The sequence below is a fragment of the Carboxylicivirga sp. M1479 genome, from assembly GCF_007097485.1.
Classification (GTDB): domain Bacteria; phylum Bacteroidota; class Bacteroidia; order Bacteroidales; family Marinilabiliaceae; genus Carboxylicivirga.
In genome coordinates, this window is record NZ_VKDE01000017.1 from 57,672 (window position 1) to 115,282 (window position 57,611).

The window sequence follows — 57,611 nt, forward strand, 5'->3', positions numbered from 1 at the left end:
GCGGAGACATATGCCACTCTTCTTTATCAACTGCTTGCCCAATTTTTGACATGTCGTGTGCGAAGTCAAATTGATTACTAACTAATACATTTTTAAGGTAAGAGTCAGCATAAATATTTAACTCAGAATAATCACGCCATTTACTAGGATATCCGATTTTAACACGTATGGCAGCTAACTTTTCATGAGCAGCTTTTTTTGTTTCATCACTCATCCATTCTAATTGATCAATACGCTGACCAAAAGCAATGCGCAAGTTTTCAACCAAAGCATCCATGCGTTGTTTTGCAACAGGAGGGAAGTATTTTGCAACAAAAAGTTGGCCAACGGCTTCACCTAAAGCACTATTTGTAGAGCCTAGCACTGTTTTCCAACGAGGTTCCATCGCTTTTTTACCCGACAGTGCTTCTCCATAAAAAGCAAAATTAGCTTTCACAAAATCATCACTTAAGTACGATGCTGTTTTACGGATAATTACCGATGATAAAAAGGTTTTCCAAGTATCAATACTTTCTGTTTGGTAAAGCTCGGCAACGGCTTTAATAAATTTAGGCTGGCTCACATTGATATCACCAGGTTGAGATACGTTAATTCCATTTAAATAATCATTCCATGGAAATTCAGGTGCCATTTTATTCAAACCATCAACACTTACTTTATTATAAGTAGCATGAGGATCACGATTTTCAAGACGTGTGTTTGATACTTCTGCTAATTGTGTTTCAAATGCTAACACAGTAGTCGCCAATTGCGCAGCTTCATCCTCCGGATAAGAGCATAAGGCAAAAAGCTTGGTTAAATATTCGGTATAAGCCAAACGAAGCTTTACAGATGTTTCGTCATCTTCCAAATAGTAATCACGATCAGGCATACCCAAACCACTCTGATAAATGCCTGCAATGGTCATTTCGCTATTCTTTTGATCAGCTGAAGAATAGAAATAAAATAATGGTGTTAACTGTTGCGATTGCAGTTCAGCAATCATGTTTACCACATCGTCTTTTGTTGAAATTGAGCTAACCTTTTTGAGCATAGCTTTAATGGGTGTATAACCCGCGTTATTAATGGATAAAGTATCCATTCCAGCTAAATAGAAGTCGCCAATTTTCTGAGACAAACTTCCTGCTTCCCCTTTGTTATTAGCAGCATTCTCAACAATTGTTTTAACCTTTTCTTTGCTTTCTTCGGCTAACTGATCAAAGCTACCGTACCTACTTTTCTCATCAGGAAGAGGATTTTTCTTCATCCATCCGCCATTGGCATATTGATAAAAGTCTTCTCCTGGATCAACACTTAGATCCATGTCGTTTGATGAGAAAACAGGCTTAATTAATTCATTTTGTGTTTGATTGGATTGACAGGCAGCTAGGGTTAACCCTGCTGCACAAACCAACATCAGATACTTGTTTTGCATAGATGTTTGTTTAATTTTTTTTGATGGTTGAAGTTCTAATTCTAAATGCCAAATAAAGTTAAAAGGCATTGCTTTACCAAAGATATTGGTATGATAGATGTTAGATGTTGGCGGAATTGATATTTGTCATGTCGCTGTCTAAAAACATTCTTTTCCAATATTTTACAATTTAACAAAGCTATTTAAATGAGAATTTAATGCTCTTTCCAGAATAAAAGATAAACAAATCTTAATTACGCTTGTTTGTAAAATGGATTTTGTAATGTAGAGATTGCAATTTGCCAAAAACATTTTGCTTCTAAAGATTGTTAAAAGAGCAGTATTTAGATTCGATATAAATAATAAAAAGGTCAATTTACCTTTGTTTAAAGAGAAAAAATAAATTTAAGCATATGTCAACATTTGAAATTTTAATGCCAAAAATGGGCGAAAGTGTCGAGGAAGCTACCATAACAAAATGGTTTATTTCTGAAGGTGATACCGTTCAAGAGGATGATGTTTTATTAGAGATTGCAACAGATAAAGTTGACTCAGAAATACCATCGCCGGTTGCAGGCACAATTAAAGAAATTAAATACCAGGTAGATGATGTGGTAGCAGTGGGTTTACCCGTTGCCGTTATTCTTTTAGAAGGAGCCGAAGATACCGAAGAAGCAAGCACATCGGCACCTGAAGAAAAGGGGGCTGCTGCAAAAGCAGAGTTACCGGTTGTTGAATCTGTGGCCGGATCAGATTCAATAAATAAAAATTCCGATCGCTTTTATTCTCCCTTAGTTCGAAGTATTGCCAAACAAGAGGGTATTTCTATTAGCGAATTAGAACAAGTTGCAGGATCAGGTAAAGATGGACGTGTTACCAAAAACGATATACAACAATATTTAGAAAATAGAGGAGAAGCAGTTGTTGAAAAGCCAGTTGAAAAAGTGGCTGTTAAAAGCACTCCGGTGGCTCCTGCACCTAAAGAACATAAAGTAAATGTATCAGTATCGGCTAACGACGAAATTGTTGAGATGGGACGTATGCGTAAGCTAATTGCTGATCATATGGTTATGTCTAAGCAGGTATCGCCGCATGTTACAAGTGTTGTAGAAGCTGATGTGACTAACATAGTATTATGGCGTAATAAGGTTAAAGATGCTTATCAAAATAAATATGGGCAAAAAATAACCTACATGCCTGTATTTACCGAAGCCATTGCAAAAGCTCTTCGTGATTTTCCAGGTGTGAATGCTTCGGTAGATGGTGATCGTATAATTCTACGTAAAGATGTGAATGTTGGTATGGCTGTAGCTTTGCCATCGGGTGATTTAATTGTACCCGTTATTAAACATGCCGACCAGAAGAACCTTGTTGGTTTAACAGGTGATATTAACCGTTTGGCTAATCTGGCGCGCGAGAATAAATTATCTCCAGATGATATTCAGGGAGGAACCTTTACGGTAACCAACTTCGGATCGTTCAAAAATATTATTGGAACGCCAATCATCAACCAACCACAAGTGGCCATTTTAGCAACTGGTTCAATAGAGAAAAAGCCAGCTGTTATTGAAACGCCTACTGGGGATGTAATTGGAATTCGTCATAAAATGTTCCTATCCTTATCATACGATCATCGTGTAGTAGATGGAGCTCTAGGAGGTGGTTTCCTACGTCGTATTGCCGACTATTTGGAGGATTTTGATATTAACAGAGATATATAAAACTATACAGATAAAGGAGCATGCGTGTTGTGCTCCTTGTTATTGACTTTTTAATTAATTCAATATGAGTGATATTCCAAAGATACATTCCATTAAAAAAACAGATAAAGAAACCCTATTAAAATGGTATCGTATTCTGTTTTTAGGACGAACACTTGACGAAAAAGCACCTAATTATTTAAAGCAAGCCATTGGTTGGTCTTATCATGCACCAGCGGCTGGTCATGATGGTATTCAATTGGCCATTGGTCAGGTGTTTGATCGTAGTAAAGATCATTTATTCCCTTATTATCGCGATTTAGTTACCAATGTTTCAGCTGGATTAACGGCTGAAGAGATTATTTATAACGGTATATCTAAAGATGCCGATGTAGCGGGTGGCGGTAGACACATGTCAAACCACTTTGCTAAACCAGAGTGGAACATACACAATGTGTCGTCGTGTACAGGTAACCATACTTTGCATGCTGTTGGTGTAGGACGTGCTATTAAAACCTACGAGTCTAAAGGTGTAGCATTTAGTTCGCAAGGCGAATCTTCGGTTTCTGAAGGTTATGTTTACGAAGCCGTTAATGGAGCTTCTAAAGAGCAGCTACCTGTAGTATTTGTTTTTCAGGATAATGGATATGGTATTTCTGTTCCTAAAAAAGATCAGACAGCTAACCGTAAAGTGGCAAAGAACTTTGAGGGATTTAAGAATTTACGCGTCATGTACTGTAATGGTAAGGATGTGTTTGATTCGATGAATACCATGATGGAAGCTTCGAAATGGGCCGAAGAGAACCAAAAGCCTGTTATTGTGCAGGCCAACTGTGTGCGTATTCATTCACATAGTAATTCCGATCGCCATGATTTATATCGCGATGATAACGAGTTAGGCTATGTTAAGGAGTACGATCCTTTGGCAAAGTTTCAGCGTTTATTAATCAGGTATAATCGTGCTACAGAGGAAGAATTAAAAGCCATAGAAGAAGATGTGGCAGCAGAGGTAAAGATTGCACACCGTAAGGGTATGGCTGCACCACATCCAACACCAGAGTCTATACATGACTTTGTTTTACCTGAACCATACACATCAACAAAATATCCCGATGGAACCCATCAGTTCGATGGAGAACCACAAAAGTTGATTCAGGGACTAAATGAAACGTTAAAGGCAGAGTTTCGCCATAACCCGGATACATACATTTGGGGTCAAGATATTGCCAATAAAGACAAGGGTGGTATTTTTAATGTGTCGAAAGGCATGCAGCAGGAGTTTGGTAAGAAGCGTGTGTTTAACGCACCTATTGCTGAGGACTTTATTATGGGTACCGCCAATGGTATGGTACGCTATAATAAAGACATCCGCGTGGTGGTCGAAGGCGCTGAGTTTGCCGATTATTTTTGGCCTGCCATGGAGCAATTTGTTGAAACAACGCATGAATACTGGCGTACAAAAGGGCAATTCTCTCCAAATATTACCGTACGCTTAGCTTCTGGTGGATATATTGGAGGTGGCTTGTATCATTCTCAAAATATTGAAGGAGCCCTGTCTACATTCCCTGGTGTTCGTATTGTGTACCCGTCTTATGCCGATGATGCTGCTGGTTTACTACGTACTTGTATGCGATCAGAAGGTATGACTGTGTTTATGGAGCCAAAGGCATTGTACAATGCACCAAAGGCGGCAACGCCAATACCTGACGATTTTGAAGTGCCATTTGGAAAAGCACGTGTTCGTCGCCCAGGTAAAGATTTAACAATCTTCACTTATGGAAATACAACGCATATGTGTGTTGAAGTGGCCAATGAGTTAGCCAAAGAAGGTGTAGGCGATATTGAGGTAATTGATTTACGCTCCCTAATTCCTTTGGATACAGAAGCTGTTATTGAATCAGTAAAGAAAACATCTAAAGCGCTGGTTGTTCATGAAGATAAGGTGTTTGGTGGTTTTGGTGGTGAGATTGCCGCCCAGATTACGGCAGATGCTTTTGAGTTTTTAGATGCACCAGTTAAACGTGTTGGTTCAACCTTTACACCTGTTGGCTTTAATCGTACTCTTGAGGCGGCTGTATTGCCAAATAATGATCGTATTAAAGAGGCAGCTAAAGAATTACTGGCCTATTAATTTAATTAAATTTTAAACGGATGAAATGACCATATAAATTTGATTATCCAAACTGACACACTGGAGGAGGATTAAATTTACTTGAGAGATCCATCTGACAAATGAAAATAATTTTAAACAGATGAAAAAAACAGGAATATTCTATAGTTTCAGATCTGTAAAAACGGCTCAGCAGGTTAAGAAAATAACTAAGATATTAGGCGATGCTGTTGAAGCAGTTGATGCCGATACAGTATCTGGTGAAGAGTTTATGAGTTTTACTAATTATATACTAGCCGTTCCTACTTGGTTCGATGGTGAACTACCTAATTATTGGGATGAGTTTTTACCCTCTATTGAAGATGAGAATTTTAAAGGTAAGAATTTTGCAATTTTCGGAGGAGGCGATCAAAAAGGGTATCCTGAGAATTTTGTTGATGGAATTGGCCTGATGGCTAACTTTCTGGAAGAAAAAGGAGGGAAACTTGTTGGGTTCACATCAACTGAAGGATACGAGTTTGAGGGCAGTGTTGCTCAGCGTGGCGATCAGTTTGTTGGTTTAGCATTGGATATTGAAAACCAGGCTGCTTTATCAAATGAACGTATAGAAAAGTGGACAGAAGTGCTAAAAAAAGAGTTTAAGTAAACATTTTATTGCTCAATAAAAGGGGATGGTCAGTCAATGGTCATCCCCTTTGTCTATTATACATGCGCTACCAGTACTTCCTACATTTAGTTAGATAAATCGATTATTGTTTAAAACAATATCATTATTTGATTTTTTGTACATTAGCAATTGTAACTCAAATCAACTCAACAATGAAGAAACTAGCATTGCATTGGAAAATTATTATTGGATTATTTTTAGGAATTTTTTGGGCAGTATTATCTGGCTTTTTTGGTTGGAGTGAGTTTACAACTAATTGGTTGGCACCTTGGGGGCGTATTTTCATCAATTTGCTAAAATTGATTGCAATTCCATTAGTGCTATTCTCCATAATTGGTGGAATTGTTGGCTTGGGCGATCCAAAGCAGTTAGGGCGTATGGGATTAAGAACGCTATTGTTATACTTGTTAACTACAATTGTAGCTGTATCAATTGGGCTACTCATTGTAAATATTGCCAAGCCTGGTAAGTGGATGGATGATGAGGTACGTACCGAAAATCGTATCGCGTATGAATTATGGGCACAGCAAGAAGGTCAGGAAGTGCATGATGATATGAATTTATTGGATGATCCTGCCAATGAAGCCTTAATTTCGAAAGTGGCGCAGCGTAGAGGATACGACGAGGATGAAAGTGTTCAATCACGCCTTAAATTAGCTGCTAATCAAAAGGAGAGTGGTCCTCTTACTTTTATCGAAGATATGGTGCCGGATAATGTTTTTATGGCCATGTCTGACAATGGGAGTATGCTTAAAATTATATTCTTCGCTTTGTTTTTTGGTATTGCTTTGCTTTTTGTACCTGCCAAACACTCCAAACCTGTAATCGATGTGGTCAACGGCCTTAGTGAGGTGTTCTTAAAAATGGTTGAGCTGATTATGGAAGGAGCACCATTTTTTGTATTTGCATTATTGGCAGGCTTGGTGTCTGAAATGGCGGGCGATAATCCTGCAAAGGTTTTTGAGTTATTTAAGGGTTTAACATGGTATTCATTAGCGGTTCTTTTAGGCTTGTTATTAATGGCCTTTGTTGTCTACCCAACCATAATGAAGTTTTTTGTGAAGCGACTGACATACAAAGGATTTTTAAAAGGTATAAGTCCGGCTCAAATGTTAGCTTTTTCCACCAGTTCAAGTGCCGCTACCTTACCAATTACTTTAGAGTGTGTTGAAGAAAACCTTAAAGTTGACCCAAAAGTGTCAAGTTTTGTATTACCAATCGGTGCTACTGTTAATATGGATGGAACAAGTTTGTATCAAGCAGTTGCTGTTATATTTTTGGCCCAAATGCACATGATAGATTTGAATTTTGGTCAGCAGTTGACCATCATCTTAACGGCAACCTTGGCTAGTATTGGTTCTGCCGCTATACCAAGTGCTGGATTGGTAATGCTTATGATCGTATTAAGTTCAGTTGGCCTCAACCCCGCATGGATAGGTATTATTTTACCAGTTGATCGCATATTAGACATGGTGCGAACGGTTGTGAATGTTACTGGAGATGCCTCCGTCGCAACAGTTATAGGAGAAGTTTCAAAAAAGAAGTCAGCCTAAGGTTGATTTGTCGTAATTTGAATCTGCCGCACTTTTGAATCTTTATCGTTTGTAAAAGTGTTGGTCTGCTCTGTATTATTTTCTTGTACTTTTGTGTTCTTTTTTTTACTTATGTTTTCAGTATGCTGTTTCGATTGTGAATAATTTAAAGAGTCGTTTTGATTTAACTTTACTTGTTCACCATTTGACAGAATAAGCACAGCTTGACGCTTACCAGGTTTTATACATTTATTCTTCTTTTTGCTTTCATCAACTTGAGCACTCATACTAAGAGTACTCATTATTAGTAAAATCAGAATTTTTGTAAAAACTGACATTCGAAAACTACTTTGCGTTCCTTTAAATTGCATTATCTTAAATTGCTTCATCATTCACGTTAAATGTGAATGAAGTATTAACATCCTAAAGACACTTGATTAAGTAATGTAGGTGACATTGCTTTGGTTATAGAATGTTAAAGATTAATGCTATTTGTAAAACGGATAATCGTACCTTTGATTATGAGCTGATTGCGTCTCCCTTGTTTTGCTTGTACTTTCTGTACTTTTTCAAATAAATCCATAAACCTGAAAGAAGTAGTAGGATAGTTGATAATCCAACCAATGGCACAATTAGAATATAAAAAGGGCCAAGAAGATCTTGAAATATCCTACCAGTATGAATCTCTAATGCTAAATTCCATAACGATAAGGGACTTGCTAATATAATTTCCTTAGGCATGTCAGGGAATTGACTTTTCGCCTGTAAGAATTGTACACCCGTATTATAATCAAAATACACCTCTTGAGTTGTGCTTGTATGATATCCACTCGCCATGTGTGTGCCAATTGGTCGAGCCATTCCCTGAGTAGCTCGATGCTGTTTACCAGTAAGGTAATTTAGGCATGTTGAGGAAAAAGGATTCCAAAGGTATAAGCCACTAAACGAGCCCACTAGGTAGGAATCGCTCTCTTTTTGCTCAAAAACGTTAATGCCCATTACTGAAACAGGTGGCTGATTAGGAACCTTAACAATGTCTTTAAAATCTGTTGTTAAAGCATACATTCCTTTATTGGTGGATACTAAATATACTTGATAGGTGCTATTGAAACGTATGGCCCTTAACTGATCATACCAGGCATTGTCAGAATCCAATAAGGTATATGGAATATTTTTGACTTGACTATTAGCAATTGTTATCAGTAATGGAGGCCGAAGAAACATGCCGGTAAAGGTGGTAAAGATGAGCAATACCAAAGCATAATAACCTATTTTGTTATGCCACCTAACCGAAAATTGAAAAGATTGCTTCTTACGAGTGCTTTTCTTTTTCTTCCTACTGGCTTTTTTAATTAATCCCGGAGCATAAAACCAAATTAAGCCTGTGATGGATAAGAATATGAATAACAGGCCAATGATATCCACGAGGATTTTTCCTGTAAAGCCTAATATTTCGCCGCTATGTAATACCCAAATGGTCTTAAATAAACTGCTGGTACCTTGGTATGAAGCTGGGGTAGGGAGGAATGAAAATTCAACATCGTTGGTACTTAAATTCATTCGACCTATTTCTGATCGTGTTAGAATAATCAGCTGATTATCTATCTCAATTAAATCGGTAATGCGTTGATGATTGATATTTAGTTGTATGGCTTGCCATTGATGTCCATCGTATTCGTATAAGCCAAATAATGTGCCTGCAAATAGGCGTTGCTGGTTTGTTAACAGGAGTTTGGAAATTTTTCGATTGTCTATTCCTTTTGGGAAACCTTGGTTATAGTCATGCCAAGTGTTATTGGCCTTAGAATATTGCCAACACCCTACATTACCATAAAACAGAGTGTGTGTGCTGTCTATAACTACACTTCCTTTTAAAGCAGCGCTATTCCAGTTGTTATACTGATAACTTGAAGATAGTAGTTGTCGAGGAACATCAATTGAACTGATTACCTGTCGATGGTTTAACAGGATGCCTGATATAGAAAAAATAAGAAGAAAAAAGCATAAGATGATGCCAGTCCATTTGTGATATTTTCGCCAAAATTTCATGATTGCGAAAATAGAAACTATTAAGTAATTATTTGCCTATTTATAAACAAACAGAAGCCATCATCTGGTATAAATGATGGCTTCTGTTTGTTTAATTATTGATGTTTAATATTCACAATAAATCCAATTATCTAATTTTGGAAAAAGTACACTCATTAATTCGCCTGTTAATTCAGATGGATGATGTGCATCCATTCTCAAGAATTGATCGGCAGGGAATAAGTCTGGGCGCACAAATTGTAGCTCTTGCCACGATCGATGTCCAAGAATTATCAATGGCAAAAGATCTTCTGGTATGCTCATATGGTAATCCGTATGCTTAGCTTCTTCATCAACAACATTTAATTTACCATTTATTAAAGCAAGGTGGACTTGTGATTGGTAAAAATCCAATGTAATTGTTGCATTTAAGCCAGCAAATTCACTGTATTTTATTCGCTGATCAAAAACTGGCTTTAATTTGTTGATTAACGATTTGATGTCGATAATTTTTATTTGCCATCCATAGCTAGGCCTTGTTGTAGCTCCATGTAGCATTGCCTTTTTTACCAAGGAATGACTATTGGGCAAGTTAAGCCTGATGTAGGGCTTTTTTAAATGAACAGCTTCCTGATTTAAAAATGCCAATAGCTCGTTTAATTGATCGGATGAGCAATTATCACTGGCTTCACTCACAATTAGGCCTTGTCCAAAACCAGCTTCTAGAATTCGTACATAGTATTTGTCTGTTTCATCTTCCAGAATGTAAATTTTAGTGGCGTAATCGGTTGTTTGTCCCTTATCTAAGATATAGTGCCAATGATCTTTTGTGCGAACAGCACTAATTGCATGTTTACGATGATAATATTTATCTTCCTCAAGTAGGAAGTCAATATCGTTTTCGTTCGCTGATCGGATCTTACTGTTACAATTGCTTGGTAAGGATGTTAAGGGCAATTCAGTATGATGCTCCATTGGCAGGGCGTAATAATAACCCAAGCGATGATATATACCTGGTATGCCCTGAATAACCGCAAGGTCGTAGCTATTCTCTAATAAGTCATCGTTAAAAAGTTGATGATTGTGTTTAAATAAGCCTTTCCCACGATGTGTTTCTTCTGTACCAGCAATGCCAAGTTCAGCTACCTTTAGTTCAATGCCATTAAACAGCCATGTCCAGGGGATTTTTACAAAACCCGAAACGATTTCATCATCTATATTAGTCTTAGATATGTACCAATTGTTATAGTTTAAATTTGGGAAATACCTTGTTAGCGTATTTGCCAATTGGCCTACTTTTTCAGGAGCAAATATTTTATCGAATAAGAAACTAAGTTGTTTTAGATCCTCTTTGTTTTGTGCTTTTGTTTGTATGTAATTACTCATTTTTAATAACGTTTTTTTATGTTATAACGCTTCATATTACGCACCAATTTTGACAAATCTTTGCCTTTGCGCTTTTTGTCTTGGGTTGACGCAGCATAATGTTCTGCCTCACTGCGCAGTTTAATGTAGCTATTGTATAAGGCCTCATCTAATTGATCATTTTCAAGCGCTTCAAGTACTGCACATTCAGGTTCATCCATGTGTGTGCAATCTGTGTAGCGGCATTGTTTAGCCAGCTCACTTATATCTGTAAATGTTAAAGTAAGTGAATCTATATCATCCAATGCTAAGCCAAATTCGCGTACACCCGCTGTATCAATAATAATGCTGCCATTGGGCATGGTAAAAAGCTCACGATTAGTTGTTGTGTGTTTGCCTTTTCCAACAGCATCGCTAATGTCATTTGTCTTTTGCCGCTCTTCGCCCAGCAAAGCGTTTAGCAAAGTACTTTTGCCTGCACCCGATGAACCTAATAAAATATAGGTTTGCTGCGTTTGAAGCATATCGTTCAATGTTGTTAAGCCAATGTTTTTCAAAGCACTAATAGCGACTGTTGTAACATCAGGTAGATTGGATTTTATCTGTTCCACCTGATCACTTGCATCCTCACGAGTATCAACCTTGTTTAAAAGGATGATTGGTTCTATGTCGGCATCTTTCAAGGCTGTTACCACACGTTCTAACCTACGTGGATTAAAATCTTGGTCAAGACCTTGTATAAGAAATGCCTTGTCAATATTACTCGCTAATAGTTGCTTATTGCTTTTACGACCAACTTCTTTTCTACTGAGTTCGCTGTATCTTGGCAATACCTCTGTTATAATGCATTGCGAATCGAAGGGCATTATTTTTACCCAATCCCCAGTTTTAGGTAGATCATCTTCGTTGGAGGCATATAATAATTGCCCCGTAAGTTCTCCTTTTACAGCACCGCTGCTCGTTATAAGGTCATAATTGGTTTTGTTGACGCTCTTAATTCGACCAACTTCGTGTTCGTTATGTTCGTTTGCTTGTTGGGTGCAGTAATGATCCCAACCGTATAGTTGTAGTAAATTATTCATTGTACAAGATGTTACAAACCATCCATATAGATGATTATTTTAGAATGTAATTTAGAAAAATAGATGTACAAAAGACAGGCCGACACGTGGTGTCGAAGATATTTAATTGATAAAGACAAGCCTGTCTTTACTATACCAGAGGAGAAATAGTTAATGTCATAAGTCACAAATGTAATTGAAATTGTCAATTTGTGCAAAAATCCCAATTAATAGTGATTGTCTACATTAAAGGGGCCAACTATATTTGTATCGGTTATTAAAACAAGTCATATTATTACACAAGAGTCTTTAAATCTATTGGTTATTAAAAAAGTCCCAACAATCATTGCAGCCAGATGATTGTTAGGACTTTTTAGTTATGAGTTATGTTGAATTAATCAAACTTCCGTTTCTGAAACCAATTTTCATTAAAAGTTAAGCCTAGACGAATGGTGTTATAGTTTTCTTCTACTAAACCTGCATTTATTGTTCCTCTGGTATCGTACTCGTAGGCAATATTAATTCGCGAACCATCGCGCATGGGTATCGTTAGGCCCGCCGTAACTCCTTTAGAGTCGATGTTATTTCCTTGTATTGTGAGGTATTGTTGATTGTAAAATACACCAAGACGATACTGCAAACGCTTAAAGAAATTACGATGATAACGAGGGCTGGCATATTGCACACCAAAACTAGCGCCATGGGTGTCGCGTACCTCGCCGTTTGTGATGCTGAGTTCTGATTCATGCCATTGACCAAAACGATAATCACCTGCAATAGTAATCCCACTGTGTGTCTGAAATGCCATGCCTGCCTGATATTGCAGTGGTATCAATAAATTATCTGAGTTGGTTTTGGATGAGCTTAAGTCTGATGAATAATCATTGTAAATTTTGTGTTCGAAATAGGTGTCTAACTCACTGGATAAACTAAATGTGCCACCAATTGAAAAAGAGTTGCGTCCGATTGCTTGTCGATATTGTAAGCCAAAATCAAAAAGGAGGGAGGATACTTGATAAGTACGTTTATTATAGATGGTTTCTCCAATAATAGCAGGATATTCAGATACTTCTATGACATCAGTAGATCCCCAAAGATATGAAGTGTTCAATCCCAGTGAAAGTCCTTTTGCTACCTGAAAGCCATTAGTCCATGATAATTGTGATATACCGCCCTCACCAATTAATTCAACCGGGTATTTATCCATCGTGCCTAGTATGTACTTTTCTCCACTTATTGAGTAGCCAATACTTGAATAGGGAGCAAGGCTGAAACCCATACCCCAGTTTTTACCAGCCCTAAATCCTATACTTAAAGATTCAACATTGGCATCGAAGTTCGATTGTTGATCAGTGCTAGTTTGGTAATCGGCAAAGCTCATTTTTCCTTGAATATTAAAAACAAACTTAGCACTATCGAGTGCGCTGTACGAAGCGGAATTAAGTGTGTTCAAGTAACCTTTTGACCCCAGTGCCAAACCAGCAAAACCCATACCGGCATTGGTAGCATCGGCTTTTGAATTAAGAATGCCGATTCCAAAACGAGAATAACTTGATGAAGAGTTGTTTTGCGCCAAGGAGCTGACCGAAATGAGGATGAGTAAAAAAATAAGTAGTTTATTCTGTATCATAGTAATAATAGTATAATAGAAGTTTAGATGATCGTGTGGTTCGGCCATAGCCATTAATAGCCAGCCAATTAAATGTGGATCCCATTTCTGTGTCAGGCAATGTGATGACCAGCCCTCTATCGGTATCAATAACGGTTTCTATCAAACGCGAGTTGATGTAATTCGTTAGGTCAAAGGAATAATATGTTTTCTCATGATAGAGTTGATCAATATAAAGCGAGCTTGACAAGGGGTTACTGTCACTATCGGTTAAATAGCCCCATATGTCATTGGCACGATAAATATCTCCAATGTATATATTTGATGGTAAGTCAGTCCTATTCATTATGGTCATGTCTGGCTTTAACTGAAGCTCAGCTTTAACAATGTGTCCTTTCGTTTCAAATTCCACCAGATTTTGCATCGTTGGGAAATCAACTCTGAATTTGAGACCTGATCCGCTTTGCAATAGAACCTTATTACTTGTTTGTTGGCTTTTAACCATGCTTTTCCCGTCAGCTATTTGATTATACCTTATGCTCTTATTATGCGATTGAAGTTGATTAAAATGGACAGATGAAGCGAGAGAGAAGTCAGTAATATGCTCTTCTTTTTCGAGGCCGCTGAAGTGTGAATACAAACGAATGTAGGCGCTACTGTCACTAACGCTATATCCCAAAACTGATCGTGTGATAGAGGTGTCGCAACTAAATACAAAACCTTTGTATTCATCTTTAAATAGTGAGGTTTTATCTACGTGATTTTCATATTCATTCAGAAAGTTGATTATTTCCAAGGCGAATGCATCATCAATGCGCATGGTAAGTTCTTCGTTTTCGTTAGGGTATGGGCGAAAGGTGGCAGATGCTATTGAGGTATCAGAATATTTGAATGAAGAGGTGTTGTAGAGTTTTGAATCATCATTGGTTTCTAGTACTTCTTCCAAGGTATGCATCTGAATTCTTACATCAACTGTTGTATCCCCAATTGAATAACCATTCGGCTTTAGTACTACTACCAAGCTATCAAATGTTTGCTTTTCATTGTCCCACGAGAAATTTTGTGGATAGCCCATCGAAAAGTAACTCTTAGCTTCTTGTCCACTTAAAAGTGGATGACGAAAGTAGCCTACAATAGCGTTGCTGGTAGCAAGGGTTGATATCGAATCTTCTTTTATTGTTGAAAGCTGAATGTAAACAGTATCGATAAGTGTAGTGTAAGTCGATGAGTTAATAACATGATCGCCTAGATTTAATTCGCCTTTTTGGCATGACATCAATAAAAAAGCGAGTGTTGTTATCAGAAATAGGCGTGAGCTTATAAAGCGGAGTTGATGCATGGCACTTGTGTTTATTAATGATTAACAGATTAGCAAATAAAGGCTGTCCATCGTTTTTAAATAAATCTTATCAACGTAATCGGGACCTAATTCATCCAATGATGCGGCTATTTCAATAAACAGCACATTTGTTTGTTCATATTGCCAATTAGCCCTTTGTTGAAGAAATGTATGGTAAAGTCGAAAAAAGCAGCCTATTGATCGAATTGATTTACTCTTAAGCCAGGCAGGTTCTACATTTGGTTAAATTTTAATCGAAAACACAATGATCAATATGAACCAATTGAGTATTCTACTTTTTATCTCTTTTTTGCTTTTTACATCGTGTAGTTCAAGTACTGATGATGAAGAGTTGTTAGGTAACTGGGTAGAAAGAGGCTCCTTTGAGGGAGTGCCCAGAACCGAAGCTGTTGCTTTTGTAATTGATAATTACGCCTATGTGGGTACTGGCTATGATGGGGTAGAAGATGAGCGTTTAAAGGATTTTTGGCGCTATGACTCAGAAAAAGATTTTTGGACGCAGGTGGCACCTTTTGAGGGTGTGGCACGAAATGGAGCCGTGGCTTTTACGGCTAATGGCATGGGCTATGTTACAACAGGTAACGACGGTAAAAATAAGCTAAATGACAATTGGGCTTATGATGTTGCTAGCAATTCATGGTCTGAAAAAGCTGCTTTTGCAGGATCTGCGCGCTACGGAGCAGTATCATTCTCTTTAAACAATAAAGGTTTTGTTGGAACTGGATACGATGGTAATATTCTTAAGGATTTTTGGGCATACGATCCCTTAAGCGATAGTTGGGAGCAAAAAGTGAGCATTGGAGGAAAAAAGCGCCGTGATGCGGTAGCTTTTGTAATAGACGAAAAGGCATATGTGTGCACCGGTTCCGATAATGGGCAATACCTGGATGATTTATGGCAATACGATGCCTCTGCTGATGCATGGACACAAAAACGAGATATTGGAAAGGATGCCAATGAAGATGAAAGTTACGATGATGAGTACGAAATTGTAGGAATTAATGGAGTTGCCTTTTCAATTAACGGACTGGGGTATGTCTCTACTGGTGGAGCTGGAGCTCCTGGGTCCTTAAATTGGGAATATAATCCGGATAGTGATGTGTGGGAAGAGCTAAGTAATTTTGAAGGTTCTCCCCGTTATTCGGCTGTTGCTTTTGTAATCGATAACGAGCCATTTATTGCTACGGGTAATAGTGCAGGTTATTATTTCGATGATGTTTGGACTTTTAATCCTAATGAAGAACAGGATGATAATGATTAATAAAAGGATTAAGAAAACAATGATGCGTCAACTAAAAAGTTGGGGCATTATTGTTTTGGTATTTATCACATTTGTGGTTTATGCTATTGAATCAAAAACGGATTATACCTATGTTGTTTATGAAGTGGACGGTGGTTATGGTTATCATATTGAAAAATCCGACAAAGTTATTATTCGTCAAGACTTTATTCCTGCTAAAAATGGCTATCAACCATTCGTTTATAAAGCACATGCAGTAAAAGCTGCTAAAATAGTAGTGAGAAAACTGCAAAATAAACAAGTGCCAGCCTTATCAAGTAAAGAGGTGGAGAATATCATTCATTAGTAACATTGTTCAATTACTAGTGTTCTAAGCTTAATGCAGTGATTTATTGTTTTTATCAAACTTACTAACTATTTGCTTGCAGAAGCGAGTCTTTAAACCTAAATTATAAGCTTCTAAGGTACCAATTGATCTATAGTTAATTTTAAGATGTCAATCGTATTACTGATAAAACCCACGGCAATTGCATTTAAACTTACAAGGTTCCAAGTTACGCATCCGACATCAGCAACGTAGCTTGGGACCCACTTTTCTTTGATTTTGAATAGACAGAAAGCTGTATGACCGTAGGGAGTTCTTGCTGTCTCAAAACAAAGAAATTAGTGGGTAAGCGAGTGGTGCAGTCGGCGGGCTTCTTTGTTTACTTTCTTCGGCTGAAGGAAGAAAGTAAAAGCCTTTGCGGCTAGAGCAAATCAAATTCTTTTCTCTTTAAGAGACGAGTTTTGTGTAAAATATTTTTAAATGCGTTTACCCTGTTATAAAACCCTATGATTAGCATATATTGAAAATCTTTTCGCATCTTTATGCGGAATTTGAAATTAATGACGCAAAAGCAAAAAATAGAATCGCAATACTTAAAACTCATTGGTGTTACACTAATGATGACTGCCGCCTGTGTTACAGATGCAAGTAATAAGCGATCGTATAGCTTTGCTGATGAAAGTGTTCGTGAAATTATTCTTGAGCAGTTTCAATTATTTTCATCTAGCCACTTAGGCGAAGTAATCGAATGGGAAAGTGCTCTTAAAAATGCCACTGAAAACCATTCAGATGGTAATTTTGATGTGCGTTATGTGCATTTAAAATTATTGGTTGAACAAAAAGCATTTAAAAAGTTATTAAATGATTTAGGTGCAGATGTTCAGCGCTTTGACGTAGATTTATCGCGTTTTTGTGTAGATGATCAACCTGATGAAGCGCAAACTTTTCATTTAATTCAAAATCGTAACAAAAACTCTCTTGTTACCAGAGCTGGTCCCTTGGCCTAATTGTATTTTACCGCATTTTTTTGTTAGATGACTGAATCTAACGTTTTTACAATTTTAGAAATTTATAATTACATACGATAATGGCTATTAGTAGTTTGATTTCCAAGATATTTGGAAATAAGTCCGATCGCGATATGAAAGAGGTGGAACCTTTTGTGAAAAAAATCAAACAGGTTTATCCCGAGATTGAAAAGTTAAGTAACAATGAACTTAGGCAGAAAGCCAATGACCTTAAAGCACAAATTCAGGGTGCAGTAAAGGCTGATGAAGATAAAATTCAGAGTTTAAAAGATAAGATTGAATCGGAACAGATTTCTGTATCTGAGAAAGAGAAGATCTATAAAGAAATTGATAAAATTAAAGAAGGCATTGTTGAGAAACTAGATGCAGCTTTAACCGAAGCCATGCCAGTGGCCTTTTCTATTGTAAAGGATACAGCACGTCGTTTTACGCAAAATGATTTTGTGGAAGTGGCGGCAAGTGATTTTGACCGCGATTTATCAGCAAGCAAAGAGTTTGTTGAGATAAAGGGCAACAATGCTGTGTTTAATACAACCTGGTTGGCAGGTGGTGTTCCTGTAAAGTGGGATATGATTCACTACGATGTTCAGTTGTTTGGTGGAGTGGTATTACACAGTGGTAAAATTGCTGAGATGGCAACCGGAGAGGGTAAAACACTTGTGGCAACCTTACCGGTGTTTCTAAATGCACTTGCAGGACGTGGTGTTCACGTTGTTACAGTGAATGATTACCTGGCCAAGCGTGACTCGGAGTGGATGGGACCTATTTACCAATTCCATGGTTTGTCGGTTGATTGTATTGATAGACATCGCCCTAATTCGGCTGAGCGCCGTGCAGCCTACAAAGCTGATATTACCTTTGGTACAAATAATGAGTTTGGTTTTGATTACTTGCGCGATAACATGGCAATTTCGCCAGAAGATCTAGTGCAGCGTCCTCATAACTACGCTATTGTCGATGAGGTCGATTCTGTTTTAATTGATGATGCTCGTACACCATTAATTATTTCAGGTCCTGTGCCTAAGGGCGATGATCAGTTGTTTGGCGATTTAAAACCAAAAATTGAATCAATTGTCGAGGCACAAAAGAAATTAGTGACAGGTGTTTTAGCTGAGGCAAAACAAAAATTAAAGTCAGAAGATAAGAAGGTTCAAGAAGAAGGTTCCCTTTTGTTATTAAGAGCCTTTAAAGGTCTTCCTAAAAATAAAGCCATCATCAAGTTCTTAAGTGAAGTTGGTGTTAAGGCCAGCATGTTAAAGACCGAAAACTTTTACATGCAGGAGAATAGCAAAAATATGCATGTGGTAACTGATCCACTATTTTTTGTTATCGATGAAAAGAATAATTCCATTGAATTAACTGATCAGGGTCTGGACCTAATTACTGGTTCAGCTGAAGATCCTAACTTCTTTGTATTACCTGATGTTGGTTCTGAAATTGCCACGCTCGAAAAAGAGACCATGGCAGAAGAGGATCGCACGAAGAAAAAAGATGAGATTCTTCAGAACTTCTCTATCAAATCGGAGCGTGTTCATACCATCAACCAATTATTAAAAGCCTACACTCTATTTGAAAAAGATGTGGAGTATGTGGTAATGGATAACAAGGTGAAAATTGTTGATGAGCAGACAGGTCGTATCATGGAAGGACGTCGTTATTCCGATGGTCTTCATCAGGCGATTGAGGCGAAAGAGCGCGTTACCGTAGAGGCGGCAACGCAAACCTATGCAACCATTACTTTGCAGAACTATTTCCGCATGTATAACAAGCTGTCGGGTATGACAGGTACTGCGGAAACAGAGGCTGGAGAGCTTTGGGATATCTACGAATTAGATGTGGTGGTAATACCTACCAACCGTCCGATTGTTCGTAAGGACATGGAAGATATCGTGTACAAAACTAAGCGTGAGAAGTACAATGCGGTAAGTGCAGAAATTATCCGTTTGGTTGAGGCTGGACGACCAGTTTTGGTTGGTACTACCTCGGTTGAAGTATCTGAATTATTAAGCCGTACGCTTAAAATGCGCGGTATTAAACACAATGTACTGAATGCGAAGTTGCACCAGCGCGAAGCTGAAATTGTGGCCGATGCAGGTACTGCAGGTGTGGTAACCATTGCTACCAATATGGCGGGTCGTGGTACCGATATTAAGCTATCAAAAGAGGTGAAAGATGCAGGTGGTTTGGCCATTATTGGTACAGAACGTCACGAATCACGTCGTGTTGACCGTCAGTTACGAGGTCGTGCAGGTCGTCAGGGTGATCCAGGTTCATCGCAATTCTTTGTGTCGCTTGAAGATGATTTAATGCGTTTGTTTGGTTCTGATAGAATCGTTAAATACATGGATCGTTTGGGTCTTGAAGATGGTGAGATGATTCAGCATAGCATGATTACCAAATCTATTGAGCGTGCACAGAAGAAGGTGGAAGAGAATAACTTTGGTATTCGTAAGCGTTTATTAGAATATGATGATGTGATGAACTCACAGCGTGAGGTAATTTACACTAAGCGTCGTCATGCTTTATATGGAGAACGTATTCAGGTTGATATTTCTAATATGATGGCAGATACTTGTGCCGATATTGTTGCTGAATATCAGGAAACAGGTGATTTCGAAGGTTTCAAGTTGGAGCTAATTCGCGTGTTCTCTGCTCAGTCGCCTTTTGCTCAGGAGGAGTTCTTAAAAGGACGTAGCGATGAATTATCGGAGCAGTTGTTTGAGAAAATGTGGGATGCCTACAAGCGTAAGAGTGTTACCATTGCTCAGCAGGCTAATCCAGTAATTAAAGATGTGTATGAGACCAAGGCCGAGATGTATAAAAACATTGTGGTGCCAATTAGTGATGGTCAAAAAGTATATCAAATTACAACAAACCTGAAAAAAGCATACGAGTCAGAGTCTGTTGAATTAGTGCGTTCATTCGAAAAAGCATCTATGTTGGTTACAATTGACGATGCCTGGAAAGAGCACTTGCGTGAGTTGGATGATTTACGTCAGGCAGTACAAAATGCAACCTACGAGCAGAAAGATCCATTATTGATTTATAAATTTGAGTCGTTTAACTTGTTTAAAACAATGGTTGGAGCCAACAATAAAGAGGTTGTTTCTTTATTGTCGAAAGGTCATATTCCAATTCAGAATGCCGATGGCGTGCAAGAAGCTCAGGAGCGTAAACGACAAGATTATAGCAAAATGCAGGCGCGTAAAGATGAGTTTTCACGAGGAAACGGACAGCAAGGTGGTGAGCAGAAGAAGCCAGAGCGTGTAGAGCCTGTGCGTGTAGAGAAAAAGGTTGGCCGTAATGAGCCATGTCCTTGTGGCAGTGGTAAGAAGTTTAAGCAGTGTCACGGTAAGGGAATGCCAGCTTAAGAAACATATTAAGAAAAAGTATCAAGACAGATGAGATCTTAATATTCTGTTTTGATACTTGATACTAACATCTGATGTTAAAATTATGATACTTAATTCAATCAATTGGAATGTTGATCCTGAGATTTTTTCCTTAGGGCCTATTCACGTACGTTACTATGGTTTACTCTTTGCCTTAGGTTTTATGGGAGGGTATTATATCCTCGAAAAGATGTTTAAGTCTGAAAAAATCCAACAGGAGTGGCTCGATAAATTATTTATGTACGTGGTAATTGCGACCATTGTAGGTGCGCGATTAGGGCATGTGATTTTTTATGGATGGGATTATTATTCGCAGAATCCTGGTGATATCATTAAAATATGGGAAGGTGGATTAGCTAGCCATGGAGGCGCCATAGGTGTAATTCTTTCTGTTTATCTCTTTACCAAAAATGTAACTAAGCGAAGTGTTTTCTGGACGCTCGATCGTTTGGCTGTTGCCGTTGCTTTAACAGCAGTATTTATTCGCTTTGGTAATCTCATGAACTCCGAAATTTATGGCCATGTAACGGATTTGCCATGGGGATTCATTTTTGAACGAAGAGGTGAGGAGTTGCCGAAGCATCCAACGCAATTGTATGAAGCTTTGTGTTATCTGATAACCTTTGTGGTATTGTTCTTTAGCTACTGGAAAACAAAAGCTAAGGAGAAATCAGGTTTGCTATTTGGTATGTTCTTAATAGGAATTTTTGCTTCACGTTTTGTTATTGAAAATGTAAAGGAAGTACAAGAAGTATGGGAGCAGGATTTGACCTTTAATATGGGACAATTACTAAGCTTGCCATTTATTGCCTGGGGTGGATACCTAGTTTATAAGGCTTTGAAGAAGTAAGTTTTTCGTTAAAGATATTTGAGCCAGAATCAATTTTGATTCTGGCTTTTTTTATGTCAAAAGTTAAATAATGTACGAATTAAGTCAAAATATAAATAAAACGTATATATTTGTTTTGTAAGTATATTTTATGATGAAGAATATTTCAAAAAGCAAAAAATACCAAGCCATTCTTATTACAGGGAAGGATTTATTTTGGCGATATGGACTTAAGCGCGTCAGTATCGAGGAAATATGTAAAGAAGCCTCGGTTAGTAAAATGACTTTCTATAAGTACTTTCCCAATAAAGTTGATTTAGCTAAACAGATATTGAGTGACATCATGCAAGAGGCTTTGCAGCAATTCAAAGGTGTATTAGAATCGGATAATTCCTTTGAGCAAAAGGTGGAGCAAATGATGCGCATGAAAATGGAGGGAACAAAAGAACTGAGCGCAGAGTTTATGAATGATATTTATAAACAGCCTGAGAATGGCCTATTGGAGTTTATGCAAAAGCATGGTCATCAGTTACAAAAGCTCTTCGTCGATTTTCTTCAGCAAGCAAAAAGAACAGGTGATATTAGAAATGATATTAAGATTGATTTCATTATCTATCAAATGAATAAGATGACGGATACCGTTAATGATGCAGGGCTATTGTCAAAATATTCATCTCCCAATGAATTAATTATGGAGAATATGCGCTTTTTCTTTTATGGGTTAACATGTTCTAAAACTGTTGAGTAATGAAAGTGTTTTTATCCATAGTAATGCTTTTGGTTTCAACGTGTATTAGTGCTCAGTTAGCAACAAAAGAAGCTGCTGTTACTATACAGGGGCAGGCTGTTACATGGATGCATTATAATCCAGATAATCCTTATCCCTTATACTGGGGAGCTCGGCTTATTCCACAAATAAATTACGATGCCCAATTGAATTCAAGGAGTAAATTGGACTTTGAGGTATCAGCCAATATGGTCGGTGATGTGGGCTTGCAAATACCTGATTCGGCCGATTGGAATGGCAAAGTATCTCCTTATCGAATATGGGGGCGTTATTCTACCGAGCAGTTGGAGGTGCGAGCAGGTTTGCAAAAAATTAATTTTGGTTCAGCTACCTTGTTACGTCCTCTCATGTGGTTCGATCAGGTAGACCCTCGCGATCCTTTGCAATTGACTGATGGTGTTTGGGGTGGCCTAATGCGTTATTACTTTCTTAACAATGCTAATTTATGGTTGTGGGTACTATATGGTAATGATAACGTGAAAGGGTGGGAGTTTGTACATAGTAATAGCAATGTGCCAGAAATTGGTGCACGTTTTCAAATGCCTGTTCCACTTGGAGAATTAGCTGTCTCTTACCATCATCGTGTTGCTGATAGCAGAGATTTGAACGGCTTGGTGCCCGCGTTTGATAAAATACCAGAGAATCGCATTGGTATGGATGCCCGCTTCGATAAAGTGGTGGGTTTTTGGTTCGAAGGATCTTGGATAAACATGTCAAAGGATCTGGGGCAATACACTAATCAGCTTAATTTAAATGTGGGTATTGATTACACTTTTGGAGTGGGTAATGGTTTGGGTTTATTGGCTGAACACTTACTGATTAGTTATGATCAAAAAGCTTTTGCATTTAATAATGCCATTAACATGACTGCCTTATCGCTTAATTATCCAATTGGCATGTTTGATAACTTGAATACCATCGTTTATTACAATTGGTATGATAAGCAGCTGTATAATTTTATGAATTGGAGCAAGCAATATAATTCTTTGACTTTAAATATAATGGGATATTGGAATCCCGATGACTATAACATGCCCTTGCAAGCTAATGCTGAGAATCTATTTGCAGGAAAAGGAGTTCAGCTAATGTTGGTTTATAATTTTTAATGCTAACGATTAATAAAACTTATCTAGTATGGATAATGCTATCATACAATTAAATGGATTAACAAAACGCTTTCCAGTTGGAAGTGGCTACTTCACTGCCCTAAGTGATATTGACCTTTCGTTTAGTAAAGGCGAATTTGCTGGTTTGGTTGGACCCAGTGGTTCGGGTAAAACCACCTTGCTAAATATTATAGGTTCGCTCGATGTGCCTAGTGTTGGAGAGGCTACGGTTCTTAATCATTCCATTGCAGGACTCAATCAAAAGCAGGCCGCTAATTTAAGAAATCATCATATTGGGTTCATCTTTCAGACCTATAATTTATTGCCTGTTTATACGGTTTATGAAAATGTTGAATTTGCACTTTTGTTGCAAAAGATGTCGGCCACAGAGCGACGTAAGGCTGTAATGCAAGCCTTGGAGTGGGTTGGCTTAACGGATAAGGAAAAGTCCAGACCATCCATGTTATCGGGGGGAGAGTGTCAGCGAGTGGCCATTGCTCGTTCCATGGTAAAAAAACCTGAAATAGTGTTGGCCGATGAGCCAACCGCTAACCTGGATTCCAAAAATTCGCACCACATATTACAAACCATGCAAAAGCTAAACGATGAGCTGGGTGTCACATTCATCTTTTCAACCCATGACGAAAAAGTGATGCAATACCTCAAGCGTAAAATATCTCTGGCCGATGGTCGAGTGGTGGCTGATGAGTTGGCCATACTCAGTCAGTAGTTGTTTTGAAAGTCATGAACTTTTCACTTATCACAATGCACTTTTTTAGCACTTATCACTCTCAATATGGTAGCATTTAAATTAGCCTATAAAAACTTAATTGGAGCAGGTCTACGTACCTGGCTTAATGTTAGTGTTCTGTCTTTGGCATTTGTCATGACCATTTTCTACAATGGAATGATCGACGGCTGGAACCGCCAAGGGCGTAATGATACGCAAGATTGGGAGATTGCGAATGGTCAATACTGGCACCCCGAGTACGATCGATTGGATGTGTTTAGTATCAAAGATTCGCATCAGCCTTTAAGTGCGGAACTGCAGCAGCAAGTGAGTGATGGTTGGCTAGTGCCACAGTTTATTCAGCAGGCCAGTATTTATCCTCAAGGGCGCATGCAAAGTGTCTTGCTCAAAGGAATTCCACATGATCAAACCATTTTAAAAATACCGACGGCCCCCTTAAAGACCGATGGCGATGAGTTAAAGGCCATCATAGGGAAGCGTATGGCTGAGTCGACTCATTTAAAGGTGGGTGATCAGGTTTTAATTCGTTGGCGCGATAAAAATGGCACATTCGATGCCTTGGAACTAACGATCGTTAGCGTTTTTCAATGTGATGTACCAGGTATTGATAATGGCCAAATTTACATTGATTATGACCGTATGCAAGAGATGATGGGCCTGGAGAATAATGCAAGTTTGTTGGTGACAGCTGCTGAAGAACCGAGGGCAATTAGCGGATGGAGCTTTAAGGATACTGATTTTCTTCTGGCGGATTTAGATAAAATGATAGAGTCGAAAAAAGGCGGCGGCATTGTTTTACAAGGTGTGTTGTTGCTCATTGCCTTGTTGGCCATATTCGATACGCAGGTATTGTCTATTTTTCGCCGGCAAAAGGAAATCGGAACTTATATTGCTTTGGGTTTAACCCGCAGTCAGGTGGTTGGTATTTTTACCATTGAAGGAGGGGCGCATAGTATCTTAGCCGCCTTGGTGGGTGCTGCTTATGGCATCCCATTTTTCTTGTATTTAGATACCGTGGGCTTAAGTTTTGGTAGCGTTGATGTGGGTGTAACCATAGCCGAAACCATTTATCCCTATTACAGTCTTGGACTCATTTTATCAACCATGCTACTGGTAGTTGTTTCAGCCACCATTGTCAGTTACTTGCCAGCTCGTAGAATAGCCAAAATGAATCCAACGGAAGCCCTAAAAGGGAAGATACAATAAGGAGTAGGGTTCAACGCGAAAAGAAATTAACAACATCAAAAAAAATGATAGCTTTTAAATTGGCATATAAGAACTTATTAGGGGCAGGACTCAGAACCTGGCTCAATGTAAGTGTTCTGTCTTTGGCTTTTGTCCTCATCATCTTTTACAATGCAATGATCGATGGTTGGAATCGACAAGGTAGAAATGATACGCAAAATTGGGAAATTGCACAGGGGCAATATTGGCATCCTGAGTATGATAAGTACGATGTGTACACCATCAATGATGCTCATCAAGCACTCATAAACCCAATTCAAAAGCATGTTGATGCAGGTCGTATGGTGCCCGAGCTACTACAGCAGGCCAGTATATATCCTCAAGGACGCATGCAGTCTATTATTTTGCGTGGTATTCCATCTGAGCAAAGTGTTTTAAAGTTACCTACTCATCTCTTAAAAAGTGATAGCGAAGAGCTAATCGCCTTAATTGGTAAAAGAATGGCCAAGGCAAGTAAGCTAAAGCTGAACGATACGGTTTTGCTAAGGTGGCGCGATAAAAATGGAACTTTTGATGCGGCAGAAATGCGTATTGGTGGCATTTTTAATTGCGATGTGGCCGAAATAGATAACGGACAAATTTACATTAGCTATGCCTTGATGCAGAACATGATGGGTTTAAGCAATGAAGCCACCCTCTTGGTTGATAAGCTGGGAATGGGCGAGCAGTTTTCTGATTGGGACTTTAAATCACCATCATTTTTGTTAAAAGAGCTTGATGAACTCATCAACTCGGAACGCATTAGTGGAATGGTAATGCAGTTGATACTGTTGCTAATTGCTTTGTTGGCCATATTCGATACGCAAATACTAGCTATTTTTCGTCGCAAGAAAGAAATTGGAACTTATATAGCCCTGGGCTTAACCCGACAGCAGGTGGTTCGGGTATTTACCATTGAGGGTGGCATGCACAGTGTGTTGGCAGCTTTATTAGGGGCTGTTTATGGTATTCCTCTATTTATGTGGATCGATAGCGTTGGAATTAACTTTGGAAGTGCCGATATGGGCATTACCATTGCTGAAAGGGTTTATCCCTACTATAGTTTACAATTGGTGCTCATTACCATAGTGGTAGTGGTGGTATCATCAACCATTGTGAGTTTTATACCAGCTCGTAAAATTGCGCGTATGAAACCTACCGATGCACTTAAAGGAAAGATGTAGCGGAGTGATAATGTGCACGATGCACTTATTGCATCGCACTTTGTAATTAATGTAAATAACAACATCATGATAAAATTTTTAATCAAAGGAATATTGCGCGACAAAAGCAGAAGTCTATTGCCTGTAATTGTGGTGTCTTTGGGAGTGTTTCTTACCGTTTTTATGAGTGGATGGATGAAAGGCATCTTTGGCGATATGATTGATATGAATGCCAATTATACCATGGGACATGTCAAGGTAATGACAAGAGCTTATGCCGAAAACGAAGAGCAAATACCCAATGATTTGGCCCTGCTTGATGTGGATGCGCTTACCAGGCAGTTGAGTGCTGAGTACCCAAATGTAGAGTGGGTGCGTCGAATTATGTTTGGTGGTTTGTTAGATGTGCCCGATGAAAATGGGGAGACCCGTGCGCAAGGGCCTGCTGCGGGTCGTGCTGTGGACTTGTTATCGCCCGATTTCAAAGAGGCCGAACGCTTAAATATTCCAAAATCTCTGGTGCAAGGGCGTATGCCGCAACAGCAGGGTGAGGTACTTATTAGTGATGAGTTTGCCCGACGGTTTAATGTGGCCATTGGGGATGACATATCCATACTTGGCTCAACCATGTATGGAAGCATGGTAGTGCCAACCTTTACAGTGTGTGGAACCCTTAATTTTGGTATGGCTATGCTCGATAGGGGAGCCATTATTATGGATATTACCGATGCTGAATTGGCTTTTGATATGCAAGATGCAGCGGGTGAGCTCCTGGGGTATTTTAAAGATGGTCAATATAATGATGATGAGGCGCTGTTGATGCGTGAATCTTTTAACGCTGTCTATAGTGATGTTAATGATGAGTTTTCGCCTCAGATGGTGCGCCTGCGCGATGAGGCAACACTTAAGCAGTACCTGGAGATGGCTGACAACATGAGTGCCATGATGGTGATGATATTTGTAATTGCCATGTCAATTGTATTATGGAATACTGGTTTGTTGGGAGGTTTGCGTCGTTATACCGAGTACGGTGTTCGCTTGGCTTTGGGCGAAGAAAAAGGTCATATTTTTCGAACCATTATTTACGAAGCCCTAATGATTGGTTCCATTGGTTCTGTTTTGGGCTCTGCGTTGGGTATTGGTATTTCGTACTACTTGCAGGAGAACGGCATTGATTTTAGTGCCATGATGAAGAATGTGACAATGATGATGCCGACTGTCTATAGAGCCAAGGTGACTCCTGATTTGTTTTACATTGGCTTTATCCCTGGATTGCTGGCCATGACCTTGGGCAATGCTCTGGCAGGCTACGCAATTTATAAACGAAAAACGGCTCAGTTGTTTAAAGAGTTGGAAGTGTAGATTAGTCAGCATGGATACCCCGCAATAGGTAGGTGGCTGCGGGGAAGTGTTTAAATCTTATTGGGATTGGATTTTGTGCTGGTATCGTGTGGTGAGTGGTAAGGGTTAAGATTGAATGGAAGAATAATTTTAAAAATTAAAATATGTGCAAGAGGTTTATTCTTATAGGAGTGTTGTTGATGGCAATAATAGCTGTGTTGAAGTCGCAAACAGCCAATGAGATCATGCAAAAGATTGATGATAATATGTCATCGGAAAACAGGGTTGTGGAATCGAGTATGACCATCCATGGTAGACGTAATAGTCGAACCATAACATCAGTTAGTTACACGGTTGGTACTGAAAAGTCCTTTACAGAATATCTGTCGCCCCCACGTGAAAAGGGTACTAAGATGTTGAAACTCGAAGATCGTTTATGGACTTATTACCCTGCCAACGACCGTATTGTGCAAATTTCGGGACACATGTTACGGCAGTCTGTTATGGGTTCCGATTTATCCTACGAAGATATGATGGACGATCGTCAGTTAACCGAGGTGTACGTGGCTGTAGTTGAGTCAAAAGAAGAAATTGATGGGCGATCTATTTTCGTGCTTAAGCTTACTGCTAAAGTTGATGATGCAGCATATCATTCGCGTAAGTTGTGGGTGGATGCTGAGTATTACCTACCAACTAAGGAGGAGCTGTATGCTAAGAGTGGTCAGTTACTCAAGCGCACACAGTTGAGTGACTTCCAAAAGGTCGACGGCAGATGGTATCCAATGAAAATGAATTTTAAAGATGTATTGAAGCAGGGCGAGGGTACTGATTGGGAAATCATAAGTATTAGATTTAACGAAGAGATACCGGATTATCTGTTTTCAAAGGCAGCCTTAAAGCAGTAAAAAAGTAGATAATAATATTTTAAAGGATCTCATCCTGATAAGCGTCATGCCTATCAGGATGCGATCCTTTGTTTTTATGTACTTAGTAAGGTAAAGGGGGTGTGATTCTTAAATATTGTAAATCATTTGGATGTACGTGTTATAAATAGGGGGTAAAAAGAAATATTTAATAATAATTTGTAATTACACCCCTCGTTTTTATATTTGCATCTTGAAAAACTGATAAATGTCATAAAAAAGCATTTTTGAGTGAACAGCGCAACACTATTTTGGATTTAAAATCGTAGCCACGGTTAATCAATTTGATAATGCTGATGTCAATCAAAATACTTTTTATCACCCTCGGGTAATGGCATATTTAAACTTTATCACATTATCATGAAAGTAAATCTACAATTGAAGAAAAGAATGATGACTACCTTGGCAATAATCATGGGCCTTGGTGGATTGATGGAATTGAGTGCCCAGCCCGGTGTTGATTCTGGTGCTACAGCCTGGATGATTACTTCCACGGCCTTAGTATTGTTAATGGTGCCTGGTCTGGCCATGTTCTATGGCGGACTGGTTCGTTCTAAAAACGTATTGGGTACTATGATGCATAGTTTTGCAGCCATGGGTGTAATGAGTGTACTTTGGGTATCGGTAAGCTACAGCATGTGTTTTGGAGATAATGTGATGGGAGGCTGGTTTGGCTGGAACCCCGATTATGTATTTCTGAAAGGTATTGATGAAGCTGTAATGGAGGGGGGCGTACCCGAGTACGTGTTCTCAATGTTTCAGGGTAAATTTGCAATTATTACGCCTGCGCTAATTGCAGGAGCGTTTGCCGAACGTGTTAAGTTCCGAGGATATTTAGTATTTATAACCTTGTGGGGACTACTGGTCTATAATCCTTTGTGTCACTGGGTATGGGCCGAAGATGGTTTCTTATTTAACATGGGTGCCGATGGAGCTATTGATTTTGCGGGTGGTACCGTTGTACATATCTCGGCAGGTATCAGTGGTTTGGTTGCTGCTATTTATTTAGGTGCTCGCCGTGGTTATCCTCATCGCCAGATGAAACCTAATAACCTGGTAATGGTTATGGTGGGTGCAGGACTATTATGGGTTGGCTGGTTTGGCTTTAATGCAGGTAGTAGTGTTTCCAGTGGTTTAGAAACAGCACAGGCTTTAACTGCCACTCAGGTAGCTGCTGCTGCAGGAGCCATCACATGGATTATTATTGAAGGGTTTCACCAAGGTAAAATGACAGCGTTGGGTTTTGCTTCTGGTATATTATCTGGGCTTGTGGCTGTTACACCAGCTGCAGGAGTGGTTCAGCCTTTGGGCGCCATGGCTTTGGGTGCTTTGGCCACCATTATTTGCTACTTAATGCTAATCGTTAAAGATAAACTAGGTTACGATGATTCATTAGATGCCTTTGGTATTCATGGTGTAGGAGGTATTGTTGGTGCCATTGCTTTAGTCTTTTTCATCCGCGACAGCTGGATGGCGAATGCAGCTGAGGCTGCAGGTGGATCGTGGAGTATCTGGCAACAATTGGGTGTTCAGGTAGCTGCTGTGGGTATCGCTATTGTGTATTCTATTGTTCTAACAATTATTATTTTAGTGGTGGTTGAAAAGGTGTTTGGATTAAAGTCATCACCCGAAGAAGAAATGCAAGGCTTGGATCATGCCTATCATGGAGAGCGAGGATACGGAATGCTTAACCCTAATTAATAACTCAATTAAAAATAACTATGAAATTAATAACAGCAATTATACGTTCGTACCAGCTCGATCAAGTGCGTGAGAGTCTTATAGCAGCTGGAATAACCCGAATTACAGTAAGTCGTGTTTCAGGTCATGGAGCACAAAAGCGAGAAGAGGTATATCGTGGTAAAAAAGTGATACCAGCATTGATTCCTAAAATGCGGGTTGAAATAGCGGTTAACGAAGAGTTTGTTGATGCCACGGTGGATGCAATCATTAAAGGAGCTAAGTCCATTAGTGAAATAGAAGGTGAGATTGGGGATGGTAAAATCTTCATCACACCTCTTGAAGAGTGTATTCGTATTCGAACAGGCGAAAAAGGTGGCACAGCTATATGATAATAACTCTGCACAGAGGTGTGGAGCAACCTACCAACTGTGAAATGAAAATCCCTCATAACCCGAGGGATTTTTTTATGCGATTAAACTTGATGGATGAATTAATGAACACGGATTGTATTGGATCATAGGATATTTCTGTGGATTAATAATAATTTGTAACGAAAGGAAGCAATGAAATACCTTGTTTTGTGAGATGGTTTTTCTTTCTTTTGCATCGCCCAAAAGAACCAAAACGCTAGTCCCATTGATGCTACCGCCCGCTCTAATGATTTATCAATTTCACAATCAAAGTAGGTCAAGCCCCTTTGATGTTTAATTAAATTAATCAATATTCACTCCTTCGCATGCCCGCCAATGGAACAGGCCACCACGCTTTCGAAATTGCTTTTCGAGTGTGGCAAGGAGGATAGTCAAACGTAAAGGGTATAAAACTAATTATTCGATTAAATAATGAGCCAGCAGAGCTTATTCATCATGCTGAGCTACCCTCCCCAATCGAAACAAGGTTTCGAACGATTGAAAGCCAGTGATAAGAGTGGATATTGTGGAATTGCAAGGCGATAGCCTTTAGCATGAAGCAATAAATCCATCTCTGGTGCGTAGCAATCACCCCTTTCAATCAGGTTTTGCATCCTTTTTTGAAAAGGATGTGCTAGCCCGGTACTAGGGCAGTGAATAATTTGCGCTTACTGTACTAATTATTTCTCTATACTGTCTGTTGAATAACCCAAAAGAAAGAATCTCGATGATTGTTTTTTGTAAAGCCATTGATTAGAAGGTACACTGTTTATTTCTTTGTCCACAAGAATATCTATTGATTCATTGTACTTAATTATCAGCTTAAAATAGAACGAAGAATCATCGACGTCTTTTATTCGTTTTTCAATGGCATTGAGTATATTTATGCTTCATAATTACTAAATCTAACTTTAAATGGGATTGTTCGATAAATTAAGGGGTGAATTTGTTGACATCATTGAGTGGCTCGATGATTCAAATGACACCATCGTCTATCGTTTTGAACGTTATCAAAATGAAATCAAAAATGGCGCTAAGCTTACGGTTCGTGAGGGGCAAGTAGCTGTTTTTATCAACGAAGGGCAAATTGCAGATGTTTTTCAGCCAGGTATGTACGAGTTAACAACTCAAAACCTGCCAATTTTATCAACTCTACAAGGATGGAAGCATGGTTTTAACAGCCCTTTTAAAGCTGAAGTATATTTTGTTAGTACACGCAGCCTTACTGCACAAAAGTGGGGAACGAAAAACCCAATCACCTTAAGCGATCAACGCTTTGGTATGTTGGAGATACGAGCCTTTGGCACCTACGTAATTAAGGTGAGCGATGCTCCTTTGTTTATTAAAGAAATTGTAGGAACAGATGGCCATTTTACAACCGATGAAATAGCAGATCAGCTAAAAAGCATGATTGTTACACGCTTTACCGATGCGGCTGGTGAGGCCGGAATGCCTATTGAAGCTTTCGCAGGTAACATCAATGAGCTGTCGGATTACGTATTAAAAGTAATTGCTCCTGAATTTGCACAATATGGCCTTGAGCTGCCTAAGTTTTTGGTTGAGAATGTGTCGATGCCAGAGGAAATTAAAAAAGAAATATTTGAATTGAGCAGGTTAAGTGCGATTGATTTAAATAAATTGGCGCAAATGAAAGCTGCCAAAGCAATGGAGGCCGCTGCCAACAATCCAAGTGGCACCGCTGGAGCTGGTATGGGCATGGGCATGGGTTTTGCCATGGCTAACCAAATGGGACAAACCTTTGGTGCTGGTCAGGCACAAGAGCAAAAACCAACAGCAACCCCGCCACCTCCACCAATACCGCCAGCTTTAACGTTTTTTGTGGTGCTCAATGGTCAGCAAGCGGGGCCGTATGATATGGCAACTCTTAAGCAAATGGCCATGCAAAGTCAACTAACGAAGGAGACCCTGGTGTGGCGCGATGGTATGGCTAATTGGTCAGCTGCAGGGCAACAAGCCGAGCTAACGAGTTTATTCGGAAGTATTCCTCCACCAATACCAGGACAATAAAATGGAACATATCGAAGAAAAAGAAGTTGCAGTAGGTACGTTTGCTTGTGTATCGTGTGGTGCCGATCTAAAGTATAAGCCTGGTACGCAGCATTTAAATTGCGAGTATTGTGGTGCTGAAAATGAAATTCCACAGGTAGAAGAAGAGATTGAAGAGCTAGATTTTCACACCTTTCTCAAGCAAAAGTCAGAATCGGAAACATCCATTGAAGCCAACTTTGTTAAGTGCGATAGTTGCGGGGCCTCATCTACTTTAGAAGAAGATGTGACTGCTACCAATTGTGCCTACTGTGCTGCTCCATTGGTTATAGAGCATGCCCAAAACGAGAGTGTTATTCAGCCAAAATCCTTACTGCCCTTTAAGTTGAATAAAGATGAGGCCAAAGACGAATTTAAAACCTGGCTCAAAAAGTTGTGGTTCGCACCAAACGACTTAAGAAAGGCGGTCCTGAATTTTGACCATTTTAAAGGTGTTTATATTCCTTATTGGACTTACGATACCGATACTTTCTCCAATTATGTGGGGCAGAGGGGCGATTATTATTACGTTACAGAAACTTACACGACCACAGAAAATGGAAAGTCAGTTACCAAAACGCGTCAGGTAAGAAAAACGAGGTGGAGCCATGCATCTGGTCGAGTCCACAAATTTTTCAATGATATTTTAACAGTAGCAACCCGTTCTTTACCTCAAAAGTACATCTATAAACTAGAGCCTTGGGATTTGGAGAACTTAGTGCCTTTCGATAGGTCATACATAAGCGGATTTATTGCTGAAAAGTACCAAATTGGTTTGGAAGAGGGCTTTGGAATAGCAAAGGATATTGCAGATCCTAAAATTCGTGAATTGGTGCGACGCGATATTGGTGGAGATGAGCAACGAATCATTTCATTAAATACTAGCTATCGTGATATTACTTTTAAGCACTTGCTGCTACCAGTTTTTGTATGTGCTTATTTGTTTAAAGGTAAACTGTATCAGTTTTTAGTTAATGGTCGTACTGGCGAAGTACAAGGACAACGTCCTTATAGCTGGATAAAAGTCACATTGGCCGTTGTTGCTGTGTTATTGTTGATAGCAGCAATCATATTTGGCGTTAATTACTATCAAGATCAGCCACCTGCCTATTAGTCAGGTCTATTTATAAACTAAAATGTCCCTAATTCAGTTTGAGTTAGGGACATTTTTATTTTGTAATATTTGCTGTTACTGTCGTTGGTGTTGTGGTCGTAATAAGTCCATGATTGTTTTAACAGGATTGAATGTACTTACTGGTACTTCAACAAAGAATGTTAACCAATGTGCCATGGCGCCATTCCATAAGCCAGGCAACTCAAGCGCTTTCAAGGCTTCGCCATTTCGTGTCTTTTCGGATATAAATCCAGTATTAGCATCAACAAATTTCGCTAAGTCAAATTTCTTTCCTTCAAAATCTTTAATGTAGCACACTAAATCTACAGGGTTAAAGTGCGTGCTAGCATTGAGTATGGCTTGTTGTTCAGCATTATTAGGATCTATTTGGGCACCTTCAACAATTTGCAGACTTGAACTACCATCACTTTGTTTTACCCAAAAAGGACCACCGCCAGGTTCGCCTTCGTTTTTCACCATTCCACAAATTCTAATGGGGCGATTCAGTTTGTTACTGATGAATTCTACCTTATCTACTGTAGAGCAAGATTGAAGCTCCTCAGTATTCAATTGCAATTCATTGCTTAGGAACTGCATGCCCTGTTCTATCGCTTCATTAACTACTTTCGTATTATCACTCTTGATTCCATGTAATATGGTAAAAACAGTTTCTTTTTTAGCAAGCAAGATGCCGGCCAATAGTTGTTTGTAATAAGTCGTATCTTCCAGTTGATCCTCAGGAACAACATTATCAATATTTTTGATAAAAATCAGTTCAGCATCCAAATCATTTAAGTTTTCGATAAGTGCACCGTGTCCGGCAGGGCGGAAAAGCAACTCTCCATTTTCTTGCCTGAATGCTTCATTATTTGGATGAACTGCAATTGTGTCTGTTGATTGCTTTTGAAACGAAAAACTAACATCGTATTTAATGTTGTGTTTGCTTTCGTATTCAGCAATACTGCCAGCTAATTGTTGTTGAAATAACTTGTGATGCTCCGGGCTTACAGTGAAATGTACTCGGCCTTGTGTGGAGTTACTGGCGTACTGAGCTGTTTCTGTTAAATGCTCTTCTAGCGGAGTGGTGTTGCCATTTTCGCTCTTGTGGAACTTAAGTAAACCTTTGGGCAGATGACCATAGTTGAGCCCTCCATCCATGAGTATTTGTTCAATTATTAAACGTGCCTCCTGAGCATTAAAGCTGTTGTTATTCTTATTATTCTGTATCGATGGAACATCATCTGCAAACGCAAAATCATTAATTCGTTTAAAAAACTCTAAAAAAGGAGCTTTTGTTAGTGATTCCGCTTGTTCTAATTCTGATTGTTGTAAAAATTCAAATAATGCTTTAAACATACGTGTTGCAGCACCCGATGCAGGAACGAATTTTAAAGTTTTTAATCCCTCATTAACTGCCTGTTTGTATTTTGTAATGAGGAGTTCTTTTTTTGTGTCAGATATTGATAAAATACCATCGTTCAAAGTAGCTGCTTTTTGGAGATTGGCAAAAGCAAAACCCTTGGCAAAGTGTTCTAATTGTTCTTTAATATTTGATTCGGTAATACCTTTCGTTTTGAGCTGTGTTAGGTCTTTGTTTGTAAGCATATATTTCATTTTTATAGATACGTAATATTAGTTGTTTTCGCTGTGTTTTACAAGTGTGTATTGTGCATTTTCATGCTTGTTTTGGCCTAGGATCGTATTGCCTATCTACATAGGCGTTAGAGCTGCGGTAAGTTTACTAATAGTTAAAGATTAACTATTAGAACATAGAACTCGAAAGTTCAAATATACTGATGTACAAGTATTTAAATGGTTGGATATATGAAAAAATAACTATCTTCGCCACGTTAAAAATTCTTAAAAATATTCACTAATTATTCTTATATGAAGAGGATAGGTCTATTCTGTGGGTTAGTTATGCTTAGTTTTCAGTTGTTTGCTGAAGGTTATCAGGTTAACTTACAAGGAAATCGACAAACAGGTATGGGACATACAGGTGCTGGACTATTTATGGGTGCATCAAGTATGCATTTTAATCCCGGAGCCTTAGGTTTTATTGATAAAAAGTATGATTTTTCCTTTGGCGGAAGCATGATTTTTTCAAATAATACTTTCCAAAAACAAGCGCCATCAACCTATGAGGCAAAGTCTGATAATCCAATGGGAACGCCATTTTATTTTTATGGAGCTACTAAATTAAATGATAAGTTAGCACTTGGCCTTGCTGTAACCACTCCTTATGGAAATTCATTAAAATGGGGTGATGATTGGGATGGTAAATATTTAATCCAAGATATTTCATTGCGAGCTATTTTTATTCAACCAACATTGGCTTATAAGATTAATGATAAGTTAGGCTTAGGTTTGGGTTTCATGGCTGTTAATGGTAATGTAGATCTTAATAAGGCCTTGCCTGTTCAGGGCGCCAACGGTGATGCGAGTGCCAATATCTCTGGTAACACTTGGGCTTTTGGATTTAATGCAGGTATCAGTTATCAAGCCACAGATAAACTCTCACTTGGTTTAAGTTACCGATCTGAGGTAATGGTAGAGCTAGATGAAGGCGATGCAGACTTCACGGTTCCAAGTTCTTTGGCTGGTTTGTATCCAGATACTAAGTTTCAAGCCGAGTTACCAATGCCTACCAATATTACTTTTGGCCTAGGTTATCAGGTGAATGATAAATTGTTATTGGCGGCGGACTTGCAGTACGTTGGCTGGTCGGCATATGAAAGTTTAGACTTTGATTTTGAAGCGCCAACTGTTCCTGATTCACGTAATCAACGCGATTTTGAGAATACAATGATTTATCGTTTAGGAGCTGAGTATGCTTTAAATGAGAAAGTGCAATTTAGAGCAGGTGTTTATTACGACAGCACGCCAATTCCAGAAGATTTATTGACGCCTGAAACACCAGGTACCGATAAAATAGGAATGTCATTGGGATTAGGTTATCAGATCAACGATAAGTTATCGCTGGATGCATCCTTATTGTACATACACGGAATGAAGCGTGAAGACGGCTATGCGCCAACTAACTTTTACGGAACTTACTATTCCAATGCTGTAATTCCGGGAATTGGTGTTAATTATTCATTTTAATAAATGGTACTGATGAAAAGATATATATATAAATATGCACTACTATTAAGTGCTGTCGCTTTATGGTCGTGCGAGCCTAATACTGATGATTTTAATCCATCAAAAGGAAGCGCTGATTTTACTAATTTTGTAGCTATTGGCGATTCATACACTGCTGGTTATACCGATGGAGCTTTAGGGCGAAGAGGACAAGAAGAAAGCTTTAGTGCCATATTGGGAAAGCAGTTGATGTATGTTGGAGGAACTTCTTATAACCAACCTTTTGTACAGTCAGAAAGTAGCGTTGGTTCAATGGAGTTGCAACCAGGCGTTTATAATGGCTATTATGAGTTAAACATTGTTGAGGGATCTTTAAAGCCACAACCTACGATAGGCGACGTTGCTATTTTAGGTGAACAGGTAAGTAGTCCTGATAATCAAAACTTCGGTGTTCCTGGAGCTAAATTAATTCACTTAGGTGAATTACCTGCTCCATATCCGCCATACGCGCAATTAAATCCTTTTTATGCTCGATTTGCCAGCAGTCCTGATGCAACGGTTCTTGGGGATGCTTTAGCAGCAGAGCCTAGTTTTGTTTCGTTTTGGGTTGGAAATAACGATATACTAGCTTATGCAATGGCTGGTGGTGAAGCAGATGCTATTACCGATCCAGCAATGTTTGCCGCTGCTTATACGCAAGCTGTTAATGCGATATTATCAACTGGATCAAAGGCTGTACTAGGTAATGTTCCAGCAATTGAAACCATTCCATTTTTTAATCATATTTTGAAAGATGGTCACTTGCCTTTGGTGATTGTTGACGATGCCGTACCAGGTGGTATTCGACAGCTTGTTGAAGGAGAAAAAATTCTGTTGTCTGCAAGTACAGCTTTAGGAATGGGATATGGTCAATCTGTTGAAATGCCTTTAGGTGCTGAATATGTTCTGGATTTAAATGAATTGAATGCGATATCATCAGCTACTACAGCTTATAACGCAACAATTAAATCTATTGCTGATGAAAACGGGATTGCTCATGTTGATTTAGCAAAAATCATGGAGCAGTTGAGTACAAGCGGACTTATTATTGATGGAAATCGTTATACCACAACTTTTGTTTCTGGAGGCGTATTTTCTTTAGATGGTATTCATGCTACAGGGCGTGGTTCAGCAATAATTGCCAACGCTTTTATTGATGCAATAAATGCAAAGTATGATGCGCAAGTACCTCATGCCAATATCAATGATTATAACATGGTAGAATTTCCGTAATGGGATTTTAAATAATGAGTGGTAAAAAGGAGGGTTCGCCCTCCTTTTTTTTATTTTAAATTTTTTTGTTGGCCCACTATAAAGCCAATATGCTTTAGTTCGAATCAAGCTCTAGTATTTGCTTGGTATCTATCGCTGCATAATTTATTCTTTGTTGCCTATCATTAAAATGAATTTTTACGATGCCTTCCAATATATTAAATGCTGATAAATTGATTATTACCAACAATAATGTGTAAACATTAAAATTCACTTGTAGAAGAATAGGCATGTTTATATTTTAGCACTTCGAAAATAACTAAGAATAGTGTATGATATCTTCAAAGGTGTATTGTTTGCTGATTGTCCTTTTGTACTTCTATGCTCCTACTTCTAGTGCTCAGGATTTTCAGGTTAACTATTTGTCGGTTGAAGATGGTCTATCACAAAACGAAGTCACGTCAATTGTACAAGATAGTTATGGTTTTATGTGGTTTGGTACCCGAGGTGGGTTAAACAGGTACGATGGTTATTCTTTCAAGCATTATAAGCCCTCTATTATGGATTCTGGTAGTATTTCCAATCCATCTATTGAAGCTTTACTCTTAAACAAGGAACAGGATATATTGATTGGTTTAAAATCAGGTGGTCCTGCAAAATATGATTATTCAGCTGGTGTTTTTGAAGTTCAAGAACTTGCAAAGCGATACGGATTAAATAGAGTCGTTTCTTTTTGCGAAGATGAGGAAGACAATACATGGATTGGTTCGTGGTCGAACGGTGTTTTGTGCCTTAACAAAGACACTGCTATACATTATAAAGGTCTTGATCAAGTCAGATCGATACAGCAAACAGAAGATGGTACAGTGTGGTTTGCTACTTCAGCCGGACTTAAATACAAAAAAAAGACTGACAAAATTATTCAAACCTTCATCGGTACAAGTATAACCTCACTTGTAGCGGATAAGGTTAATAAGTGTTTGTGGCTATTAGGTTGGAATCAAGATCTAATGAAGATTGATTACCATACAATGTCTTCCAAGCACTACCCTAACAACAAAGCTGTAGATTATAAGAATTTTACTTTATACAATGATACTCAAGGGATATTGTGGGTTGGAACGTGGGGAAACGGATTATTCCAATTCAATAAAGAAACAGAAGAGTTCAAAAAGGTTAATATTTACCCTTTCAACTCTCAATCAGCATCTGTTGATTTTGATATTATTCGGGATGTTTTTGAGGACAAGGTGGGTGATATATGGTTAGGAACACAAGCGGGAATTGTCCGTATCTCGCGCAAAAATAATTTTAAATACATAAACGGTTTTGATCAGCACGGTTTAAATCGGGTTCACGTTAGCGCCATTTATATTGATAATAATGGGAGAAAGTGGGTTGGAACAAGTGGTAATGGTTTGTTTTACTCAGATGATGGCATTATCTATAATAGAGTATCGATCAATCGATCGAATGTTATTTCAAAGCGGGATGATTTATCGGTAAAGGCATATGTCTTTATAAACGTTATATTAGAGGAGTAAGTGATGTGAAGTTTTTCTTGTATAGACTCTGCAAAATTTATGCTTAGACCCAGAATTTGGTTCTGATCCTTTGTGATCCATTTTGATACCACTATTGACATTATAAAAAAGAAAAAGCCTGTAAATCAAGTGATTTACAGGCTTTTGTTCTTATTTGATATTTAAGAAAGTGATCCAGGCGGGATTCGAACCCACGACCCATAGCTTAGAAGGCTATTGCTCTATCCAACTGAGCTACTGGACCATTCTTAGTGCTTTTTGTTAAAAGCGATGCAAAGATAATTATTCAACTTATCTATTCAAATAAAATGAAGCATTTTTGTAGTATTAATTCCGCAGTATTACTCAATTATCAAGTTTTCAATTGCTAAGAAACTTATTTTTTTCGCAGGGTAAGCTTTTCAATAGCGTCATATGTGTGTTAAAGGAAGTATTATCCAAAATATGAGTATATATGTCCATTATCGAACGTTAAAAGCGTTTTGAAAATACATCATATGTAATAAAGTTTGTTATTGCACAATTACTGTACGATATCGAACAATAAGTAGTAGAATCGAACACTTCTAATTGTTTCGTATTTATATAATGCATTAGTTTATAACAATCTGATTATCTTGGTATACTTTTAGTTAAAAAGGAAAGAACCTAAACACATCTATTTTGAATATCCAAATTAAAGACCTCAGCCAGGTTTATAAAAATGATTTCAGAGCTCTTAACAAAGTTAATCTGGAAATTGAATCTGGTATGTTTGGTTTATTAGGACCCAATGGTGCTGGTAAATCAACTCTCATGCGCATATTGGTAACTCTATTAAATCCAAGTCATGGCGACATTTTGGTTAATGGCAAAAGCTTGTCTAAAAACCGATCCGAAGTGCGATCTTATTTGGGTTACCTGCCGCAAGATTTTCGTTTTTTCTCAAAATTAAAAACCTGGGAGTTTTTAGATTATGCCGCTTCACTAACTGGTATAAAAAATAAAAAGGAGCGATTAAAGGCAGTAGATCATATGCTTGAACAGGTTGGGCTGTTTGATGTGCGCAACCGATATGCCAATAAATTATCAGGTGGTATGAAAAGACGGTTGGGTATTGCACAAGCGTTAATAGGAGACCCCAAAATTATAATTGTTGATGAACCTACCACAGGACTCGACCCAGAAGAACGCATACGTTTTAGAAATATTCTTTCTAATTTGAGTCAACAAGATGTCATCATTATTTTATCAACGCACATTGTTGGAGATATTTCATCAACCTGTCAACAAATGGCTTTATTAAACAAAGGCCAAGTTCACTTTCAGGGGACTCCTGAGATGTTTGTTAATCAATCATCGGGTCATGTATTTAATACCAACGTAACATTTGAACAGCTTAAAGTAATAGGAGAACAATACCCGGTAATAACATCGGTACCTGGAGCCAATGGCTACGAAATTGAGTTTGTAGCCGATGAAGTAAAAGGTTGGGATACGAAGCTTGTTGAGCCTAATTTAGAGCATGCTTACGTATATTTTATGGAATATATTGCTAATGAAAAATTTCAATACCAATGATGTCTTTATTTAAAATTACCACAGTTGCTCGTTTTGAGTCGAAGACGCTTTTAAGAAGTTGGTTTTTCAGAATATTTGCAATATTGATTATGGGATTTGTTCTCATGTTCAATCTTTTTGGTGTTACTGCAATTGCAGATGGAGGATGGCCAGGACGATTATTGCCATCAGGGGTACCTTATTTTAATTTGTGGATATTAAACATCGCACAAGCCGTAATTGCCGTTTTTTTATCAGCCGATTTTTTGGGAAGAGATAAAAAGCTGGATACCACGGAGGCCTTTTATGTAAGAAGCATGTCCAATTCGGAATATGTTTTGGGTAAAACAATGGGGGTTTTAAAAGTATTCCTTTTGCTCAACGCTGCCGTTTTAATGAGTGCTTTATTATTCTCCTTAATTGCTACAGAAGTAAATATATCGTGGACAGCCTACCTGTTGTACCCCTTACTCATTTCATTACCTACGCTGATCCTAGTTTTGGGATTATCGTTTTTTACAATGACATTGGTTCGTAACCAGGCAATTACTTTTGTGTTGTTACTTGGGTTTATCGCTCTGTCGTTATTTTATCTGGGTAATAAATATTTGGGTGTATTCGATATCTTGGGTTTTTACACCCCTTTTATGCGCTCTGATTTTACAGGATTTCAAGACTTTAATAGCCTCTTAATCCAACGTTTTGCGTATTTATTAATCGGAATGGCTTTAATCATTGCTACAATTTTGCGCTTACCCCGATTAGAGCAGCAGCGCTTAAATAAGCCTATGCTTTGGGGGACACTCCTAATTTTTAGTTCTTTAATTGCCGTTAGTTATTTTATTCAGATAACAACATCAATCAGGAGTGATAATTTACTGCTTCAAATTAATCAGTTAAATGCTAAGTTGCCACAAATCGCTAGTCAAATAACTTCATATCAGGCAAAGGTAAAGCATAATAATGATGCTATTGATTGTGAAGTAAGCATGCAAATAAATCGCAATGCTTATACGGCAAATACATTGCCATTGGCTTTAAATCCAGGATTAAAGGTTACAGCTTGTACCATAAATCAACAGCCAGTGTCATTTCAACAAGATGCTCACATTGTGTCGGTTGATGTTACAACCGTAAGCGAAGAATCGTACCTTTTACAACTAACTTACGAGGGGACTATTTTGGATGATGCCATATATGCCGATATCAAAGAGGAAATCAAAGCTTCAGAAAATAGGAAGGATCCATTATTGGCAGGTAAGGGATATAGCTTTATTCAACCTAATTATGTCCTTTTAACTCGTGAGGCTCATTGGTATCCAGTAATCGCCAGAGACCAATATTGGACACAATATCCTTTTGCTGCAATGAACTTAACTGTTCATTCAGAGCCTAACTTGGAGGTAATCTCCCAAGGTTTAAAAGATAGCATTAACTCAGGAACTTATTCTTTTACGCCTGAGCAGAAGTTAAATGCGTATAGTTTAGTTATTGGTGATTATGAACGGCATACAACCGTAATTGATAGTGTTGAGTTTAACTTATATCATCATAAAACACATACATATTATAAGGACTATTTTAGTGAGCTCAACGATACTGTTGCGGATGTTGTTCAGAGTATTAAAGACGATTTTGAACGGAAGCTAGGATTAACATATCCTTTTCAGCGTCTTTCAATTGTTGAGGCTCCCATTAATTTTCATTCGTACATACGAAACTGGACATTAGCGACTGAAAATATTATGCCTGAGATGGTTTTCTTTCCTGAAAATGGAGGAGGACTTTGGCAAAATGACTTAGGCAATGTTCGAAGACGAATTGACAGAAGTGTAGACCGATCGAACGAAGAACGCTCTGAAAAAGAATTACAAGTGGAGGTTTTAAAAAACTACCTTGGAGACAACTTCATTAGGCCATCTCGTTTCTTTTTTGGTCGCCAGCGCGAGGCAGAGCGATCAATCGAAAACTGGGGACGATACCAGATTTTTCCGTTATATTATAGTTATGTCAATAGTATTGATGAACAAGGCTACCCACTTTTAACTATTGCTGTTGAAAATTACCTGCACCAACGCTTAGGTGAAACAAGAAGACGAGGTTTAGGTGGACTTTCAAGTAATGATGAAGTAGTATTGAAGCTTCGTAACAATAGCCTGAAAGATCTAATTAATGAAGAGGATGTCAATACTTTGGGTAACATATTCGCATCAAAAGGAAATCAGTTGTTTTCTAACCTAAAGGTTAATGTTGGTCAGGCTAATTTTGATAATGACCTAAATGCTTTAATGACAGCAAAGCAATTTCAAAACCAAGCAATCAATGACTTTACTGCATCCATTTCTCAAGTTAGTATGTCTGATTTTTCAGATATGTACAACAGTTGGTTAAACGATGCATACAGACCCGCCTTTTTATTTAGTTCTGTAGATGTATCAGAAATAAAAGAAGGCAATCGTATTCGATATTTTGTGAAAGTTACTGTATCAAACCAGGGCGATGCTGATGGAATTGTGGGATTTACAGTACGTGAGGGGCGTCAACAAAGAGGTCGCGGGCGTTTTCGTTCACGCTTCCAGGGTGACGATGAGCAGGATGGAGAACAAAGTTATCAGTTTAATGCAGGTCAAACCTACGACATTGGCTTTTTGCTGGATGAGGAGCCGCGCGAAGTATTAGTTAATACTTACATAGCAGTAAATATACCATCAAGTCAAACCCTCACATTAAATCCGATTAATAGAAAAAATAAAAAAGTTGCTTTTTTTGAGGGATCAAAAATTTCGAGTAAAACACTGAATTACAAGGTTAAGAATGAGATAATTGTTGATAATGAAGACAGCGGTTTTGAGCTTGTTAATACAGGAGAAAGCCGAACTGTAAAAGATTGGTGGACAGCGATGCAGAATGAAGAGGATGGTGACAGTGACTATGGAATGGTACGATTCTGGAACCCGCCTGTGAAATGGCAACCTGTGGTCAGTGACAAGTTTTTTGGTGAGTATCTAAGATCAGCAGTTTATAAAAGAAAAGGTAGTGGCGAAGGCTATCTTGCCTGGAAAGCTAATATTGAACAGGCAGGCACCTACGAAGTACACGCTTATGTTGCCAACATCACCAATCGTTTTAGGCGAGGAAACAATAATTCAAACAAAGAGAAAATATACAATTTTACAGTATACCATGATGATGGTAAAGATCCTATAGAGTTAGTCATAAGTAACGATAATTCGGGCTGGTTGTATTTAGGTGAATTCTATTTTTCTGAAGGAAATGCCCAAGTACAATTGTCCGATGTTTCAAATAGTGAGTACATCATTGGTGATGCCGTTAAATGGATTAAAAAATAAAAAGACGAACACATATTTTTATGAAAAAAATTAAGATAGCAACATTAATGCTCTTACTGCTCATGGCAGGGCCAACAAAGGCTCAGCGATTAATGACGCTTAATCAGTCGGTTGAAGAAGCTTTAAAGAACAGTCCGCAAATTGTACGCATGCGATTAAGCTTAATTCGTACGCGTGAGTTGCTCAACGCCCAAAGAGCATCATTGCGTTCTAATTTTAAGCTAAATCTAAACCCCTATCAATATTCAAATAATCGGCAATACGATGAATTTAACCAACAATGGTTTACTTCGGAAAGCACGCAAAGTAATGCTACGCTTAGCGTTACCCAACCAGTTATTTGGACAGATGGTACCATCACTTTAGATAATACCTTTGGATATAGGGATAACTATAGCTCATCATCATCCAACTCGTTTGAAGGTTTTAGTAATAGCTTACGTTTAGGTATTAATCAACCTTTGTTTACCTATAACCGAACAAAAATGACGCTGAAAGAGCTTGAGTTTGATCATGAAAATGCAAAACTTAACTATGCTCTCGAAGCCCTAAATGTAGAACGTCAGATTACACAGTATTTCTACCAAATATATCAAAAGCAAATGGAGCTAATTACTTCGCGCGAAGAGTGGGGCAATCGTAAGAAAAGTTTCGAAATAATTAGTAATAAGGTAGAGGCAGGTTTAACTGCCAAGGAAGAAATGTTACAGGCCGAATTGGATATGATGTCTAGTCAGTCAACGGTACAAAACAACGAAGTTGAACTCGAAAACATCAAAGATAACTTCAAGCAAATGTTGGGTTTATCTTTATCAGAAGAACTAATGGTGATTGCTGAAGTATCGGTTTTACCTGTAGATATTGACATTAAAATGGCTACCAATTTTGCCTTACTCAACAGGATGGAAATTCGCCAACGCGAAATTGATATTGAAACAGGGCAATTTCAGTTGATAAAAACTAACGCGACCAACGAGTTTAAAGGTAATTTAAATGTATCGGTTGGATTGTTTGGTGAGAATGAGAAAATTAAAGGCATTTACGATAATCCCAATGATAACGAAGATGTACGTTTTAGTTTGGAAGTGCCTTTATTTGACTGGGGTGAGAAGAAAGCCCGTATGCGAGCTGCAGAGGCATCTTTACAAACTAGCGAATATAATTTGCAAGATGAGCAAAAGACCATTCGTTTAAACATTAGAAAGGTAGATAGGAGTTTGAAAAATACCCTTATGCAAATTGAAATAGCTCGTAAGAACGAAGAGAATGCGGAGTTAACCTATGAGATCAACCTTGAGAAATACCGTAATGGCGATTTAACTAGTATGGATATTAACCTGTTCCAGAATCAGTTAACTCAAAAGAAAAATGCTTTAACCAATGCCCTCATTAATTACAAGCTTGAGCTCTTAAATATGAAATTGCAGACTTTGTACGATTTTGAGATGCAACGAAGCATTATTGACGATGTAATGAAATACGAAATGATTCAATAAACCTTTACTAACCTATATATTCTTATTAAAATGATAAAATCTAAATACTTACACTCAACAGCAATGCGTTTTAAAGTGCCCATGTTAATTGGACTGATATCCTTGCTATTAATGTCCTGCAAAAACGAAGCAAGTAGTTTTTCAACCGATGTGGCCGTTAATGTTTCGGTGCAGGAGGTTAAGAAGAAAAGCATTGAGCAAACATTGGTAACAACAGCTACTATTAGTCCGCAAATGGAGTCAAATTTAAAAACAGAATTAACTGCACACTATCATTTGCAACTTAACCCCAAAACAGGTAAGCCATTCAAAATGGGTGATCAGGTTAGTGAGGGGCAACTAATAATATTGTTAGAAGATCAGGAGTATACCAACAATGCCAACCTAGAAGGTGCTCAGCTCGACATGGAGATTTCGGCCATGGAATATGAAAAACAGCAGGCTCTTTTTGAAAAAGGGGGTGTAACAAAGCGTGAATTGGTTAATTCTGAAAAAACGCTTTTAACATCGGAGCAAACATATGAAAATGCTCAACTAAAGATTGAAAAACTAAGCATACGTGCACCATTTAAAGGTGTAATAACCGATTTGCCATATTTTTCGCCAGGTATGCGTGTTGATAACGGAGAAGCTGTTTTAAGCATTATGAATTATTCTACCATGATGATGGATTTAAGCATGCCTGAGAATTTATTGGGTGAGGTTAAAGTAAATCAGTTGGTAAATATTATGAATTATGCCTTGCCCGATGATACGCTTAAGGGTAGAATTACTGCTTTATCGCCAGCCATTGATAAAGAGGCAAGAACGTTTAAAGGGCGCTTAAAAGTGGATAATAAAAAACAGCTACTTAAGCCTGGTATGTTTGTAAAAGCTGAGATTGTGGTTGATCAACGCGATAGTGCTTTGGTAATACCTAAAGATGTGGTGTTGACCGAAGGCAATCGTAAAGTGGTGTTTGTGGCAAAAAATTCAGCAGCTCAAAAGCGATATATCCGTACTGGTATTGAAACATTAAATGATATGGAAGTATTAGATGGATTAAAACAAGATGAGCGTTTGATTATTAAAGGCTTTGAAACACTTAAGGACCGCTCCAAAGTTAAGGTAGTAAAATAATAAGCATATTGGCTACTTACTTCACAAAAAACAATAGGCCTTAATTGGCAAATGACAAGTTATCGATTTACAAATGCATAGTGATTGGTTTGTAAATAAAAGTGAGGTAATTACCCGTAAGTTTATTATCAGCTACTCATACATCACTTGAGCCGAGGTATACGCCTTTTTTTCATTTTAAAATCTATGAATTAAATATGAAATCAATTTCTCGATTTTCAGTTAATTATCCCATTACTGTATTAATGATTGTGCTAGGCATAATATTGCTTGGAGGCATTTCATTAACCCGCTTAGGAACAGACCTGTTTCCTGATTTACAAAATCCTCGAATATATGCTGAAGTGGTTTCTGGTGAGCGTTCTCCCGAAGAAATCGAAAAACGTTTTGTTGAGCAGGTTGAGGCTTTAGCAGTTCGACAAAGTGGTGTATTAAACGTATCATCAGTTTCTCGTGTTGGATCGGCTATTATAACAGTTGAATATGATTGGGGTAAAGACATTGATGAAGCATTTTTAGATCTTCAAAAAGCTCTTTCGCCTGTTAACCAGGATGAAGATGTTGAAGAGTTGAATATTTCGCGGTTCGATCCCAATGCATCGGCAGTTATTAAAGCGGCCTTTATCAACGATCAGGTAAATGACATGAATGATTTGCGAAAAGTAGCTGAAAATTACATTCGCAATGAGCTCATCCGCATTGACGGAATTGCCGATATTCGTATCTCAGGTGAGGAGGAAGCTGAAGTGATGATTATCGCTGATCCTCAATTGCTAAAGGCGAATAAAATTACATCAACATCTCTGCTAAATACGATCAATAGTTTTAATCAGAACGTATCTGGTGGCTCAATCGAAGAAATGGGCCAGCGCTACATCATTAAAGGATTAAGCTCTTTATCGGCGCTTCACGATGTGGAAAACTTGGTGGTAAAACTCAACAAAACAAATACCACAACAGAGCAGCAGAATACCATTTCGGACGCAATGCCTGTTTTGCTAAAAGATGTGGCTAAGGTTCGTGTTCTCAATAGAGAACCAGAAAGTATTGTGCGTTTGAATGGGCAACGCTGCCTGGGCATTTCGGTTTACAAAGAAACCCGCTTTAATACCATTGCCGCTGTTGAAAAACTCGAAGAGGCCTTTATAGATATTCAAAGACGTATACCTGGATATAAGCTACACGTAGTAAGTAACCAGGGTACATTTATTCAAAGTGCCATTGGCGAGGTGCAAGAAAGTGCTTTGTATGGTATTATCTTAGCGGTCTTCATTCTGTTTGTATTCTTGCGTCGTTTTGGTGTAACACTTATTGTAAGTCTGGCCATCCCAATTTCTATCATAGCCACATTTAACCTCATGTACTTTAATGGACTCACATTAAATATTATGACTTTGGGTGGCTTAGCACTTGGTGCTGGTATGTTGGTGGATAATGCCATTGTAGTAGTTGAAAATATTGTACGAAAAATAGAAGAAGGCTTACCCATAAAGCAAGCAGCCATTGAAGGGACATCAGAGGTAGGAGGAGCATTAACAGCTTCAACCTTAACAACCATTGTGGTGTTTTTACCAATCGTTTACTTGCACGGTGCATCAGGCGAATTGTTTAAAGATCAGGCATGGACGGTAGCATTTTCACTTTTATCCTCCTTATTAGTCGCTCTATTGGTAATTCCAGTTCTCAGCACAGCGGTTTTAAAAAAATCAGCCACGTCAAAAACAAAGCCTGCAATCACAAAAACGGGTTTTACAGCCTATGAAAAGTTCTTAGAAAAGGTGCTTGACGGGCGATATATAGTTTTGTTAGGAGCTTTGATACTTCTGCTTATTACAGGTTTTATTCTACCTAAAGTAGGAAGTGAGTTTATGCCTGAAACACAATCAAACGAAGTAACCATTGAAACAGTGTTTCCTGCTGGAACAACGTTAAACCGTACTGATGCCACACTCAGTCAGATGGAACAAATGGCCATTGATGCTTTTGGCGATAAGTTAAAGTGGATATACACGCATGCTGGGCCCGAAACATCAGGGGAATCCATATCTACCAATGAGCAGGGAGAAAATACTGGTTTTATTAAGTTGATACTCAACAGCGATGTGCAGGTCTCTTTCTCTGAAATAGTATCCGTTTTAAATGATTTATATGGAGGTATTAGAGATTTGGAAATGCGTTTTGTGCAAGATCAATCAGCCTTACAAACCTTATTGGGAACCGATGAGTCGCCTCTTGTAATTGAAGTGGAAGATAATAATCGAGAAAACTTAGAGATATCGGCCATGGTGATTGCTGATTATATTCGCCAAAACGGTGAAATATATAATGTAAAAAGTTCTTTTGAAGATGGAGCACCAGAAGTGAATGTTCAAATTGATCGTGTTCGAGCTGGAATCTTCAATCTAAATGTTTCTACTATAATGTCTAACCTGTCCGATTATCTTTCGAAAAAAGACGGTGGGCGAATGGAGCTTAGTGGAGAACTAACCAACATAAAACTGGAAACACCAGATGTACGCCTGAATGAGTTAGCCTCCTTAAACATCGGCGATGGAGAACAAGAGGTATTATTATCGGAAGTAAGTACCATTAGTATCGGTAAGGCATCGCGAGAGATCATACGAAATAACCAAAAACGAGTGATTCGCTTAAGTGCCATGGTTCGCGATGATCGACCTTTTGATCATTTTATTGCAGACTTGAATCAGGCTATTGGGCAGTTGGTGATACAGCCAACATCCAACATTAAAATATTAGGAGAAGAAGAAAAGCGCAAGGATGCATTCGGGAGTTTGCAGTTTGCACTTATTCTTTCCATTATTCTGGTTTATATGGTAATGGCTTCTCAGTTTGAGTCATTATTACATCCGTTTACAATCTTACTTACCATACCACTGGCAGGCGTTGGTGCTGTATGGGCGTTTTATTTGCTCGGTCATACGTTTAACATCATGGCCTATATTGGAATAGTCATGTTGGCTGGTATTGCCGTTAATGATTCTATCATATTGGTAGATGCCATTAATCAATACAAAAAGGCTGGGCTTCAATTGAAAGAAGCCGTTATTTCGGCAGGTCAGCAACGTGTACGACCTATTTTAATGACAAGCTTAACCACCATACTGGCCTTGTTACCATTAACAATAGGCTTTGGCGACAGTGCTGCACTTCGAGCCCCAATGGCCATCGCTGTTATTGGCGGATTGCTGACATCCACATTACTTACCTTGGTGGTTATTCCTTGTGTTTATTATGTGTTCGATCGTTTATTTAATGCCAACAAATAGGACTGACTTGTATGAAAGAATTAATAAATAGAAAAGTACTTGTCAGCATGCTTTTTATAGCGCTTACAATGTTGGGCTTGATTTCATATCGCCAACTATCGTTTGAGCTATTACCCAACACCGACTATCCGCTTTTGTTTGTACAGGTTCGAGCTAGTACTCAACTCGATCCTAAACACATGGAGCAGGAGGGGGCTATCCCAATTGAAGGGCTTATCAGCACCATGGATGGGATCGAAAAGATTGAAACACGCGTTCGACCAGGCCAAGCCATGATAATGGTTTTCTTAACGCGCGAAGCGGATGTGAAGTACAGTTATCTCAAACTAATTGAGAAAGTTGAGGGTGCAGGTAGTGTGTTGCCCGAAACCATGTTAGCACAAGTATTTAAGGCCGATGTTGACCAGTTCAACAGTGAATTTATGATCATTCAGGTGCGAGGAGAAGGTGGTGTTGATCGTATCCGAAACCTGATTGAGCAAGATATAAAAGCGCAGTTGGAAAGTGTGGATGGCGTATCATCTGTGCAAATTTCTGGTGGTCGCCAAAAAACAGTTGAAATTGTTTGTCGTCAGGATGTATTAGACAGTTATGGTTTGACATCAGGTCGAATCAGGCAGCTTATTTCATCAGGACAAAATGAGAAGGTATTTGCTGGGAAAGTAATAGATGGTCAAAAGCATTATTTTGTTACTGCAGAAGCCGATTACAAACGCCTTAGCGATATTGAAAACATTGTGGTTAAAGCTGATGGTCCAGTCTTACTAAAGGATGTCGCTAAAATCAGCCTCAGTGTTAAGGAAGATGATTCATACAGCCGTATTAACGGTCTGGAAGCAGTTTCTGTATCCATAGCAAAAGATGCGCAGGTGAACATGATTAATCTCTCGGATAACACCTTGCAGTTAATTGAGCAGATTAATACCAATTATAAGTCTAAAGGTATAGAATTAGTAGTGGTTTCTAACCAGGCTGAAACCATGGAGAGTAACCTTGATTCAATTATTGAGTTGGCCTTTATTGGTGGTATCCTGGCTATTTTTGTCTTATGGATATTCCTAAATAATATACCGCTGGTTGGTATGGTAATGTTATCGGTTCCATTATCAGTATATGGAGCATTTAACTTTTTCTTTGCCACAGATATTTCCATCAATGTACTAACCTTGGTGGGCTTAGCATTGGCCATTGGTATGCTGCTCGATAATAGCGTGGTAGTAATGGAGAATATCTACCGTGTGGCTTCAAGCGGACGTTACAGTGGCGAAGAAAGCGTAATAAGGGGCACAAAGGAAGTTTGGCGATCGGTAACTGCTACTACACTGACAACCATTTCGGTATTCCTGCCTTTTGTTTTTTCCGAGCAAACCATGTTTCGCGAAATAGCCAAACACATAAGTGTTTCCATAATCTCAACACTACTAGTTTCATTATTGGTGGCTTTAATATTAATTCCCATGTTATCACACTTATTCTTATCGGGGATTATCAAGCATCGCATTGAAGCATTGGAAAAGTTGGATTTGCATAATAAAATGGTTCAGTACTACATTTTACTATTGAAAGCGACTCTAAGAAAACCTGCCGTAACCATCATTGGTATCATGCTGGTTTTTTTTGTTGTTTTAATCGTTAGTATCGGATTAAGTATTTCTACTCAGCAAGAGGCTGAAACAACCGAATTTAGTATTTCGGTTGAAATGTCGTCAGGCTCCATGTTAAGCAACACTGATAAGGTGGTTCGCGAGATAGAAACTCGACTAGAATCTTTAGCTGAGAAAGAAGATGTACTCAGTAAAGTGTATGAAGACAATGCCAGTGTATCCGTTACTTTAGTTGATGATTATAAGAAAATAGCGAAACGAACAATTCCGTCAATAAAAGCAGACATTCTGGAGCGCATTAGTGAAGTCGATGGTGGTGAAATTAGTTTATCGCAAAGTTCAACGGCTGCCATGGGAGGTAGTAGGGGTTTTGGCTCCAACCCAGGCATGGGCATGATGATGTTTTTGGGTCTTGGGGAACAGGAAGAAAAGGTGGTGATTAAGGGAGAGGATTACGATCAAATGTTATTAGTGGCCAATGATGTTAAGTATTATTTGGAAAATGAAATAGATAACCTCCAAAGAGTACGTATTTCTGCTTCAAATAAACGGCCTGAAGTGCATTTAGGAATGGATGCTTTTCTAATGGGTTTATTTAATATATCGCCATCCAATGTTGTTTCAGAGCTATCTTCCTTTCGATCTGAAGTTAGTTCGGGTGGCGAGCTAAAAGTTGGCACAGAAACCTATGACATTGTACTAAAAACGGTAGAGGATGAAAACTTGAGTGATCAAGCGCCAAAAACCATGGGTGATTTGCAAAAGATGAACATTACTACCAATCAAAGCACTGTTGTGCCTTTACGCGATTTTTCGGAGATAAATTATGCTTCAGGGCGTACCGAAATATTACGGGTTAATCAGGAAAAACAGATTGAGGTAAGCTACCGTTTTACGGATGAAGTGAACAACTCAACAACTTTATTGGAGGATGCACGGGCACAGGTGGATGATTTGGTTGCTTCTATTCCTATTTCTTCTAAGGTATCTTTAAAAGTGATTCATGAAGAGGACATGTTTGCCGAATTCAAGTTCCTCGGATTAATAGGCCTATTGCTGGTGTTCATGATATTAGCATCTGTTTTTGAGTCACTCACAGCGCCCGTAATCATGCTTTTTTCAGTTCCTCTGGCGGCAATAGGCTCTTTGTTGGCTTTAGTGCTTACTGGTAATTCAATTATTAATATCAACACCTTTATTGGCTTTCTCATTCTCTTGGGTGTTGTAGTCAATAATGGCATACTGCTAATCGATTATTCAAGGCAGCTACGCCGCGATGGCTATAATTACAGCAGGGCTATCATGCAGGCTGGAATTTCTCGTATTAGACCAATATTAATAACAGCTATAACTACCATTATTGCCATGATGCCTTTAGCACTTGGTAAGTCGGAGTATGTTGGAATATTGGGTGCGCCATTTGCCATTACCGTGGTTGGAGGTTTAAGCTTTAGCACAATCTTAACCTTGGTATTTATGCCAACATTCGCATTTGGTTTGGATTCAGCCTTAAGTTGGTTGCGTGGCTTAAGCATTTGGTTAAAACTATTAATCTACTTTTTATGGGCTGCGGCATTATTGGCTGTCTATTTTTTTGCGGATGCTTCCTTTGCCTGGCAAATGTTATATGGCGTTCTGATTATTAGTGGAGTGCCAGCTGTCGTCTATTTTGTTAAAAGCTCATTACGAATGGCTAAATCAAGCCTCGTAAAGGACGACGAAATGGTCAATATTACCATTCGTAATTTGGTAAAAGTGTACGATAGAGATAGCCGTTTTGTTCGTGAACTGAAAGCGCGAAAACATAAATTAGGAGTGCTTAAGGGAAAAACCACTTTATCCAACAAAATGCTATTAAAGCAAATGGTTTGGCAATTGCCTTTGATTGCCTTTATGGTTTATTACACCTGGTGGTATCTCGATTCAGTTGTTTGGGGTTTAACCTTTTCAATTATCAACTACTTTATTGCCCTAAAAGTATACAATAGTTGGGCCTATTTTTGGAGACAACATAAACCGTTAAAGGTGGCAGGCAAGTGGGATAGAAGAATGTTAACTACCATTCGGTTCGCTTATCCGCTTTTGGCATCTCTTTTAATTGTGTACCGATGGGATGCCATGGTGCTAGCCATTGTTATGGCTGTTTTATCATATCTGTTATTAATATTAATCTCATCAGGAACCAAACTTAAAAGGGACCAATTAAACATTGAACGTATTACTGGACGCTTTGCAGGATGGCGCAGAACGTATTATCGCATGTTGCGCGGAATACCTGGTGTTGGCAAGCAAAAAGTACCTTTCAAAGCTTTAAAAGGTGTCTCGCTTGAGATAAAAACTGGTATGATTGGTTTGTTAGGGCCTAATGGTGCTGGAAAAACAACCTTGATGCGCATAATTTGCGGCATACTTGAGCAAAGTTATGGTAAGGTATACATCAATGGATTTGATACGGCAGAGCATCGCGAAGAATTACAAGGAATAATTGGATATCTGCCACAGGAGTTTGGCACCTATGAAAACATGACGGCTTATGAATTTCTAGATTATCAAGCCATAGTTCGAGGAATATCAGATGAAACCATACGGAAAGAACGTTTGGAATATGTGCTGCAATCAGTGCATATGTGGGAAAGGCGTGATGATAAAATAGGTGCATTTTCGGGCGGTATGAAGCAACGTATTGGCATTGCAATGATATTATTGCATCTTCCCAAGATTTTGGTGGTCGATGAGCCAACAGCAGGATTAGACCCACGCGAACGTATTCGCTTTAGAAACCTACTGGTTGAGTTAAGCCGTGAAAGAATAGTCTTGTTTTCAACTCATATTATCGAAGATATTTCGAACTCTTGTAATCAGGTGGCGGTAATGCGCAAAGGCGAGTTGAAGTATTGGGGTGAACCATCTGACATGGTTCAGGTAGCCAACGGTAGAGTATGGCAATTTGATGTGCAGGCCGCAGATTTTGAAACGGTAAATAAGCAATTTATTATTGTCCATCACATGCGCGATGGGGAGATGATTCGCGTTCGCTGTTTGTCCAATGAGCAACCTGTAAATGATGCAATAGAAGTTAATGCAGTGTTGGAAGATGCCTACATTTGGTTGTTAAAAGATAATTCTGAAGAAAATGAATAAATCAAATATAATAAGCCCTTCAAAAATTCGATTACTTTTTAAGTTTATCAAGTATAACTTAAAAATCGTATTCGGAAACAAGTTTGTTTATTTCTTAGGTGCTTCACTCATCTTTTACCTATTAATTAGTTCCATTAGTTTGTTTGCTGCCGATAGTGTCAGTGTACACGGAGTTTATTATCAATTAATGTTTCCAGCATTTCTACTCGTGTTTTTTCCAACTACCTATGGTATACAAAACGATGAAGATGCCCGCATTTTAGAAATTCTCTTTGGCATACCCAATTATCGCTACAAAATATGGCTTGTTCGTCTTGTAATGGCCTTTTTTATGGTGTTTTGGTTTATATTTTTAATGGCTATACTCAGTAATTTGTTACTAATAAGCATACCTGTATGGGAGATGACATTGCGATTGATGGTTCCTGTTATGCTCTTTGGTATGTTGGGCTTTTTCTTTAGTACGGTGGTTAAAAATGGTAACGGAACGGCTGTGGTTGTTGTAATAATTGGCTTAATAATATGGTTTATAAGTGCTTTTATTGAAAATAGTTCGTGGAATGTATTTTTAAACCCCTTTAATTTGCCATCAGGCATGACCGAAACGGTATGGGTAAATGTTGTTCAAAAGCACATTCGCACTTGGCTAGTAGTGGCCCTTGTTGCAGGACTCTGGGGCTTACTAAATCTTCAGAACAGAGAGAAGTTTATTAAATAAGAGAGCATAAAAAAAGCGCCTATTGGGCGCTTTTTTCTAATATATAATTATAAACATTAACTCTGAGCAACAGGCTTACTGCCTTTTAGAATGTTGCGGGCCATTTCCAGGATAGTTGTGTCATCCAATTCAACAATACCGCCGTCGGGTCCTTGTTCAAGATGTATCCCTACACTCTTCCCTCGATCATAGTTGGCTCCGCCAAAGTAATTTCTTACAGTTTCTACGTCGAGGTTTAACTCATCGGCAATCGTGTGAATGCTTCCATCAGGCAGACTATCCTTAATCTTCCTGAGCTGATTAAATGTGATTGTTGTTGTACTCATATTGATATGGTTTAATAGTAAATATAAGTCTGTAATAAAAATAGAAAATTTTATCGAATATTAAAATTTAGATGACCTTAATTGTCTCAGAATGCTTAAGTTTTAATGTTTATTTAACCTCTATTTTGATAATTTTACTTAAGCAAAGCCTTTTAAAAAGGGAACTAAAACTTGGAAGCTTCTTGCTGGAATATTTAATTCGAATTTGTTATTTTTAATGTTTCTAAATAAATCATTAAAAATTAGATTATGGCAACAATTAATCCGTATGTAACATTTCAAAATGGTTGTGAAGAAGCCTTTAACTTTTATAAAAAGGTGTTTGGTGGAGACTTTGAATATATTGGCCGATTTAAAGACATGCCAGCTGAGTTTAAAGTGCCTGACTCAGAGGTAGAAAAAATAATGCATATTTCACTTCGTATTAGTAAAGATACGGTGTTGATGGGTAGTGATTCGTCTGCAGCATTTGGTCCACCTGTAAAAGTGGGAAATAACATTTCTATATCGATTAATACAGAGTCCGAATCAGAAGCAAAAGACCTATTTAAGGGATTAGCCAATGATGGCCAAGTTAATATGCCTTTGGAAAAAACCTTTTGGGGCTCACTTTTTGGTGTATTAACCGATCAGTATGGCATTAATTGGATGGTTAACTACGATTATGAGCAAAGCAAATAGTAAATCAAACTATTTTTGATTGATAAGAGCATCTTCAATAATTTCATTTGTTGATGCTTTTGTTGTTTCTAATGGCAGACTAACGCTAAATATTGAACCTTGGCCAACTTTTGATTCAACATTAATGGTTCCCTTAAGCGTCTCAATAGTCAAACCTTAAAAGTGACTTAGGGAGTTGATATTCAGTAGATAATACATCTCATTAAGTTTCTTGTTCTGCAAGCAATTGTGTATTTTAGTAACAAAGCTTGCAGATATGGTTGGAAAACAAGACAATACCCCTC

General features: G+C 38.4%; 40 protein-coding genes and 1 tRNA gene (1 of these 41 only partly in view). 31 read left to right on the forward strand and 10 right to left on the reverse strand.

From position 1 onward, the window contains the following. Positions 1 to 1,414 carry the 5' portion of a M13 family metallopeptidase gene (locus tag FNN09_RS11775; protein ID WP_255434097.1) on the reverse strand. 629 nt of this gene lie to the left of the window's left edge, so only the first 1,414 of its 2,043 coding nucleotides appear in the window; it begins with the start codon at positions 1,412 to 1,414; its stop codon lies off the left edge, out of view. Between the two features lie 392 nt (positions 1,415 to 1,806). Between FNN09_RS11775 and FNN09_RS11780 the strand changes: the two genes are divergently transcribed. The 4 genes from FNN09_RS11780 to FNN09_RS11795 all read left to right on the forward strand — a co-directional run bounded on the left by FNN09_RS11780 (position 1,807) and on the right by FNN09_RS11795 (position 7,423). Then, on the forward strand, positions 1,807 to 3,114 hold the full coding sequence (locus FNN09_RS11780) for a dihydrolipoamide acetyltransferase family protein (protein WP_143302560.1): 1,308 nt from the start codon (positions 1,807 to 1,809) through the stop codon (positions 3,112 to 3,114). Positions 3,115 to 3,178: 64 nt separating this feature from the next. After that, positions 3,179 to 5,224 (forward strand): thiamine pyrophosphate-dependent enzyme, encoded by a 2,046-nt coding sequence (locus FNN09_RS11785; protein WP_143302561.1) that lies wholly within the window; start codon positions 3,179 to 3,181, stop codon positions 5,222 to 5,224. A 121-nt stretch (positions 5,225 to 5,345) separates the two neighbouring features. Beyond that, positions 5,346 to 5,849: a flavodoxin gene (locus FNN09_RS11790; protein ID WP_143302562.1), complete on the forward strand. Its 504-nt coding sequence runs from the start codon at positions 5,346 to 5,348 to the stop codon at positions 5,847 to 5,849. Positions 5,850 to 6,022: 173 nt separating this feature from the next. Then, positions 6,023 to 7,423 (forward strand): dicarboxylate/amino acid:cation symporter, encoded by a 1,401-nt coding sequence (locus FNN09_RS11795; RefSeq protein ID WP_143302563.1) that lies wholly within the window; start codon positions 6,023 to 6,025, stop codon positions 7,421 to 7,423. Here the strand turns inward: FNN09_RS11795 and FNN09_RS11800 are convergent. The 6 genes from FNN09_RS11800 to FNN09_RS11825 form a co-directional block, all read right to left on the reverse strand. Then, on the reverse strand, positions 7,420 to 7,794 hold the full coding sequence (locus FNN09_RS11800) for a hypothetical protein (protein WP_143302564.1): 375 nt from the start codon (positions 7,792 to 7,794) through the stop codon (positions 7,420 to 7,422). The two genes, FNN09_RS11795 and FNN09_RS11800, sit on opposite strands and share 4 nt — an antisense overlap. Before the next feature lie 127 nt (positions 7,795 to 7,921). Beyond that, positions 7,922 to 9,451, reverse strand: a complete 1,530-nt coding sequence (locus tag FNN09_RS11805) for a PepSY domain-containing protein (RefSeq protein ID WP_143302565.1) — start codon at positions 9,449 to 9,451, stop codon at positions 7,922 to 7,924. 105 nt (positions 9,452 to 9,556) lie between these two features. After that, on the reverse strand, positions 9,557 to 10,816 hold the full coding sequence (locus FNN09_RS11810) for a GNAT family N-acetyltransferase (RefSeq protein WP_143302566.1): 1,260 nt from the start codon (positions 10,814 to 10,816) through the stop codon (positions 9,557 to 9,559). Between the two features lie 2 nt (positions 10,817 to 10,818). Next, complete coding sequence (rsgA, locus tag FNN09_RS11815; RefSeq protein ID WP_143302567.1) at positions 10,819 to 11,877, reverse strand: ribosome small subunit-dependent GTPase A; 1,059 nt, start codon at positions 11,875 to 11,877, stop codon at positions 10,819 to 10,821. Between the two features lie 373 nt (positions 11,878 to 12,250). Further along, positions 12,251 to 13,486: a hypothetical protein gene (locus tag FNN09_RS11820; RefSeq protein WP_143302568.1), complete on the reverse strand. Its 1,236-nt coding sequence runs from the start codon at positions 13,484 to 13,486 to the stop codon at positions 12,251 to 12,253. After that, on the reverse strand, positions 13,473 to 14,804 hold the full coding sequence (locus FNN09_RS11825; RefSeq protein ID WP_143302569.1) for a DUF4270 family protein: 1,332 nt from the start codon (positions 14,802 to 14,804) through the stop codon (positions 13,473 to 13,475). Before FNN09_RS11825 ends, FNN09_RS11820 begins: the two co-directional genes overlap by 14 nt. A 265-nt stretch (positions 14,805 to 15,069) precedes the next feature. Between FNN09_RS11825 and FNN09_RS11830 the strand changes: the two genes are divergently transcribed. The 16 genes from FNN09_RS11830 to FNN09_RS11905 all read left to right on the forward strand — a co-directional run bounded on the left by FNN09_RS11830 (position 15,070) and on the right by FNN09_RS11905 (position 34,187). Continuing rightward, entirely contained in the window at positions 15,070 to 16,086 is a 1,017-nt protein-coding gene (locus FNN09_RS11830; RefSeq protein WP_221932485.1) for a galactose oxidase, read from the forward strand. 22 nt (positions 16,087 to 16,108) lie between these two features. Continuing rightward, positions 16,109 to 16,411, forward strand: a complete 303-nt coding sequence (locus FNN09_RS11835) for a DUF4907 domain-containing protein (RefSeq protein WP_185968973.1) — start codon at positions 16,109 to 16,111, stop codon at positions 16,409 to 16,411. A 521-nt stretch (positions 16,412 to 16,932) separates the two neighbouring features. Further along, positions 16,933 to 17,397, forward strand: a complete 465-nt coding sequence (locus FNN09_RS11840; protein ID WP_143302571.1) for a hypothetical protein — start codon at positions 16,933 to 16,935, stop codon at positions 17,395 to 17,397. Positions 17,398 to 17,477: 80 nt separating this feature from the next. After that, positions 17,478 to 20,789, forward strand: a complete 3,312-nt coding sequence (gene secA / locus FNN09_RS11845) for a preprotein translocase subunit SecA (RefSeq protein ID WP_143302572.1) — start codon at positions 17,478 to 17,480, stop codon at positions 20,787 to 20,789. A gap of 85 nt (positions 20,790 to 20,874) precedes the next feature. After that, the gene (lgt, locus tag FNN09_RS11850; protein ID WP_185968974.1) at positions 20,875 to 21,660 is read left to right on the forward strand and encodes a prolipoprotein diacylglyceryl transferase; all 786 of its coding nucleotides are present in this window, start codon (positions 20,875 to 20,877) and stop codon (positions 21,658 to 21,660) included. A 133-nt stretch (positions 21,661 to 21,793) separates the two neighbouring features. Further along, positions 21,794 to 22,387 carry a TetR/AcrR family transcriptional regulator gene (locus tag FNN09_RS11855; RefSeq protein WP_185968975.1) on the forward strand — a complete coding sequence of 198 codons (594 nt, stop codon included), beginning with the start codon at positions 21,794 to 21,796 and terminating at the stop codon, positions 22,385 to 22,387. After that, positions 22,387 to 23,532 carry a hypothetical protein gene (locus FNN09_RS11860; RefSeq protein WP_221932486.1) on the forward strand — a complete coding sequence of 382 codons (1,146 nt, stop codon included), beginning with the start codon at positions 22,387 to 22,389 and terminating at the stop codon, positions 23,530 to 23,532. The genes FNN09_RS11855 and FNN09_RS11860 overlap by 1 nt, the downstream gene beginning before the upstream one ends. A 28-nt stretch (positions 23,533 to 23,560) precedes the next feature. Continuing rightward, on the forward strand, positions 23,561 to 24,262 hold the full coding sequence (locus FNN09_RS11865; RefSeq protein WP_143302574.1) for an ABC transporter ATP-binding protein: 702 nt from the start codon (positions 23,561 to 23,563) through the stop codon (positions 24,260 to 24,262). A gap of 66 nt (positions 24,263 to 24,328) precedes the next feature. Beyond that, the gene (locus FNN09_RS11870; RefSeq protein ID WP_143302575.1) at positions 24,329 to 25,489 is read left to right on the forward strand and encodes an ABC transporter permease; all 1,161 of its coding nucleotides are present in this window, start codon (positions 24,329 to 24,331) and stop codon (positions 25,487 to 25,489) included. A gap of 44 nt (positions 25,490 to 25,533) precedes the next feature. Beyond that, entirely contained in the window at positions 25,534 to 26,691 is a 1,158-nt protein-coding gene (locus tag FNN09_RS11875) for an ABC transporter permease (protein ID WP_143302576.1), read from the forward strand. Positions 26,692 to 26,757: 66 nt separating this feature from the next. Further along, on the forward strand, positions 26,758 to 28,032 hold the full coding sequence (locus FNN09_RS11880; RefSeq protein WP_143302577.1) for an FtsX-like permease family protein: 1,275 nt from the start codon (positions 26,758 to 26,760) through the stop codon (positions 28,030 to 28,032). A 143-nt stretch (positions 28,033 to 28,175) separates the two neighbouring features. Continuing rightward, complete coding sequence (locus FNN09_RS11885) at positions 28,176 to 28,916, forward strand: outer membrane lipoprotein-sorting protein (RefSeq protein WP_143302578.1); 741 nt, start codon at positions 28,176 to 28,178, stop codon at positions 28,914 to 28,916. Positions 28,917 to 29,294: 378 nt separating this feature from the next. Further along, positions 29,295 to 30,635, forward strand: a complete 1,341-nt coding sequence (locus FNN09_RS11890; protein ID WP_255434098.1) for an ammonium transporter — start codon at positions 29,295 to 29,297, stop codon at positions 30,633 to 30,635. 20 nt (positions 30,636 to 30,655) lie between these two features. Next, positions 30,656 to 31,006, forward strand: coding sequence for a P-II family nitrogen regulator (locus tag FNN09_RS11895; RefSeq protein WP_143302579.1), 351 nt, complete (start codon positions 30,656 to 30,658; stop codon positions 31,004 to 31,006). 936 nt (positions 31,007 to 31,942) lie between these two features. After that, positions 31,943 to 33,055, forward strand: coding sequence for an SPFH domain-containing protein (locus FNN09_RS11900; RefSeq protein ID WP_143302580.1), 1,113 nt, complete (start codon positions 31,943 to 31,945; stop codon positions 33,053 to 33,055). Between the two features lies 1 nt (position 33,056). Further along, on the forward strand, positions 33,057 to 34,187 hold the full coding sequence (locus FNN09_RS11905) for a hypothetical protein (RefSeq protein WP_143302581.1): 1,131 nt from the start codon (positions 33,057 to 33,059) through the stop codon (positions 34,185 to 34,187). 75 nt (positions 34,188 to 34,262) lie between these two features. Here FNN09_RS11905 and FNN09_RS11910 read toward each other — a convergent pair whose 3' ends face one another. After that, positions 34,263 to 35,792, reverse strand: coding sequence for a DUF4301 family protein (locus FNN09_RS11910; RefSeq protein WP_143302582.1), 1,530 nt, complete (start codon positions 35,790 to 35,792; stop codon positions 34,263 to 34,265). Positions 35,793 to 36,074: 282 nt separating this feature from the next. Between FNN09_RS11910 and FNN09_RS11915 the strand changes: the two genes are divergently transcribed. The 3 genes from FNN09_RS11915 (at position 36,075) to FNN09_RS11925 (ending at position 40,066) form a co-directional block, all read left to right on the forward strand. Then, positions 36,075 to 37,292 carry an OmpP1/FadL family transporter gene (locus FNN09_RS11915; RefSeq protein ID WP_143302583.1) on the forward strand — a complete coding sequence of 406 codons (1,218 nt, stop codon included), beginning with the start codon at positions 36,075 to 36,077 and terminating at the stop codon, positions 37,290 to 37,292. A 12-nt stretch (positions 37,293 to 37,304) separates the two neighbouring features. Then, positions 37,305 to 38,543 carry an SGNH/GDSL hydrolase family protein gene (locus FNN09_RS11920; protein WP_185968976.1) on the forward strand — a complete coding sequence of 413 codons (1,239 nt, stop codon included), beginning with the start codon at positions 37,305 to 37,307 and terminating at the stop codon, positions 38,541 to 38,543. A gap of 311 nt (positions 38,544 to 38,854) precedes the next feature. Further along, on the forward strand, positions 38,855 to 40,066 hold the full coding sequence (locus tag FNN09_RS11925) for a two-component regulator propeller domain-containing protein (protein ID WP_143302585.1): 1,212 nt from the start codon (positions 38,855 to 38,857) through the stop codon (positions 40,064 to 40,066). Between the two features lie 170 nt (positions 40,067 to 40,236). On the opposite strand, the gene FNN09_RS11930 is transcribed toward FNN09_RS11925, so the two are convergent. Then, positions 40,237 to 40,310: transfer RNA gene (locus FNN09_RS11930), tRNA-Arg, on the reverse strand. A 419-nt stretch (positions 40,311 to 40,729) separates the two neighbouring features. On the opposite strand from FNN09_RS11930, the gene FNN09_RS11935 reads away from it, so the two are divergent. The 7 genes from FNN09_RS11935 (at position 40,730) to FNN09_RS11965 (ending at position 56,320) form a co-directional block, all read left to right on the forward strand. Next, positions 40,730 to 41,626, forward strand: coding sequence for an ABC transporter ATP-binding protein (locus FNN09_RS11935; RefSeq protein WP_143302586.1), 897 nt, complete (start codon positions 40,730 to 40,732; stop codon positions 41,624 to 41,626). Then, positions 41,623 to 44,955: a hypothetical protein gene (locus tag FNN09_RS11940; RefSeq protein ID WP_143302587.1), complete on the forward strand. Its 3,333-nt coding sequence runs from the start codon at positions 41,623 to 41,625 to the stop codon at positions 44,953 to 44,955. Before FNN09_RS11935 ends, FNN09_RS11940 begins: the two co-directional genes overlap by 4 nt. 20 nt (positions 44,956 to 44,975) lie before the next feature. Beyond that, the gene (locus tag FNN09_RS11945; protein ID WP_143302588.1) at positions 44,976 to 46,451 is read left to right on the forward strand and encodes a TolC family protein; all 1,476 of its coding nucleotides are present in this window, start codon (positions 44,976 to 44,978) and stop codon (positions 46,449 to 46,451) included. A gap of 30 nt (positions 46,452 to 46,481) precedes the next feature. Next, positions 46,482 to 47,570, forward strand: coding sequence for an efflux RND transporter periplasmic adaptor subunit (locus tag FNN09_RS11950; RefSeq protein WP_143302589.1), 1,089 nt, complete (start codon positions 46,482 to 46,484; stop codon positions 47,568 to 47,570). A gap of 197 nt (positions 47,571 to 47,767) precedes the next feature. Continuing rightward, positions 47,768 to 50,857: an efflux RND transporter permease subunit gene (locus FNN09_RS11955; protein WP_143302590.1), complete on the forward strand. Its 3,090-nt coding sequence runs from the start codon at positions 47,768 to 47,770 to the stop codon at positions 50,855 to 50,857. An 11-nt stretch (positions 50,858 to 50,868) separates the two neighbouring features. Then, entirely contained in the window at positions 50,869 to 55,602 is a 4,734-nt protein-coding gene (locus tag FNN09_RS11960) for an efflux RND transporter permease subunit (RefSeq protein WP_143302591.1), read from the forward strand. Continuing rightward, positions 55,595 to 56,320 (forward strand): hypothetical protein, encoded by a 726-nt coding sequence (locus tag FNN09_RS11965; RefSeq protein WP_143302592.1) that lies wholly within the window; start codon positions 55,595 to 55,597, stop codon positions 56,318 to 56,320. The genes FNN09_RS11960 and FNN09_RS11965 overlap by 8 nt, the downstream gene beginning before the upstream one ends. Before the next feature lie 56 nt (positions 56,321 to 56,376). Here FNN09_RS11965 and FNN09_RS11970 read toward each other — a convergent pair whose 3' ends face one another. Then, positions 56,377 to 56,646: a DNA-binding protein gene (locus FNN09_RS11970; protein ID WP_143302593.1), complete on the reverse strand. Its 270-nt coding sequence runs from the start codon at positions 56,644 to 56,646 to the stop codon at positions 56,377 to 56,379. 249 nt (positions 56,647 to 56,895) lie between these two features. Between FNN09_RS11970 and FNN09_RS11975 the strand changes: the two genes are divergently transcribed. After that, the gene (locus tag FNN09_RS11975; RefSeq protein WP_143302594.1) at positions 56,896 to 57,327 is read left to right on the forward strand and encodes a VOC family protein; all 432 of its coding nucleotides are present in this window, start codon (positions 56,896 to 56,898) and stop codon (positions 57,325 to 57,327) included. The last annotated feature ends 284 nt before the right edge of the window (positions 57,328 to 57,611 follow it).

Coding starts and splice junctions, on each gene's coding strand:
- FNN09_RS11780 (WP_143302560.1), top strand. CDS start 1,807: ATGTCAACATTTGAAATTTTAATGCCAAAAATGGGCGAAAGTGTCGAG.
- FNN09_RS11785 (WP_143302561.1), top strand. CDS start 3,179: ATGAGTGATATTCCAAAGATACATTCCATTAAAAAAACAGATAAAGAA.
- FNN09_RS11790 (WP_143302562.1), top strand. CDS start 5,346: ATGAAAAAAACAGGAATATTCTATAGTTTCAGATCTGTAAAAACGGCT.
- FNN09_RS11795 (WP_143302563.1), top strand. CDS start 6,023: ATGAAGAAACTAGCATTGCATTGGAAAATTATTATTGGATTATTTTTA.
- FNN09_RS11800 (WP_143302564.1), bottom strand. CDS start 7,794: ATGATGAAGCAATTTAAGATAATGCAATTTAAAGGAACGCAAAGTAGT.
- FNN09_RS11805 (WP_143302565.1), bottom strand. CDS start 9,451: ATGAAATTTTGGCGAAAATATCACAAATGGACTGGCATCATCTTATGC.
- FNN09_RS11810 (WP_143302566.1), bottom strand. CDS start 10,816: ATGAGTAATTACATACAAACAAAAGCACAAAACAAAGAGGATCTAAAA.
- rsgA (WP_143302567.1), bottom strand. CDS start 11,877: ATGAATAATTTACTACAACTATACGGTTGGGATCATTACTGCACCCAA.
- FNN09_RS11820 (WP_143302568.1), bottom strand. CDS start 13,486: ATGATACAGAATAAACTACTTATTTTTTTACTCATCCTCATTTCGGTC.
- FNN09_RS11825 (WP_143302569.1), bottom strand. CDS start 14,804: ATGCATCAACTCCGCTTTATAAGCTCACGCCTATTTCTGATAACAACA.
- FNN09_RS11830 (WP_221932485.1), top strand. CDS start 15,070: ATGATCAATATGAACCAATTGAGTATTCTACTTTTTATCTCTTTTTTG.
- FNN09_RS11835 (WP_185968973.1), top strand. CDS start 16,109: ATGCGTCAACTAAAAAGTTGGGGCATTATTGTTTTGGTATTTATCACA.
- FNN09_RS11840 (WP_143302571.1), top strand. CDS start 16,933: ATGCGGAATTTGAAATTAATGACGCAAAAGCAAAAAATAGAATCGCAA.
- secA (WP_143302572.1), top strand. CDS start 17,478: ATGGCTATTAGTAGTTTGATTTCCAAGATATTTGGAAATAAGTCCGAT.
- lgt (WP_185968974.1), top strand. CDS start 20,875: ATGATACTTAATTCAATCAATTGGAATGTTGATCCTGAGATTTTTTCC.
- FNN09_RS11855 (WP_185968975.1), top strand. CDS start 21,794: ATGAAGAATATTTCAAAAAGCAAAAAATACCAAGCCATTCTTATTACA.
- FNN09_RS11860 (WP_221932486.1), top strand. CDS start 22,387: ATGAAAGTGTTTTTATCCATAGTAATGCTTTTGGTTTCAACGTGTATT.
- FNN09_RS11865 (WP_143302574.1), top strand. CDS start 23,561: ATGGATAATGCTATCATACAATTAAATGGATTAACAAAACGCTTTCCA.
- FNN09_RS11870 (WP_143302575.1), top strand. CDS start 24,329: ATGGTAGCATTTAAATTAGCCTATAAAAACTTAATTGGAGCAGGTCTA.
- FNN09_RS11875 (WP_143302576.1), top strand. CDS start 25,534: ATGATAGCTTTTAAATTGGCATATAAGAACTTATTAGGGGCAGGACTC.
- FNN09_RS11880 (WP_143302577.1), top strand. CDS start 26,758: ATGATAAAATTTTTAATCAAAGGAATATTGCGCGACAAAAGCAGAAGT.
- FNN09_RS11885 (WP_143302578.1), top strand. CDS start 28,176: ATGTGCAAGAGGTTTATTCTTATAGGAGTGTTGTTGATGGCAATAATA.
- FNN09_RS11890 (WP_255434098.1), top strand. CDS start 29,295: ATGAAAGTAAATCTACAATTGAAGAAAAGAATGATGACTACCTTGGCA.
- FNN09_RS11895 (WP_143302579.1), top strand. CDS start 30,656: ATGAAATTAATAACAGCAATTATACGTTCGTACCAGCTCGATCAAGTG.
- FNN09_RS11900 (WP_143302580.1), top strand. CDS start 31,943: ATGGGATTGTTCGATAAATTAAGGGGTGAATTTGTTGACATCATTGAG.
- FNN09_RS11905 (WP_143302581.1), top strand. CDS start 33,057: ATGGAACATATCGAAGAAAAAGAAGTTGCAGTAGGTACGTTTGCTTGT.
- FNN09_RS11910 (WP_143302582.1), bottom strand. CDS start 35,792: ATGCTTACAAACAAAGACCTAACACAGCTCAAAACGAAAGGTATTACC.
- FNN09_RS11915 (WP_143302583.1), top strand. CDS start 36,075: ATGAAGAGGATAGGTCTATTCTGTGGGTTAGTTATGCTTAGTTTTCAG.
- FNN09_RS11920 (WP_185968976.1), top strand. CDS start 37,305: ATGAAAAGATATATATATAAATATGCACTACTATTAAGTGCTGTCGCT.
- FNN09_RS11925 (WP_143302585.1), top strand. CDS start 38,855: ATGATATCTTCAAAGGTGTATTGTTTGCTGATTGTCCTTTTGTACTTC.
- FNN09_RS11940 (WP_143302587.1), top strand. CDS start 41,623: ATGATGTCTTTATTTAAAATTACCACAGTTGCTCGTTTTGAGTCGAAG.
- FNN09_RS11945 (WP_143302588.1), top strand. CDS start 44,976: ATGAAAAAAATTAAGATAGCAACATTAATGCTCTTACTGCTCATGGCA.
- FNN09_RS11950 (WP_143302589.1), top strand. CDS start 46,482: ATGATAAAATCTAAATACTTACACTCAACAGCAATGCGTTTTAAAGTG.
- FNN09_RS11955 (WP_143302590.1), top strand. CDS start 47,768: ATGAAATCAATTTCTCGATTTTCAGTTAATTATCCCATTACTGTATTA.
- FNN09_RS11960 (WP_143302591.1), top strand. CDS start 50,869: ATGAAAGAATTAATAAATAGAAAAGTACTTGTCAGCATGCTTTTTATA.
- FNN09_RS11965 (WP_143302592.1), top strand. CDS start 55,595: ATGAATAAATCAAATATAATAAGCCCTTCAAAAATTCGATTACTTTTT.
- FNN09_RS11970 (WP_143302593.1), bottom strand. CDS start 56,646: ATGAGTACAACAACAATCACATTTAATCAGCTCAGGAAGATTAAGGAT.
- FNN09_RS11975 (WP_143302594.1), top strand. CDS start 56,896: ATGGCAACAATTAATCCGTATGTAACATTTCAAAATGGTTGTGAAGAA.